Source organism: Rhodococcus sp. NPDC019647, from assembly GCF_044389235.1.
Classification (GTDB): Bacteria; Actinomycetota; Actinomycetes; order Mycobacteriales; family Mycobacteriaceae; genus Rhodococcus_F; species Rhodococcus_F oxybenzonivorans.
This window is the reverse complement of the sequence record NZ_JBIRXS010000023.1, coordinates 56,479-112,343: the sequence shown is the minus strand read 5'-3', so window position 1 is coordinate 112,343 and position 55,865 is coordinate 56,479. Positions and strand designations below refer to the sequence as shown.

The window sequence follows — 55,865 nt, the reverse complement described above, 5'->3', positions numbered from 1 at the left end:
GTCGGCGATGAAGACGACGCCGTTGGCGCGCGCCCAGGCGACCAGTGTGGGGAGGAAGCCCTCGGCGGGCACGATGAATCCGCCCTCGCCCTGGATCGGCTCGATGATGATCGCCGCGAGTGAATCGGCGCCGATTTGCTTCTCCATCTGGGTGATGGCCCGCTGGGCGGCCTGCTCGCCGGTCAGCCCGTCCTGATCGCGGTACGGGTATGACATCGGGAGGCGGTAGACCTCGGGAGCGAAGGGGCCGAAGTGGGCCTTGTAGGGCATCGACTTGGCGGTCAGGGCCATCGTCAGGTTGGTGCGGCCGTGGTAGGCGTGGTCGAATGCGACGACGGCGTCGCGTCCGGTGGCGAGGCGGGCGACCTTGATCGCGTTCTCCACCGCTTCGGCGCCCGAGTTGAACAGGACGGTCCGCTTCTCGTGATCGCCGGGGGTGAGGGCGGCGAGTTCCTCCGCGACCCGCACGTAACCCTCATAGGGGGTGACCATGAAGCAGGTGTGGGTGAAATGTCCGACCTGCTCCCGAACCGCCTCGGCCACAGCGGGATCCGAGGCTCCCACGCTGGTGACGGCGATGCCGGAGCCGAGGTCGATGAGCGAGTTGCCGTCGACGTCCACGATGACGCCACCGTCCGCGTCCGCGGCGTACACGGGCACGCTCGAGCCGACGCCCGCGGCCACGGTGGCGCGGCGGCGAGCGGTGAGGGCCGCCGACTTCGGGCCGGGAAGCTCGGTGACCAGTGCTCGCTTCTGCGGCAGCCGGTACTGGATGTCGTTCATCAGGGTGCAGTCCTCAGGGTCGTGACGGTAGATGGGAAAACGGGAGTCGAGGTCAGTCGTGTGAGCTCATGACGTGCTTGATGCGGGTGTAGTCCTCGACGCCGTAGCCGGAAAGGTCTTTGCCGTAGCCGGAATACTTGAATCCGCCGTGCGGCATTTCGGCGACGAGCGGGATGTGGCAATTGATCCACACGGCGCCGAAATCGAGTGCCGCCGAAAGTCGTTGCGTGACTCCGTGATCGTGCGTCCACACGCTCGACGCCAGACCGTACCGGACGTCGTTGGCGAGGGTCACGGCCTCCTTCTCGTCCGAGAAGCTCTGCACGGTGAGGATGGGTCCGAATGTCTCTTCCTGCACGATGTCGTCGCGCTGGTCGACTCCGGTGATCACGGTGGGCTCGAAGAAGAAGCCCTGCTCGCCGGAACGTCTGCCGCCGGTGGCGATCTTGGCGGAGGCGGGCAGATCCGCAATCTTCGCGCTGACGGTGTTGAAGTGGTTGACGTTGTTGAGTGGACCGTAGAACGTGTCCGGGTCGTCCGGGAGCCCCGGCTTCAACGTCTCGGCCTTACGGACCAGCGCATCGACGAGCTGGTCGTGGATCGACTCGTGGACGAGGACGCGGGTGGCCGCGGTGCAGTCCTGGCCGGCGTTGAAGAACGCCGCTTCGGCGATTCCGTCGGCGGTCTTCTCGATGTCGACGTCACCGAACACGATGGCAGGCGCCTTGCCGCCCAATTCGAGGTGCGCGCGCTTGAGCTGCCGAGCGGCGGAAACGGCCACCGCGATGCCGGCGCGCACCGACCCGGTGATCGACACGAGCCCGAGCGCGGGGTGTTCCACGAGCGTCGCACCGGTCTCCCCGTTGCCCAGCACCACGTTGAACACGCCATCCGGCAGGATGCCCTTGGTCAACCGGGCGAGGACGAGGGTGCTGTTCGGGGTGGTGTCGCTGGGCTTGAGGACGATGGTGTTGCCGGCGGCCAGGGCGGGGCCGATCTTCCACAGCGCCATCATGAACGGGTAGTTCCACGGGGTCACCTGTCCGACGACACCGACCGGTTCGCGGCGCACATAGGACGTGAATCCCTCCATGTACTCCCCGGCGGCCTTGCCCTCGAGCATGCGGGCCGCCCCGGCGAAGAACCGGAGCTGGTCTGCCCCGACCTTGACCTCCTCGTCGGCAATGACCTGTTTGGGCTGCCCTGTATTGCGGCACTCCGCCTCGACGAGTTCGTCGCTGTGCGCCTCGATCGCGTCGGCCAGCTTCAGCAGTGCCGTCTGGCGCACGCTCGGCGTGGTCTTGCCCCAAGACACGAAGGCTCGCTCCGCCGCCTCGACGGCAGCGTCCACATCGGCCTTGGTGGACACCGGCGCACGGCCGACGACACTCTCGTCCACCGGATTGATCAAGTCGAGGGTCTCCGTCGTCGACGAGGCGACGAACTCGCCATTGATGTAGTTCTGGAGTACGTCGATCGACATCCGTACCGTTCCTCTCGTGGGGTCGAACGGCCCGCCGACAAGCGTTCGCCGGGGTCCGTAGTGCATCTGGTAGACAGTGTGCGCTGCCTCACAAGGTGGTGGCAGCTGACGAAATGGTGAAAGCAAGAGCGCTGGGCGCGCCGAGTTGTCCAGCCTTCAGAGCGGCCGGGGAGTGGTTCGATGGCGGATCCGGCCCGCCACGACGGTCAGCCCCACGCGGGAGGTGAGAAACGAGCCGGCGCCGTCGGTGAACGGGTTTTCGTCGAGGACGACGAAATCGGCCGCCTTGCCGGCGACGAGTTGCCCGGTGAGATCGTCCCAACAGCACGAGTAGGCAGCGTCACGGGTCGCGTGCGCCAGTGCGTCCGCCATCGGGAGCGCGTACTCGGGGAGGTTGGGTGGCAGAGTCGGATCGATCGCGGACTTGCGCGTCGTCGCGACGTACATGTTGGGCAGCGGCGGATGCGGCGCGGTGGGGGCGTCGGAACCCAGCGCCAGGACCGCGCCCGCCGAGGTCATCTCGGGCCAGGGGTACGCCCGCTCCACCCGGTGGTCACCCAGAACGGCGCGCCAGTTCTCCTGGATCGCCGGGTCGGCGTGCACCGGCTGCATCGAGGCGACGACACCGAGTTGTGCCAGACGCTGCACGTTGTCCTTCGTGATCGTCTCGAGGTGTTCCATGCGGTGTCGACGCGACCGGATTCCGTTGGCGGCGATCGCCTTTTCCAGCGCGGTGAGCCCGATCTCCGAGGCCTCGTCACCGATGGCGTGCATGGCCACCTGGAGTCCCGCGGCATCAGCCGCAGTGACCACGGGTGCCAGCGACTCGAGATCCCAGATCGGTTCGGCATTGGTGCCGTCGGAGTACGGCTCCTTCATGGTGGCGGTGCAGCTGTCGATGACACCGTCGATGATGATCTTGATCCCGGCCATCCGCAGCCACGGCCCCTGTAGGCGCTGGGCGTACGTCGCGGCCTCGCGGACCTGACGGACGTTCTCCTCCGTCGAATCGGTTCGGGTGATGAGCCAGTGCCCGGCTACCCGAAGCGGCAACGTGCCGCCCCCGGCTGCCAGGGCTCGCTCGAGCGCCGCCACCTCGTCCGCACCGAGTGCCATGTCGACGGCTCCGGTGACGCCGTCGGCCAGGTACCGCTCGAACGCCGCCGCGAGCGCGACGTCACGTTCGTGGTCGGTGACCACCTTCGCGAGGGCGGGCCACACGATCTGGGTCACCGCCGTTTCGTACAACATCCCGGTGGCGTGGCCCGTCGCCGGATCGCGTTCGATCCGGCCCCCGAGGGGGTCGGGCGTGTGGTCGTCGATCCCGAGTTCGTGGAGTGCTGCGGTGTTCACCCACACGGAATGGACGTCGTTGGAATCGAGGTACACGGGACGGTCCGCTTCGACCGCGTCGATCATCTGCCGGGTGGGCGGCCGGCCGCCGAGGGCCGGAAACAGCCAGCTGCGCCCCAGAATTCGGGGTGCCGTCGGATTGTCGGCGGCGAAACGCCCGATGCGATCCTGGATGTCGGCCAGATCAATGGCGCTCTGGAGATCCACCTTCTGCAGCGACTGCCCCATCATGAGCAGGTGGGTGTGAGCGTCGATGAACCCGGGCAGCACGAAAGCGCCGTCGAGTTCGACGATGTCGGCGTCGCGGGTCAGCGCGTCTGCGGTGACCGTATCCCCGACGTACGTCAGCTGGCCGTCCTCGACGATCATCGACTCCGCCCACGCGGGCTCGGCCGCGGTGAAGATTCGCCCGCCTCGGTAGTGGGTGGCCTTCGCTGTCATGGTGTTCTTCCTGTCCATCGAATTCATCACACGATCACCGACGTGGTGTAACGCACGGTGGGATCCTGACCTACGGCGAGGGATGTGGCTTCGGTACGTGCAGAGAGAGCGGCGATCGCCGTGATCGGCAGCAGCAGAACGAGACTGATCCCGGCCACGATGACACCGAACGACGGATAGCCGACGGCCTCGGTGACGAGAGTGCCGAAGAGCGGGGCGAACGCGGAGCCGACCAGGTAGGTCCCGAGTAGTGGGGCGGACCAGCGGCCGGACGAATCCAGTGCGGCCGCGATGGCCACCACGTAGATGAATGCCGCCGCGTAGACGGTGTTCCACGTAATGATGAGCACCAAGTAGGTGGTGGGCTCGGTGGTCAGGCACGAGCCCAGTTTCAGGGCGGCGCCCAGTACCAGCAGAACGGCCACGGGAACCGTGCGCCCGAGACGGGAGCCCAGAGCGGTGAGGAGCAGTGCGATCCCGATACCACCTGCAGTCGATGCGGACAGGGCCAAGCCCATCTGCTGTTCAGTCAGCCCCGCGTGCTCGAATCCCATGATGCCGGACACCGCCCACAACGAGTCCTCACCGATCGCCCAGACGGCGAACAGCACGAGCAGCGACGCTCCGGCGACCGTGACGCGTTTCCGGGTGACCCCTTCGGGCAGTTCGGCGCGGGTTCTCGTCGTGCCTGCCCCGAGGTCGGGGGCCGTCGGCAACCAGGTCATGGTGAGTGCCGTGGCCAGTGCGAGTACGGCCACGATGCCGAAGGCGTTGGTCATCCGTGTGCCGAGAATCGGGATGAGCGCGAGGACACCGGTGACGGCCACGCGATTGACGAGACCGCTCAGCCCGGAGACACGGTTCGGGTTGGTGAACGCCGCCATCGCCGCGCCGCCGACGGCGACGGCGCCGCCGGCCCCGATGCCTCCGACGACGATCGCGATGCAGGCGATCGGTGCGGACGGAACGACGGCTGCCGCCGCGAATCCGGAGGCCATGACGACGAGGCCCGCCCGGCCGAGCCGCCGCCGGAACTGTGCGGCCGCCCATCGGGTGGTCGCGAGGCATACCAGCGCGCATGCCAGCAACGATCCCGTCAGAACGGCACCGGCGACGGTCTGGGACACGCCGAGATCGTCGACCATCGCGATGATCATGAGCGGGACGAGGTTGGCGGTCATGTATCCGACCACGAAGACGCTGAACGTGGCGATCCCGCTCCTGGCAGTCAGTGGGACGCGGAGCGCGTGAATTTTTGGGGTTTCCGGTGGTTGCACGAGGAGAACTCCGTGTCTCGAGTAGTGTGCCGGACCGCTCGCGGGACGTCCTCCCGGTGAGATGCGGATCACTTAGCGAATCGTATTCGTTAAGTATGCGGAGCCTCGGGTTCGGGCGCAAGACCTCAAACGAACGAAATTCGTTAATGTGGTGTTTCGGTGTCCGTACAGGTCACCGGTACCGAGTCCTCTGACAGAATGGAGTCGATGCTCGGGTTCCGATGGCCGATCTGTCCAGCCACGTTCCCGGGATCGACGGGTCAGGGTGGCACACACCAGACCGCAACGCGCAGGAGCCCGACATGACCGTTCCCGTCCGCTGGATGTTGTCCCAGCCGGATCTGGCTCTCGAACTCCGAGGCGGAGCCGCAGGCCTCGGTAACGAGATCACCTTCGCCATCACCACCGAATTGTCCGATCCGTTCCGGTGGCTCTCCGGTGGGGAACTGCTGCTCACCACAGGGCTGCGACTGCCCCTGACAGCGGCCGACCGGGCCCGGTATCTACGCGGACTCGACGGCGTGGGAGTGGCCGCCGTCGGATTCGGCACGGGGTTGTCGCACCCGGAGGTGCCGGAGGACCTCGTCGCCGTGGCCGACGACCTCGGTCTTCCGCTGCTGGAGGTGCCGTTGCCGACCCCGTTCGCCGCCGTCGTCAAACGCGTGATGAACCGTCTGGCCGAACAAGAATACGAGTCGGTCCTGCGCGCGTCCCGGGCACAGCCACGAATGACGCGGGCCGTCATCTCGGGTGGAACCGGCGCCACCGTCCGTGAACTCGCGATGGCCACCTCAGCCACGGTGCTACTTCTCGATCTGTCCGGCAGGGTTCTCGAACACCATCCCGCGCGACCGGACGACGAGGTCCTCGACGAAGTGCGCGATGTGCTGGCGGCAGGAACGGGTGGAGCGTCGAGCAGCGTGTCGCTGGCGCGTTCGGGGGCCTCGATCACCGTCCAGCAGATCAGTGTCGGAAGCACCCCGCACGGGCATGTGGCGGTGATCAGTCCGACGGCGCTCAGCCACGTCGATCAGATTTTGCTGGGTCACGCCAATTCGCTGCTGGCGCTGGACTTCGAGAAGCCCGCTCGCCTGCGCGTCGCGCAGAATCAACTCAATTCGCACGCGCTCGGTCTGCTGCTCACCGACGATCGCGACCTGGCGCCTGCGTGGGAGCAGATTCGGGGCGCGGCCGATGCCGACGGGATGGTGCGAGGTCTGACGGTGGTCGCCGAGACTCTGGAACTCGCGCAGCGGGTGGAGTCGGCGGTCGCCGCGGCGATGGACACGGTTGGGCGCCAGCTCTTCTCGCGTCGCCACGACACCCGGATCACAGTTCTTCTCCGTGGAACCGACGACGTGGACTTCGCACGGTCGATGCTGAGCGCGCTGCCCCCGGGCACGCGTAAGGCGGTCCGAGCCGGGTTGAGCGGGCGACGGGAGCTGTCCGGTGTCGTGGCGGCGATCGAGCAGTCGCAACTCGCGGCGTCGGCGGCCGAAGCCGGGGCCGAACCACTGGAATTCGCGGCGCTCACCGGCAGTGCCCTACTCGCGTTCAGCGCGACCCGTGAAGTACTCAATTCGCTGGCGGACACAATGATTGCACCCATCGACGACTACGACCGCGTCAACGGCACAGAGCTTCTGGGGTCGTTACGGGCGTTCCTCGAGGCGAACGGGCATTGGGAGTCCGCGGCCGCCGCGATGGGCGTCCACCGGCACACCCTGCGCAGCAGGATGGCGCGGATCGAAGCCCTGATCGACTGCAGGCTGGACGTGGCGCGGGTGCGCGCCGAACTACTGCTCGCGATCATCGCCCGGCAGTCGTGACTGCCGGGCGATGATCGCCGGGGCCTACTGCCCGAGGCGCGCGACGATATCCGCGGCGGTGCGCTGACCCATCCGGACGGCGCCGTCCACGTGCTGGTAGCCCTCGGCCGCGATGTCCGAGCAGGAGAAATGGAACGGCCCGACCGGGGTCCGCGTGTCCTTTCCGTACCGGTGAAGGCCACCGAGGTCGAAGCTGGCGGCGTACGCGCCCCGCGTCCATTCCTCGGAGCCCCAGTCGGACTCGTAGTACACCACCGGCTCGGCCGCCTTCGGTCCGAGGTAGCGGGCGAGCGAGCCGAGAATGGTGGCGCGACGTTCCTCTTCGCTCAATTCGAACATCGCGTCGGCTTTCTCGTCCGACACGAACGCGACGAGGGTGCCCCGGGTGTCGTCGTAATTGGTGTTGTCGTACACCTCCTGCACGATCTCCGAGGCCCCGAAGCCGGTGCCGGACAGACCGTCTTCGCGCCAGAAGGGCGTCTCGTACACGGCGTGCACCTTGATGACGAGTCCGAGTGACTGATGTTGATGCATCTGGTGCTGGCGGCGCGGCAGCGGCGGATCGTAGGAGATCCGGGAGTAGAGGTTGGGTGGCACCGCGAGCACGACCCGCGACGCCTCCACACGGACGTCGCCGTCGGCCAAAACGACGGCACCCTGCTCGCTCCACTGCACGGTGCGCACGGGTGCGTTCAGGAACACGTCGTCCCCGAGCGCGGCGGCCAGCCGGATCGACACCTGCTGCATGCCGCCGATGACGCGCTTGTCGAGGATGAAGTCCTCGTCCACGAGGTGCGAGAACGAGCCGGCGGACGCGGCCATCAGGACGGCTTGCAGCGCGGAGAATGCGTGCGCGGGCTTGGTGAGCATGCCGCCGGCGATGAACAGGCCGATGTTGTCGCGGGCTTCGGCGTCGTCGGACTGCTCGATCAACCAGTGCTTGAACGAGATGGTGTCGAGCTCGCGGGCACGGGGATGCGCCCAGGGCTCCTCTGCGCCGACCTGCGCGGCGAGGTCGTCGAGAATGGAGATCAGGCGGTCCATCTCCTTCCGCGTCGTCTCGTCGACGGGAAACGATTCACCGGTGTAGCGGGTGCGTTTCCCGGCGGCCGAAATGTAGACGGATTCGCCCTCGCGGTAGCGGTCGAACGTCTCGAGGCCGAGTTCGTCGAGCAAGGAAATCAGCGCCGTCTGATCGGGCGAGACCCATTGACCGCCGATTTCGAGCGTGGCCCCGTCGATCGTGTCGGTCCAGGTGCGTCCTCCGACGCGGTCGCGCGCCTCGAGGACTGCCACGGACAGGCCTGCCTTGCGCAGTGCGGTCGCGGCGGCCAGCCCGGACGGGCCGGCACCGACAATGGCGACATCTCGCTGGAGAGTAGGCACTTTCGAACTCCTTCGATCGGTGGTGAGGTATGGGGTTACGGCGATAGGGGTCATCGGCAGCGGGTCAGTGCGAGAGTGAGCTCGGCATCGATCACGCAGATACTCGAATTGTCCACCCGATCGCGACTGCGGAGCTCGCCGAGCATGTGTGACAGCCGTTCCGCGGCCGTCGGATGCCGGTCGAGCCAGGCGGCGACGGCGTCCGCCGCGGAGGTGTCGGGGGAGGCATCCCGCAGAACCGAGCCGATCAGCGCGTGCCAGTGCTCCTGCAGGTTGTCGACGAGGACGGCCGCCGCCATCGTCTCCCAGTAGGCGGTCCCGGTCTCACCGACGGAGAACCGTTCCGACAGCCAGTCGAGGCCGATGACCTTGCCGAATTCTCGGTAGGTTTCCGCGACCTGGGTGATCGGCAAGCCGAGCGTGCGTGCGGTGTCCTCGAGTGCGAACGCCTGCGCGAGGATGCGCAGCGTGCTCAAGTCCTGCGCGGGTGCACCGGTCAGCCGGGGCAGGGCGGAAGCCAGTTCGCGGACGGGGTCGGTGAATCGCTCGATCGACGCGCGAGCGTCGGTGTCGGCGGTGCGGTGCCGCAGGAGCCACGACGTGGTGCGCTCGATCAGGTCCTGGATGCCGAAATGCAGATTCAACCTCGTGCGGTGGGAGGCACCCGGCAAGGCGAGTACCTGGTCCCACAAGCGATCGATGTCGAACACCTGCCGCACCACCGCGTAGGCGCTCGTGATGTCGGGGGTGCCGACACCGAGGCGCTCCTCCAGGCGATGGATCAGTCCGGGTCCCACCCGGTCGATCATGTCGCCTGCGACGAGCACGGCGACGATCTCGCGGGCCAGTCGGTGTCCGCTGATCTGCTGCGGTACCCGCTCCCGGATCGGTGCGGGAAAGTAGTCCGCCAGGACGCCGTCGAACACCGCGTCGTCGAGGACCGGGGAGGCGAGTAGTTCCGTAACGACGAGATTCTTGGACTGTGCCAACAGGACGGCGATCTCGGGACGGACCAGTCCCTGCCCGGCGCGGTGTCGTGCAGTCAATTCCGCTGCGGTCGGGAGGACCTCGGCGGATCGACTGAGTCCTGCGTCCCGTTCGAGGTTTTCGATCAGCCGTTCATGACGTCCGAGAAGGAAGGGGGCGTGCACCTCGGCGAGACTGATCGCGAGGGTCTGGGCCGACGCGTCGGCCAGCACCGACTCGGCAATCTCGTCCTGGACGCGAGCGAGGAGCGAGTTCCGTTCCGCAGCAGGCAGTTCTCCGGCCGCTACCGCCGCGTCCACCGCGATCTTCAGGTTCACTTCGCGATCGGAGGTGGCGACACCGGTGGCGTTGTCGATGAAGTCCGCGTTGATGCGGCCGCCCCTCAGCGCATACTCGATGCGGGCCCGCTGGGTGAACCCGAGGTTCCCGCCCTCGCCGACCACTGCGGCGCGCAGCATGTCGGCGTCGACGCGGACGGAGTCGTTGGCCGGGTCGGCAGCGTCGGCGTTGCTTTCCGCGGACGCCTTGACGTAGGTTCCGATTCCGCCGTTCCACAACAGATCGACCTCGGCCTTGAGCAGGGCCTTCACCACCTCGTGCGGGGGCAGTTCTGCTTCCTCGACGCCGAGCCGTTCGCGCACCCGAGGGGACAGCGGAATCTTCTTGGTGGTCCGAGGCCACACCCCGCCACCGGCGGACACCACGTCGCGGTCGTAGTCGTCCCAGCTGCTTCCCGGCAACCCGGCCAGTCGTTCGCGCTCGCGGTAGGACGCTTCGGAATCCGGGTCCGGGTCGAGGAAGATGTGCCGGTGGTCGAACGCGCCGACGAGGCGGATCGCGCGACTGAGCAGCATGCCGTTGCCGAAGACGTCCCCGGACATGTCGCCGATCCCCACCACGGTGAACGCGTCGGTGTCGACGTTCTTGCCCATCTCGGCGAAATGTCTACGTACCGAAACCCATCCACCGCGTGCGGTGATACCCATCGCCTTGTGGTCGTAACCCGCCGAACCTCCGGAGGCGAAGGCGTCGCCGAGCCAGAAACCGCGTCGCACCGCAATACTGTTGGCGAGGTCGGAGAACCGCGCCGTGCCCTTGTCGGCGGCCACCACCAGATACGGATCGTCGCCGTCGTAGATCACGGTGTCGCGGGGGTGCACCACCTCGCCGTCGACGATGTCGTCGGTGACGTCGAGCAGTCCCTCGATGAAGGTCGTGTACGCCTGCCGCACAGCATCGGGAGCCGGATCGGTGCGCACGACGAACGCGCCCTTCGCGCCCATCGGAACGATCGGCGAGTTCTTCACGTGCTGCGTCTTCATCAGGCCCAGTACCTCGGTGCGGAAGTCGTCCTTGCGGTCCGACCAGCGCAAACCGCCGCGGGACACCGTGCCGCTGCGCACGTGACTGCCCTCCACTATGCGAGAGTGCACGAAGATCTCGCGGTACGGGGTGACGGGAGCGGACAGCGACAGCAGCGCAGGATCGATCTTGAACGCCGCCGCGGTGCCGGCTCCCGCCGTGCGGTCGTGCTGAAACCAGTTGGTGCGCAGTACGGCCGAAATGAACGACAACAGGCCGCGCAGCAGGCGGTCCTCGTCCAACGTCGTGGTCTTCTCGATGGCGGTGAGGAGAATCTTTTCCGCATCCGCGACGGCCGTGCCCCGATCGGTCCGCGCAGGATCGAAGCGAGCCGCGAACAGTGCGCCGAACCCGCGCACGAAACTGCTGTTGCGCAACAGGATTGCCACGATGTTGGGCTCCGACAGGCCGAGTCCCACCTGGCGGAGATAACGGCAGGCCGCACGGATCACGACGGCGTCGGACCACGACACGTTGGCGGCCGGAATGAGGCGGGTGAATCCGTCCACCTCCAAATGGCCGGCTGCCGCGGCCCCGAACGCGGCGGAGACGAGGCCGGGAGTCGCGCTGTCCCAGGCGGAGCCGTCGGTGCTGAAATCGAAGCGGTGCACTACCGTCTCGCCGGACTCGGCGGCGGGAAGCTGCTCATGGGAGGCAACCCGCAAACCGAGGTCGGCGAAGAGGGCGACGAGCTCCGCGAGCAGGGGAGCCTGCGGCCAGACCATCACGGCCGCCCGCCCGGACCCGGTGTCGGCGGGGTCGAGGAAACGTAGCTGCGGAGTGGTGTCGCCCGATGCTTGTACCGCGCGCGATTCGGCGCGCTCGTCCTGATGTGGACGAGGAGTGTCGGTCGTGCTCGGAATGACACCGGTAAAGCTCATCGTGTGGCTCCTGACCCCTGATCTGGCAAACGCGTGACTGGGAACAAGTCTGCCGAGGAGAGACGCACGCCACAGCCGACGAAGTGGAGCGTCGAACACCGGCCGGTGCGACATTTAGGCACCCGTGAGTACTTATTAACCGCGGGTGGTTATGAAGTACGCACGGCTCGCCAAGTGGACACCGCCGCCGTGCCCAGAAGACCTCCGGTGATCACGAAGATCGACGCCGTGCCCGCGACACCGGCCATAGCGCCTGCGGCCAAGGGGATCAGCACCTGGCCCAGGCGGTTCCCGGTCAGGCGCAGAGACAACGCGGCCGCCCGGTTGGGGCCGGTGACGAGGCCGGTCACCCAGGTCATCGTCAGCGGCTGCCCGATGCCCCAGAAGAAGCCGGCCACCACCAGGAGCAAGGCCATCCACCACGGATCGCGGACGAACGGCAGGAGCGCGGTGGGCAGCGCCGAACACAATGTCGCGGAGACGAGCAGTCGCTGTCGCGGTGCCCGGGTGAGCAGCCACGGCAGAAACGCCCGGGACACGATTGATGCCGCGGTACGCGCGGTGAGCAGCAACGACACCAGGAGAACGCTGAAACCGAATTCGTGGCCCAGGACGGGCAGATAGGCCACGACGACGTCGACGGAGGCGAGGACGATGAGGCTGCTGAACACCGCGGGTCGCATACCGGACGTCGAGATCATGCTCGCGACGGACTGCTGGTCTTTCGCGGCCGGCTTCCTGGACTGCGGACGCTCGCGGATCGGCAACGCGAACGGAATCGACGCCAGCGACACCGCTGCCATGACCGCCAGCGCGAGAGTGGTCTGCACCGGTCCGCCGTCCGAGCTGCGGGCCGCGATCAGCCCCACGACCGGCACGCCGACGGCCTGACCGACCGACACGCCGAGGGTCAGGCCCGCGAACCCCTTGTCCAGCTCGCCCGGTTTCGACAGCAAGGTGATGAATCCCTGCCCGGCCACGGTGACGAGAATCTGGCCGAACCCGAGGACCACGTTGCCCACGCCGAGCACGATCAGGTCGTTGCTGAGCGCGATCACCACGACACCGAGTGTCGTGAGCGCGACGCCGGTACGCAGGACAGCTGCCGCGTGCCGCTGGTCGACCGCCCGCCCGATGCGGACCGCGACGAGCAGGGGTGCCAGCGAGAACAGGGCCGTCACGATTCCGATAGTGACCGCGTCACCGCCGAGAGCGAGGACACGGTACGAGACGAGAACGCGGACGGCGTGATAGACGGCCTGGAGTAGTGCGGTGGCGATGCAGACGTTGAGGAACCAGTGCTTCAACGGCTCACCCGTTGATCACCCGGCGATCGCCGAGCGGCGCCTGCAAAGGCACCTCGAGCGTGCCGAACACTGCGACCAGGATGCACATCTTGTCGGCCGACTCCGGCAGGCTTCCGGTGCGTAGGGAGATGGTGACGGTGGTGTCCGTCTCGGTGACGGTCGCATCGGCGCCGTAACACTCCGGGGTTCCGGTGACGAAATGGATCGCGATCTTGTTGCCGTCGGCGCGGGACCACGACTCGAATGGGGTCGGATGGGCACGGACGATGTCGGGCCGGGCGGTGAACACCGTACCGAATTCCTCGCCGGGTACCTCGCTGGGCACGGGCATCCCCGACGACGGATGGGTGGGGCTCGGGTCGACGGCGGATGCGATCTCGGGGGGAATCGTCGGTTCGTCGGTGCTCGAGGTGGACCCGCATCCGGCGACGGCGAGGCAGGCCAGCACTGCGAGGGCGATTACGCGCATAAGCCACCGTAACCCCGTCACGCGAGCAGTCCCGAGACCAGCGCGATTGCCGGAATTGCCGCCAAAGTAGTGACGAAGGCCGTGTCCCGCGCCAGCACCGTTCCGCACCGGTACCGGCTGGCGTAGACGAAGACGTTCTGCGCCGTCGGCAGGGTCGACACAACCACGATCGCGAACAATTCATGCCCCTCGAGGCCGAGCAGGTATCGCGCCATCAGGTACGCGAGGACGGGTTGCACGCCGATCTTGAGCACCGAAGCCAGTGCGACTTCCCGGCGTGGACTCGTTCCCTTCTCGAGGACGCGCACCCCGTACAGCGAGATACCGAAGGCGAGCAGGGCACCCGGTACGGAGGCGCCGCCGATGAGCCGGAACGGTTGCATCACCGCTTCGGGCGGGGTCCAGTCGACGAGGGCGAGCACCAGTCCCGCGGCGCCGGCCACGACGATCGGATTCTTGAACGGTGCGGTTACGGTCTCGAGTCGTGATGCGCTCCTGCGCAACGTGGTGATGTCCAGGATGGTCAACGCGATCGGCGAGTACACGATTATCTGGAACAGGAGCAGTGGGGCCACGAACGACGCGTCACCGAGCACGAACACCGCAATGGGAATGCCCAGGTTCGCGGAATTGACGTACGACGCCGACAACGCCCCGATCGTCAGCTCCGGAAGCGACCTGCGTAGCCATACCCGCGCCACCACCATGTACAGTGCGCCGACTGTCAAAGCGGTCGCAGCAGCGACGGCCAGCGTCGGCGAAAAGATCACGGAAAGGTCGGACGATGCAAGCGAATCGAAGAGCAGCGCCGGTGTCGCGACGAAGAACACCAGCCTGCCCAGGACGGATTCGCCCTCCGCTCCGAGCGTTCCACGCCGGCCGAGAATGTAGCCGATCGCGATGATCACGAAGATGACGGTGAATCCCGCAACTATTCCCGACACGCTGCGGGGCACCTCCTCGACCGGTGAGCCTCTTGTCGGCAAACCGTCCGAAGTCTAGTGGGCACCTTTCCGGTGGGTGACAATAGGCTCGAGCGGGAACCGGGAGAGGCACGTGCGTTCGGACGTGCGCGAGGAGTTGCGATGCTGCGTCGGACGACCATTCTGTGCGCGCTGTTCTGCGCCTGCGTTCTCACGGCGGTCACGGCTCCCGCTACGTCTGCGCTGGCGCCCCCGTCGAGCGGCGACCCGCAATTGGTGTCGCTCGCCGGACAGGTTCTGAGCCGCAGCTATCGCGAGAACGCCAGTGTCGCATACGTGGACGCCTCCGGAACCCGGTTCGCCCACTTCGGCGCGGCCGACGACACCGAGTACGAGATAGGTTCTCTCACCAAGACGTTCACCGCGCAGCTGTTCGTCGACGCGGTGGCGCGCGGTGAGGTGCGGGAGGACACCACCGTCGGAGAATTGCTGCCGTTGTGGGGTGCGCCGGTCGCCGACGTGACCCTGCTCGAATTGGCCTCGCACACGTCGGGACTGGCGCAGTTTCCGATGACCACCGATGCCGTTGTGGCGGTGGGCCACTGGGTGTCCGCGACCAATCCCTTCACATACGACCGGGAGGTGCTGCTGCAGCAGGTGCAGTCGGCGCAGCTCGGCAGTCGCGGAACGTACGCGTATTCGACGGTTGGTTTCGCGTTGCTCGGACAGGCGTTGGCCGCAGCCGTCGGCACCGACTATCCGTCGCTTCTGCGCGAACGGATGCTGGTACCGCTCGGGTTGTCGGATACCTGGTTACCGCTGACTGCGGCAGACCTGCCCGCCGACGCCACCCGCGGATTCGACGTACTGCATCGATCGCAGGCCCCGTGGCCGCTCGACGCCTACGCTCCCGCCGGTGGGCTGCGGTCCACGGCGGCGGATATGGCGGGCTACGTACGGCAGCTTATCGACGGCACGGTGCCGGGCAGCGCCGCGATGGATCAGCGGTGGATCGGCAACACCTACCGGGCATTGACGTGGTCGGTGGTGCCGTTCGAGGGTGGCGAGTACACGCTCCACGGCGGGGCGACGGGCGGGTTCCAGTGCACCGTGGTTCTCGATCGGCGCGGCGAGCGCGGATTGGTCATTCTCACCAACACCATCGGTGGCCTCGAGCAGCAGGGACTCGACATCCTGTCGTCGCTCTGAGCTCGAGCGAGTGCGACCAAAGGCTCGGCGTTACCGTCGTACCCCTGGCGGGTATGTGCCGCTACAGTGGAAGTCATGACCCCGGCGGCGAGACGTATGCGTACGCCCACCGCACGCATTGCGTTGCTGGTCACGGTGGCGGCTGCGGTCCTTGTGATGCACAGTTTCACCGCCGCTTCCGCTCCGGCTCATGACGGTTCGTTGCATGCCGCGGCCGTCTCGCACGACCCCGGTACGAACCACGGCCACGACTGCACGGGAAACGAGTGCGAACAGTCGCACCCCAACGGACATCACTGCGCCGGCGTGGTCGTCGTGGCACCGGTGCTCACGCGTGCGACGGTACCCTGCGTGGCCGGTGCCGAGGCGCCGTCGCCGATGTCGCGGGTGAGCGTCGACCGGGTGCAGTCCGGACGTGGACCACCGGCGTGGACCGTGTTGTCATTGGCGCAGCTGTCGATACTGCGGGTGTGACGGGGAGTCCGGAGCTCAGGGCTCCGGCGGATCTTGCTGTCACTTTCCCGAAGCATGTCCATGAGGAGATTTCCCATGCGTACCACCCGTGCAGCTTTCATTGCCGCGGCGGCCGGCGCCGCGCTCGTCCTCGCCGGCTGCGGCACCGACTCGTCCGACCCGAGCAGCTCGGGCGCCTCGCCGACGTCCCACTCCATGTCGACCTCGGCCGAGGCCGGCAGCGGGGCCGAAGCTCAGTTCAACGACGCCGACATCACGTTCCTGCGCGGCATGTATCCGCATCATGCGCAGGCGGTGCAGATGGCCGAGATGGTCGACGGCCGCACCGACAATGCCGAACTGGTGGCGCTCGCCCAGCGGATCGAGGCCGCTCAAGCACCGGAGATGGATCAGATCACCGGGTTGCTCGCTCAGTCTGGTGACACCGCTCCGACGTCCACCGGTCACGAAGGGATGGACCATGGGTCGGGCGCCGGAATGATGTCCGAAGACGACATGTCCACCTTGATGGGCATGTCGGGGCCCGAGTTCGACCGGATGTGGCTGACGATGATGATCGAGCACCATGAGGGCGCCGTCGAGATGGCCGACACCGAACTGGCGGAGGGCGAGAATCCCGATGCCAAGCAACTCGCCACCGGCATCGTGAGCGCTCAGCAGCGGGAGATTGCCGAGATGCAGGCGATGCTCGGCTAGCTCCGCTCGGAATACGCCGAAGGCCGCGTAGTCCGTGGACTACGCGGCCTTCGGTTGTCTGTGAAGAAGCTGCTACCGGCTGGTGAAAGGCAGCAGGGCCATCTCGCGAGCGTTCTTGACGGCGACGGCAACCTGGCGCTGCTGCTGCGGGGTCAGGCCCGTCACGCGGCGGCTACGGATCTTGCCGCGATCGGAGATGAACGTGCGGAGAAGGTTGATGTCCTTGTAATCGACGTACTCGATCTTCGCCGCGAACAACGGGTTCTTCTTCGGCTTGCGTCCCTCGACGGGACGCGGCTTCTTCGACGGTGCTCTCTTGACTGCCATCTTCTTCCTTTACCAGCTCGACTTGTGGACGCCTGGCAGCTCCCCGCGGTGTGCCATCTCGCGAACACGCACGCGAGAGAGCCCGAACTTCCTCAGGTGGCCGCGCGGACGTCCATCCGCAGCGTCTCGATTGCGCAATCGTACCGGACTCGAGTCCCGGGGTAGACGCTGCAGTGCCGTCTGCGCCTGCGCGCGCTCGTCATCGCTGCTCGACGGGCGGCGGATGACCTCTTTCAGCTCGGCCCGCCGCTCCGCGTAGCGCGCAACGATGATTTTGCGCTGTTCGTTCTTTGCGATCTTCGACTTCTTCGCCATCGGGGTGTCTTCTACTTTTCTTCTCGGAAATCGACGTGGCGCCGGACGACGGGGTCATACTTCTTCATCACCAGTCGGTCGGGGTCGTTGCGGCGGTTCTTCCTGGTGACGTAGGTGTGTCCCGTACCCGCCGTCGACTTCAGCTTCACGATCGGACGGATTTCGTTCCGGGCCATCAGACCTTCCCTCCGCGGGCCCGGATTTTGGCAACCACGGCCTCGATTCCGTCCCGGTCGATGGTTTTGATCCCCTTGGCGGAGACGGTGAGAGTGATCCGCCGCCCCTCGCTGGGCAGAAGGTATGTCTTCTTCTGAATGTTCGGATCCCAGCGCCGATTGGTGCGCTTGTGGGAGTGCGATACGGATTTGCCGAATCCTGGCCGGCGTCCGGACACTTGGCAATGTGCCGACATGGGCATTCCTTTCTGTCTCCTCCCGCATCCAGGCGACTACCGGTCAGCAAGGTGATGACAATCATTTTCGACAACGACGAAAATCCAATGTAGCGTTTCTCGGTAAGCAATGACAATCGTTATCGAAAGGGTGCTCGTGAGTGAGATTCACCGGACGCCGCTCGTCCTGGTATCCGGATGGAGCGGCCCCACCGACACCGTCGCGCGGTCGCTGCTCCGTGACGACACCGTGGTCGTGCATCACGACCTCGACCTCGTGCACGAAGGCGTCGTGCGGCGCACCGTCACCACGATGGAGTCGGGGAGAGAGCGCACCCGCGTCGGAATCCTCGAGCTCGCGCACGGCTGTATCTCCTGCACACTCCGGGAAGACCTGCTCCCGTTGCTCCGCCGCCTTCATGCACGCAGCTCCGTGCAGCGCATCGTGTTGCACCTCGACCGCCGGCTCGAACCCGAGGCCGTGTGCTGGGCAATCGAGCACGTGGTGGTGTCCGGGGTAGTCGGCCAGCTCGACGGAACCGCCTCACGGGATGTCCGTGTCGAGGCCGCGATCACGTGCATCGACGCCCAGTCGTGGCTCGACGACGCGACCGGCGACGAGGCTCTGGGCGACGACCGGACCGTCGCCCAGGTCGCCGTCGGGCAGGTCGACTTCGCCGACGCCCTGGTGGTGTCGGGCAGCGCCGGCGACGGGTGGCAGCAGGCCAGGCTCCACGCCGTCCTGGCGCGGCTCGCTCCCGGCGCACCGATCGCCTGGGACGTCGACGGACTCGACGTCGAGCGGTTGCTCCTGGAAATCCCCTCCGGTGCCCGGCGGGGCGAGCTGACGAACGCCCACTCACCTCTGCTGCGGGGGCAGCCGCCGCTGTCGCACGACTGCGGGGTCATGATCGTCGAGTTCTCGGCGAACCGGCCCTTCCACCCCGAGCGACTGCACGAGGCCATCGACGTTCTTCTGGAGGGTGTGGTCACGGCGCGCGGCCGGGTGTGGGTGGCCACGCAGCCCGACGAGGCGCTGTGGCTCGAATCCGCCGGTGGGGGACTGCGGGTGGCGAGTGCCGATCGATGGCTGGCCGCGATGACCCCGGCCGAACAGGACCAACTCCCCACGGCGCGGCGAGCAATGGCGGCCCTGTGCTGGGACGAACGGTTCGGCGACCGGCACAGCTCGATGGTGGTTCTGGTACATGCGGCCGACCCCAGCGACATCGACCGGACGCTCCAGTGGGCGCTGGTCACCGACGAAGAACTCGCCGACGAGGCCGCGTGGGAGTCGTGGCCCGACCCGTTCGGCCAGTTCCACGAAGACCCCTGCGACAGCAGCGAATCACCGTACGCAGAACCCGACAGCTCGAGAGAGGGACACGAATGAAACCGAACATCCACCCCGACTATCACCCCGTGGTCTTCCAGGACGCCAGCACCGGAACCACGTTCCTCACGCGGTCGACGGTGACCAGCGACCGCACCGTGGAGTGGGCGGACGGCAACACCTATCCGCTGGTGGTGGTCGACGTGACCAGTGAGTCCCACCCGTTCTGGACCGGCGCGCAACGCGTCATGGACACCGCGGGCCGCGTCGAGAAGTTCGAACGCCGGTATGGAGTGCGCAAGCGCCTGTGAGTACTTCTTAACACTCCGTGGTTAAGAAGTACTCACAGGCGACGAAGGAGGAGAGAGGAAGATGGCAGTACCCAAGCGCAAGATGTCGCGGTCCAACACGCGTAGTCGTAGGTCGCAGTGGAAGGCTCAGGTTCCCGACCTGGTGGAGGTGACTGTCGGGGGAACCACCCACCGTGTACCCCGCCGGTTGGTGAAGGCCGTGAAGCTGGGATTGCTGGACCCGGCTGGCAGGTAGGCCCGACCCGGCCGGGACGAAACGACGGCAGGCCCGCGTGCGAACCTTGGCGGGTGCTGCTCTACATCCTCGAACTGGTGGGCATCGCGGCGTTTGCGGCGTCGGGTGCGCTGGTGGGCGTGACGAAGCGGCTCGACATCTTCGGGGTGTGCGTGGTCGGTGTCTTCACCGGTATCGGTGGCGGCATCGTCCGCGACCTCCTGCTGGACATCCATCCGCCCACGTCGCTGGGGAGCTGGCCCAACTTCGGCACTGCTCTCGGCACGTCGTTGCTGGTGTTCTTCCTGCACTCGGCGCTCAGCCGACTGCGTCGCGAGATCCTCGTGCTCGACGCGGTGGGTATGGGCCTGTTCGCGAGTACGGGTGCGGTGATTTCACTCGAGCACGGCGCGAGCCCACTGGCCTCGTGCCTGATCGGGGGCACGGCGGCTATCGGCGGGGGGATATTGCGCGACGTGTTGGTGAACGAAGTTCCGCTGCTGCTCCACAGGGATCTCTACGCAATTCCCGCGCTCCTGGGGTCGGCGCTGGTGGTCGTGTCGAGTGAACTCGGGTCCGGTCCGAACGCCGCTCTGATCGCGGGCACGGCGCTGGCCTCGATTCTCCGTCTGCTCGCGCTCTGGCGAAAGTGGAGCCTGCCGGGACCGCGCATCGTGGAGTGATCACATCCGGCTCCGTACCGACCCTTCTCAGCCATTACTCAGTCGGCCGGGTCAAACTGTCGGGTATGCGCATTCTGGTGGTCGACGACGATCGGGCCGTGAGGGAGTCCTTGCGGCGGTCCCTGAGCTTCAACGGGTACTCGGTGGAACTGGCCGTCGACGGTATCGATGCGCTCGAGAAGGTGGCGGCCGCACGACCGGATGCGCTGGTGCTCGACGTGATGATGCCGCGCCTCGACGGCCTCGAAGTGTGCCGGCGGCTGCGGAGCACCGGTGACGACCTGCCGATCCTAGTTCTTACCGCTCGCGACTCCGTGTCGGAGCGGGTCTCGGGACTCGATGCGGGAGCCGACGACTATCTTCCCAAACCGTTTGCCCTCGAGGAACTGCTCGCCCGGCTGCGCGCTCTGCTACGCCGGGCGGCGCCCGAACCGGGAATCGACTCGGAGAAGATGACCTTCGAGGACCTGACCCTCGACCCGGTCACCAGGGAGGTGACGCGCGGCGAACGGTCCATCAGCCTCACCCGTACCGAGTTCTCGCTGTTGGAAATGTTGATGGCGAACCCGCGCCGGGTGCTCACCCGTGGCCGCATCCTCGAAGAAGTGTGGGGTTACGACTTCCCGACGTCGGGCAACGCCCTCGAGGTCTATGTGGGGTATCTGCGTCGCAAGACGGAGGCTGATGGGGAGCCGCGCCTGCTGCATACCGTGCGGGGCGTCGGCTACGTGCTGCGGGAGACTCCGCCGTGATGGCTGTGCCGTTCCACCGAACCGCCGACAAGCCGGGGTTGCCGGGGCACGAACCGCTTGCCACCGGCCGATACCACACCGGACCGATTCCGCTGCCGCCGGAGATGCGTCCACCGATGCCGTTGACGCGGTCGGTGTCGCTGCGCTGGCGTGTCACGCTCCTCGCGGCGTCGGTAGTGGCAATCGCGGTGGCCGTGATGGCGATCGCCGCCTACGCGGTGGTGTCCCGGGCGCTCTACGCGGACGTCGACAATCAGTTGCGCACGCGCGCATCGGCGTTGATCGACAGCAATCTGGTGACGTTCGACCCGCGCTACATCGCGGGTGCGACGCTGTACACGACGGACATCAGTGTGGCGCTGATCTTCCCGGACCTCGACACGTACACGCCGCCCGGTTCGAGTGTTCCCATCGGCGAGCCCGAGTTGGCGGTCGCCCGTGGTGAGGAGGGCACGTCGCTGCGTACTGCCGAGAACCAGCGGGTGCTGGCCGAGCGCACCCAGGACGGCAGCACCCTGGTGATTGCCCAGCGCCTCGCACCGACCGGTGCGGTGCTGGACAGACTGGCGTGGGTGCTGTTCGTGGTCGGTGCGTGCGGTGTCGTTCTCGCGGCGGTCGCCGGAACGACGGTGGGACGCACAGGGCTCCGGCCGATCGCGCGGCTCACCGCGGCCACCGAGAGGGTGGCGCGCACCGATGACCTGACCCCCATGCCGGTGACGGGTAACGACGAACTCGCGCGGCTGACCGAGAGTTTCAACACGATGCTCCGGGCGCTGGCCGAATCACGTGAGCGCCAGAGCCGGTTGGTGGCGGACGCCGGTCACGAACTGCGGACACCGCTCACCTCGTTGCGGACCAACATGGAATTGCTGATCGCGTCGAGTCGCCCTGGCGCCCCGCACATTCCGGACGAGGACATGGCCGAACTGCGCACCGACGTGGTAGCGCAGATCGAGGAGCTGTCCACCCTGGTGGGCGATCTCGTCGATCTCGCCCGCGAGGATGCGCCCGAGACGGTGTTCGAGCGCGTCGACCTCAGCGAGGTGGTGGAGCGCTGCCTCGAGCGGGCGCGCCGCCGCCGCAACGAAATCGACTTCACCGCCGTCACCGTTCCATGGTTCGTCTACGGCGATCACGCCGGGTTGTCCCGGGCGGTATTGAACGTGCTCGACAACGCGGCCAAGTGGAGTCCCACCGGTGAGCAGGTGCGTGTGATGATGAAGCCTGCCGGCGAGGGATTGCTCGAGCTGACGGTGGACGACGCCGGCCCCGGCATCCCCGAGGAAGACCGCGAGCTGGTGTTCGACCGCTTCTACCGTTCCATGGCGTCGCGCTCGATGCCCGGCTCGGGATTAGGGCTCGCCATCGTGCGGCAGGTAGTCGTCAAGCACGGAGGCACCATTGCCGTGGACGTCTCCGAGCGGGGCGGTGCACTCATCCGCATCGTTCTTCCCGGGGAACCGGAGTCGGAATAACCTGGGGAAGGGTTGGGCAAACTCAAAGGCCGGTCTCAGGACCTTCTCAGTCCCACCGGGCACTCTCGTACACAGAGACGGTGCGGCTGCCCCTGCGGGTGGCCGCGGGAGATGGAAGTGATGCGATGACCGAAGATCGAAACAGTTCCGACAGCAACAGTCGCGACACCGGTGACCAGGCTGCCCGGCCCACTCCGGGCTACCAGCCGACCGAGCAGTTCCCGACCACGCCGCACCGCCCTACCGGGCCGGGCCCGCAGGCCTACGGATCGGCGGGCTACCAGCAGGGGGCCCCGTACGGCGTTCCACATCAGTCCACACAGCAGTTCGGGCAGCCGCAGCACGGCTCGGGACCCCAGCAGGCCGCCCCGCAGCAGGGAGCGCCCACGGGGTCGTTCTCCGGTCACTACGGGCCGGGACAGCCGGCGTCGGCAGCGACGGCCAAGCGTCCCGCGCGGACGGCCATCGTCGTCGGGGCCGTCGCACTGGCGTTGGTGAGCGGCGGCATCGGCGGTGCCGTCGGTTCGCTCGCTACCCAACGGGACGGCAACGGCGCGGCGGTGACCAACTCACTCGACGCTCCGAAGAACAACACCGCAACTCCCGCGGTCAACGCCCCGGCGGGCTCGGTGCAGGCCGTCGCGAACAAGGTGGTCCCGAGTGTCGTCCAGATCGAGGTCGCAACCGCCGGCGGATCCGGTGGGGAAGGGTCGGGGGTCGTGTTGTCCTCCGACGGTCTCATCCTCACCAACAATCACGTCGCCGGCGCGGCGGCGAGAGGGGGCAAGCTGACGGTGGCCTTCTCGGACGGCAGCACCGCGGACGCAACCCTGGTCGGCGCCGACCCGGTCTCCGACCTGGCTGTCATCAAGGCGTCGGGCAAAACGGATCTGACACCCATCGAACTGGGAACGTCCGCCAACGTCCAGGTGGGCCAGCAGGTGGTGGCGATCGGTTCGCCGCTCGGGCTGGCAGGCACGGTCACCGAGGGAATCATCTCCGCCCTCAACCGTCCGGTGTCGACCTCCGGTGAGTCGGGCAACCAGAACACCGTCATCGACGCCCTGCAAACCGACGCGGCGATCAACCCGGGCAACTCGGGTGGCGCTCTCGTGAACATGGACGGGCAACTGATCGGGATCAACACGGCGATCGCGAGTATCGGCGGAACCGGAGCGGGGGAGCAGAGCGGCTCCATCGGCCTCGGATTTGCGATCCCGGTCGATCAGGCTCGCCGCATCGCCGACGAGTTGGTCGACACCGGCAAGGCCACGCAGGCCATCATCGGCATCCAGGTCCCGTCGCAGGATGCCGCCAACGGTGCCACCGTCGTCGAGGTGACGCCGGGCGGCCCGGCCGAGAAGGCCGGAATTCCGAAGGGGTCGGTGATCACCAAGGTCGACGACCGTGTCATCACCAGCGGTGACGCCCTCATCGCTGCCATCCGTTCCCACGCACCAGGAGACACAGTGTCCATTACGTACTCGGACGGAAACGGGTCGAACACCAAGACCGTCGATGTCACGCTGGGAACCGCAGAACAGGGCGGCCGATGATGAACGCAGGGATCCTCGGGCAGGTCGAGTCCGTGTTGAACGGGGCCACTACGGTAGGGACCATGGATATCGAAGCCTCGCTGGCCGGCCGCGCGCTGGTAGTTATCGTCGACGACCGCACCGCCCACGGTGACGGCAAGGACTCCATCGGTCCGCTGGTCACTGAGTTGCTCAACGAGGCCGGGTTCATCGTCGACGCCATCGTCGCGGTGGCAGCCGACGAGGTCGAGATTCGCAACGCCCTCAACACCGCCGTCATCGGCGGGGTCGACCTCGTCGTCTCCGTCGGCGGTACGGGTGTCTCGCCGCGTGACGTCACGCCCGACGTCACCGCGGAGGTACTCGACCGGGAGATTCCGGGAATCTCCGAAGCGCTGCGCACGTCCGGACTTGCAGCAGGTTCCCTCGACGCCGGTTTGTCGCGCGGTCTCGCGGGTGTGTCGGGGAGCACGCTGGTGGTCAACCTGGCGTCTTCGCGCGCTGCCGTGCGAGACGGCATGGCGACGCTGACGCCACTCGCGTCGCACGTCATCACCGAGCTGTCCGGTCTGGAAGGCTGAGCCATCTCCACTTCCCCTCCGTCGGACGGCGAGCCGACCGAGAACGCAGCACCGAGCCGGGCCCCGATCGACAGGGCCCGGCTCGCGCGCATCTTCGGGGACGTCTTCCCCGACACCACCGCCGACGAACGCGAACCCGGCGGATCTCACGCTGTGGGACGAGACGAGGAATCCGCGGAGTGGTTTCGGCGACAGGTGCCCCCTCATCACGGATGACCGACTGTTGAATCAGCGTGAATTTTAATGTTGGCGTCGGTTACGGTAAATGCATTCCTTCCAAAAGGCCAGGTAAAACTACAACCCCTTGGCGTGTGTCCACAGAAAATTACTGACGAGTAACGTTCATCGTTCAACTATGTGAGGTACATCACAAACCTGTCACGAGACGATCACGTTGCCGGGATCGTTAGGGAAGGTTAATGTCCCTGGCGAGTCAGTACTGAAATGGAGGGGCGGGGCGTGGTGCCACGTCGTCGCCGGATCGGCCTCGTTTGTGAGGTTGGTCTCTAGCGTCACATTCCCGGTAACTGGTCGTGCGCAGTTCACTTTGCGGACACCTTTGCTGCGAATACTGCGCTGGGCCCGAAATGGACCACTCCTCAGCTTCGATCGTCGGGGCTGGGAACCTGCACGAATCCTGATGAGGGGAACGAATGAGCGAGAACCGCAAGTCCGGCCTGCGCCGTGGCGCCCGTATTGCAGGCCTGGGTGCTGCTGCGGCTGTTGCACTCGGTTTGATGTCCACTGGTGCGGCGAGCGCGGATACTTTCATCCCGCTGCCTGATGGTTCGAAGGCGGGCCCGAATGCCACGCTGACGCGTACCGGGGAGAGCGCGTTGTCGTCGCCGTCGTTGGCTGCCAATGGTGCCGGTCGGGTGGCCTGGGTCTCGGGAACTGTCGTTGCTGATGTCAAGGGCATCAAGGAAGCGACCGACGTTCCCGAGGGAAACAGCACGGCGAAGACCGAGGGTTCGTACAACGGTACGAACGGGACGACGACGCATGGTGTTTCGCGGGTGTCGACCGGGTACATCGTGGGTTGCCAGGTCGATATCACGGGTCTGTCGGCGAACCCGACTTTCAGCCTGGGGCTGGACTCGTTGACGACGAGCACGTCGTTGAGCGTTCCGCTCAACTCCGGTGAGGTCAAGTACGTTCCGGTGGCCGCGAAGGACATCAAGAAGGACGGCGTGTACGCGCTGCAGTACCAGGATGCGGAGCTGCAGGTGCAGAAGTGCGGTGGATTCGCGCAGGCTCGGTCGTACTCGGTCGTGGAGATCGTGGGTAACGACTACTCGAAGTCCGTTCTGTACGGTGCGCCGTTCAGCATCGGCTGATTCGGCTCGTTCGCAGTTCTTTCCACCCACCTTCTCGCGTGTGCGAGTTATATCCCTGAGAGGGAACAATGATCATCAATCGTAAGAACGGTGTGCGTCTGGCCGCGGTCGGTGCCGCTGCTGCCGCGACCATGGGCTTCTTCTCGGTCGGTGCGGCGAACGCTGACACGTTCGTTCCGCTGCCCGGTGGTTCGATCACGCAGACTCTGGCCGACGGCACCGTGGTGACGGTGAACCTGACCGATGAGAGTGCGAACATCTCGCCGTCGCTGGGTTCGACTCCGTTGCACCGCAACGTTTGGGTCAACGGCAAGGCCTCTGTCACGCTCGACGGAGCCGGTGCCAAGGGTGCCACCATCACCCCCGGCTACATCCTCGCCTGCCAGGTCGACTTCGGCGCGAGCGGCAAGGGAACCACGAGCACTGGGAACCCGGTCGAGAACGCCGACGGCACCATGACCATTCCTGTCACCGGTGGGGCCAACGGTGGAATCACATTGGGTCCCGGCCAGGCGAAGAACGTGACCATTCTCGACCTCGAGAAGAAGGACGCCTACGGCTCCGAGTCGCACACAGGCGGCAACAAGTTCACGGGTAAGAATGGCTCGGTCACCTGGTCCGACGCGACCCTCGCCGTGGGCGGCTGCGCCGGCTACGCCCAGGCTCGCAGCTACGTCAAGGTCGCCGTCAGCACCGACAACGTGACCAGCAACGTCACCCTGTGGGGACAGCCCTTCAGCATCGGCTGATCGCTCTCCTCCATAAAGAAACACAAAACCCGAAATCGGGGCGTGGAATTACTCACGCCCCGATTTTGGGCTTTCTGCAACGGGTTATTACGTGAAGATCACGCGACATTTTGGCAGGTAACGCGCGTGTAAATGTACGTATTCGGATGTCACGATACGGACTCTTATGCTTTAGCTTAAGACCTCGCTAGGTGTGAGGAATTCTCCGAAGGTCGGAGCAACCCGCACTTGATGAGGGGAACGAATGAGCGAGAACCGCAAGTCCGGCCTGCGCCGTGGCGCCCGTATTGCAGGCCTGGGTGCTGCTGCGGCTGTTGCACTCGGTTTGATGTCCACTGGTGCGGCGAGCGCGGATACTTTCATCCCGCTGCCTGATGGTTCGAAGGCGGGCCCGAATGCCACGCTGACGCGTACCGGGGAGAGCGCGTTGTCGTCGCCGTCGTTGGCTGCCAATGGTGCCGGTCGGGTGGCCTGGGTCTCGGGAACTGTCGTTGCTGATGTCAAGGGCATCAAGGAAGCGACCGACGTTCCCGAGGGAAACAGCACGGCGAAGACCGAGGGTTCGTACAACGGTACGAACGGGACGACGACGCATGGTGTTTCGCGGGTGTCGACCGGGTACATCGTGGGTTGCCAGGTCGATATCACGGGTCTGTCGGCGAACCCGACTTTCAGCCTGGGGCTGGACTCGTTGACGACGAGCACGTCGTTGAGCGTTCCGCTCAACTCCGGTGAGGTCAAGTACGTTCCGGTGGCCGCGAAGGACATCAAGAAGGACGGCGTGTACGCGCTGCAGTACCAGGATGCGGAGCTGCAGGTGCAGAAGTGCGGTGGATTCGCGCAGGCTCGGTCGTACTCGGTCGTGGAGATCGTGGGTAACGACTACTCGAAGTCCGTTCTGTACGGTGCGCCGTTCAGCATCGGCTGATTCGGCTCGTTCGCAGTTCTTTCCACCCACCTTCTCGCGTGTGCGAGTTATATCCCTGAGAGGGAACAATGATCATCAATCGTAAGAACGGTGTGCGTCTGGCCGCGGTCGGTGCCGCTGCTGCCGCGACCATGGGCTTCTTCTCGGTCGGTGCGGCGAACGCTGACACGTTCGTTCCGCTGCCCGGTGGTTCGATCACGCAGACTCTGGCCGACGGCACCGTGGTGACGGTGAACCTGACCGATGAGAGTGCGAACATCTCGCCGTCGCTGGGTTCGACTCCGTTGCACCGCAACGTTTGGGTCAACGGCAAGGCCTCTGTCCACCTCGAGGGTGCAGGCGCCGAAGGTGCGGATATCCAGCCGGGTTACGTCCTCGCCTGCCAGGTCGACTTCGGCGCGGAGGCGGGTGCCGAAGCCGGGACGGAGATGACGCTCAGTGAGCTCGCGTCGGGAGCGGTCGCGATCCCGTTCTCGGGCGGCGCCGGTGGGGGCGTCACCCTAGGCCCCGGCGAGGCAGTGAGCGTCGATATCCTCGACCTTGAATCGGCCGATCCGTACGGCGCTGAGTCACACTCGGCATACAACAGCTTCGAGGGTACTGATGGTTCGGTGACGTGGGCTGATTCGACCCTCGGTGTGAGCGGCTGCGCGGGATACGCCCAGGCACGGTCGTATGTGAACGTGTCCGTCGAGACCGAGAACGTGAGCAGCACCGTCACCCTGTGGGGACAGCCCTTCAGCCTCGGCTGACTTCTTCTGTAGCGCTGAGACGTCGGGCCCGTGCACTGGACTGTGCACGGGCCCGCGTCCGTGTGGTGACGGAACTTATCGGCGCGTCTTCTCCAGGTTTGCGGCCTTGTCTGCGGGCATGGAGTGCGCGCCGCCTGCAGTGGTTCCCGAGGAGTCGGTTTCGAGGCTCGCCTCGAGGATGTCGCGAATCTGAATCAACAGGTCGGCCTCGCTCGCCTTCTTGTCGGCGGGTTCGGTGATGAACCGTTTCTTCGCGGCGTTGGCAGGAACGATGAGGATGAAGTAGACCACCGCCGCGATGATCACGAAGTTGATGACGGCAGTGATCACGGCCCCGACATTGATGAAGGTTGCGGGGTTGTCGGAGAGGACCTGGTAGCCCCACCCGAGATCGTTGGCTCCACCCGCGACTGCGATGAGCGGGTTGATCACGTTGTTGGTGAACGAGGTCACGATGGCGGTGAACGCGGCCCCGACGACTACGGCGACGGCGAGGTCGAGGACGTTCCCCCGAAGCAGGAAGTCCTTGAATCCCTTGAGCATGTCGATGTCTCCTCCAGTGGGTGGCACGTCAGTCGGCACTGTCCGGGCAAAAGCCTAGATCAGAGGCGGCGCAGGTGGCGGATCACTGGAATGTCACGGTGATCGCATTGGTGAGCGATGCAGCGGCCACCGTGGTGGCCTCGGTTGCCGGCAAAGCCAGCATCACCACGCGATCGCGCTGGTCACGGCCGTTCCCCGACGGAGTGACCAGTACGACGACGGCGTCGGAGGCCAACACGGTGGCATTCTGCGGCCGACCCGAGTGTGCTGGTGTGTCCGAGTCGACGGTCAGGACATCGACGCGATCACCTTCCCTGAGAAGTTCCGCCACTGCCGGATCAGCGAGGCGAACCGGGACTATGCGCGCATCCTCGATACCCGCGGCGGTCGCTGCCAGACGTGGTCCCAGCACTCGCACGTCCGTGAGTGTTTCGCCTGCGCGAGCTGGGCTGGCGAGTGTGCGACCACTGACATCCGACAGTGCCGTGACGGCTCCGTCGGGAAGGCTCCGCACTTCGAGTTGCCGTACCTCGAGATCGGTATCGACGAGGATTCGTCCCGGTTGAAGGTCGCGCACAGCGACCACGACGGGAGAGTGAGCAGAGTCGGGGTCGCCGCGAAGTCCGAGCGCGACGGCAAGGCACGCCAGACCGGCTGCTGCTACGCGTCGTGCGACGAGGGTACGTGCCCAGCTCGGGTGGGTGAGGTCGGACAGGCGATCGAACCAGGAAGGACCGAGGCTTCGGTGCGCCCGGGTGACCCGATTCCGGGCGGGGTTGCGTGACATGATTCGACGCTAGGACCCCACCCGGCCCGCGAGGGGCAGCGACCGGCCTGCCTGTGGATAGGCGAGAAGTTGTGGATAAAGAGGTTCCGCGAGTGAAGTTAGCTGGCTGCAGCCTTGGCCGGCGCAGCGGTCGCGGTGCTCGTCGAGCTAGAAGACGCCGTTGACGAACTTTCCGCCTTCGCAGCGGGCGCGGACTCGGTCTTGGCGGGTTCGCTGGCGGCTCCCGAGGACCCGCGGCTGTCGGTGCGGTAGAAACCGCTGCCCTTGAAGACGATTCCGACGGAGTTGAACAGCTTGCGAAGCTTGCCCGAGCATGCAGGGCAGACGGTCAGCGAATTGTCGCTGAACGACTGAACGATGTCGAAGCGGTTATCGCATTCCGTGCACGCGTATGAATAAGTGGGCACTGGGGCTCCTCCGCACTGTGTAGTCAAACCGCAGGTGTTAGCACTCTACAGTCGACAGTGCCAACAACGCTAATCAGCACCTTATTCCGCGGCATTTCTTCCCGGGACGGACTCGACGTCCTCGCCCAGGCGGACGAGTCCGGAACCTGGTGTCAGTGCCCAGCCCATCCGCACGTCATGAGGATCTTCAGGGAGTTCTGCCACCAGTTCTCCGTCGCGGACCACCGTGATCAGACGGGTCTGCGGTGTCGCGAGTCCGAGCGTGCGGTCGTAGAAGCCGGCTCCTCGCCCGAGGCGGACGCCTCGCCGATCGACTGCCAGAGCGGGCACGAAAACGATCTCGGCCGTCCGGATTTCTTCGGGATCGAGGACGGCTCCTGTCGGCTCGAGCAGGCCGTATGGTGCATCGACCAGCTGCCGGGCACCGGTGTATTCGGACCAGAACAGCGGCCCGGGACCACGGGTGACGGGGACGAGGACGCGTCGAACGATGCCGGCTAGGGCGTCGAGCAGATCCACCGACCCCGGCTCGAGTGCCGTGGGAACGTACGCACAGACCACCGAATCGGCCGCGACACCGACTGTGACCAGTTCGGCGAGTGCCCGATCCTCGGCCGCTCGCACGCCTGAGTCCAGTACACGTCGGCCGGAAAGTACCTGTTCCCGCCACTCGGCTTTGCTTCGCGCCTGCATGCGACCACTGTAGGAGCACCCGAGCAGGCATTCTCGGCGGGTTCTCCGTGGCCGTTCACGGCCGCTTGGTGACTGCTGAGTAGCTCTACACAGTTATGGTGTGGGGCATGACAGATGCCGTTCCGCACACCAACAGCGCCTTTCGCACGGCGGTCGTGCCCGCAGCAGGAATGGGTACCCGATTCCTGCCGGCGACCAAGACGGTGCCGAAAGAGCTGCTCCCGGTGGTCGACACCCCGGGTATCGAGCTCGTCGCCGGTGAAGCTGCTGATTCCGGGGCCGGACGCCTCGTGATCGTGACGTCGCCGGGCAAGGACGGTGTGGTTGCCCACTTCGTCGAGGATCTCGTCCTCGAGAGCAAGCTGAAGGAGAGCGGCAAGTATCACCTTCTCGAGAAGGTTCGGAAGGCTCCGGGCCTCCTCGAAGTCGAATCCGTCGTCCAGGATCAGCCTCTCGGGCTCGGTCACGCCGTCAGCTGCGCAGAATCGGTTCTCGACGACGACGAGGACGCCATCGCCGTACTCCTGCCCGACGACCTGGTGATGCCCCGGGGCGTACTGGAGACCATGGCCCGGGTGCGCCACAAACGCGGCGGCACCGTCCTGTGCGCGATCGATGTACCCAAGGATCAGGTCAGCTCCTACGGCGTCTTCGAGGTCGAAACGGTGCCTGATGCCGTCAACCCGGACGTCCTCAAGGTCACCGGAATGGTGGAGAAGCCTGCCATCGAGGACGCTCCCTCGACCTTCGCAGCAGCCGGCCGCTACATCCTCGACCGGGACATCTTCGACGCCCTGCGCCGTATCGAACCGGGAGCGGGTGGTGAACTGCAACTCACCGACGCCATCGCCCTCCTCATCAAGGACGGCCATCCCGTGCACGTGGTCGTGCACCGCGGAACGAGACACGACCTCGGAAATCCCGGCGGGTACATCCGCGCTGCTGTTGACTTTGCCTTGAACAGCGACGAGTACGGCCCGTCGCTGCGTGAATGGCTGACCGACCGATTGAAGCGGGCGGATTCCTAGAAGCTCGGGAGGCACGAACTACATGCGGTCGGTCGAGGAGCAACAGACCATTGTGACCGCGGCTGCCGTGGCGCCGCGGCCGGTCCGGGTCGCGATCTCCGAAGCGCAGGGACTGCTGTGTGCCGAGGAAGTGGTCACCGAGCGGCCGCTTCCAGGTTTCGACCAGGCGGCCATCGACGGGTACGCCGTTCGCAGCGTCGATGTCCAGGCCGCCGGCACCGACCTTCGTGACGACGACGGCGCTCCCGTCGAGCTGACACTTCCCGTCGTGGGGGAAGTGTCGGCCGGCTCCCGGCAGCCCATCCGTCTCCAGCCGCGACAGGCGGTCAAGGTAGACACGGGGGCCCCGCTCCCGACGCTCGCCGACGCAGTGCTGCCGCTCGACCGCACCGACAGCGGACGCGCACGCGTCAAAATCTACAAACCGGTCCGCTCCGGCGACTACGTGCGTCGTGCGGGCGACGACGTCCAGCCCGGAGATGTCGCAGTGCGGGCGGGCACGATCATCGGAGCGGCTCAGGTCGGATTGCTGGCGGCAGTCGGTCGCGACAAGGTCTTGGTGCACCCACGGCCGCGGTTGTCCGTCATTTCCGTGGGCGGTGAACTCGTCGACGTCGACCGGACCCCTGGGCCCGGTCAGGTATACGACGTCAACTCTTATGCGCTTGCCGCCGCCGCGCGTGACGCGGGCGCCGACGTCAATCGCGTGGGCATCGCGAGCGCCGACGCGCGGCGCCTACGCGAGGTGGTCGAGGGGCAACTGATTCGCTCCGAGATCGTGGTGATCGCGGGTGCGGTCGGGGGAGGGGCCTCCGAGGATGTCCGCGACGCACTCGCCGACCTCGGCAATCTCGAGGTCGACCGGGTCGCGATGCATCCCGGGTCGGTGCAGGGATTCGGCCAGCTCGGCCGTGACGAGGTCCCGACCTTTCTTCTCCCGTCGAACCCGGTGAGTGCGCTGGTGGTCTTCGAGGTGATGGTCCGTCCCCTCATTCGGATCGCGCTGGGACGCCGGCAGCCGATGCGCCGCGTCGTCACCGCACGCACTGTCGCACCCATCACGTCGATCGAAGACCGCAAGGGATTCTTGCGGGGCCAGCTCATGCGCGACGAGGCCACCGGTGAATACCTGGTCCAGGCGCTCGGCGGTGCGCCCGGAGCGTCCTCGCATCTTCTCGCCACGCTCGCCGAAGCCAACTGTCTCGTGCTGATCGACCCTGAAGTCACCGAGGTGCGTACCGGTGACCAGGTGGACGTGGCGTTCCTGGCGCAACGGGGATGACCCAGCATCCGGGCTGGCCGCCGCACCTCGGCCCACTCCGCGTCAACGGCGGGGTGGTAACCGTGCGTGCCATCAGACTGCGCGACGCCGCGGCGTGGAGTCGGCTGCGCATCCGTGACCGTGCCCATCTCGAGCCGTGGGAACCGACTGGCGAAGCGCCATGGGATGCGCGGCACCATATTTCGGGGTGGCCGGGACTGTGCAGCAGCCTGCGCTCCGAGGCGCGAAAGGGTCGCATGTTGCCGATGGCGATCGAGCTCGACGGAAACTTCTGCGGGCAGATCACGATCGGCAATGTGGTTCGCGGTGCGTTGCGTTCGGCGTGGATCGGGTACTGGGTGGCCAGCGACGTCAACGGACTCGGCGTGGCAACGGGAGCCCTCGCGCTGGGGCTGGATCACGCGTTCGGTCCGGTGGGACTGCATCGCATCGAGGCCACCGTGCGCCCGGAGAACCTGGCGAGCCAGGCGGTGCTCCGCAATGTCGGATTCCGTGAAGAGGGTCTTTTGAAGAGGTACCTCGACGTCGACGGCCAGTGGCGTGACCACATCCTGGTCGGCATGACGGTCGAGGACGTGATGGGAACTGTCGCCGATTCCCTCGTCCGGAGCGGCAAAGCGACATGGGCGTAACAGCCGCAAAAGCGTCTGGACAATCGTCCAGCTACATAGCAGTTATCTGACGGTATCAAACGTTGCCGGTCGAGGTCGCCATTTCGGGCACTCCCGGCGGAAGAAAAATTCACGTCGCTTTCGAGCATGTCGAGCGCCACATTTTCGCGTTACGCATGTGACACCTGAGTATGGTGAGATCGGCGCGTCTGCGAAGATGTGCGTGTCCATGCGGTTAGCCTGGGAGTGTCAACAGCGGTATCCGTGCTGGTAGACGATTGGGAGGAGGCTGCCGTATGCCGAACTCGTTTCTCTGGATCGGGCTCGTCGTCGTGTGGCTCTTCGTCCTGGTCCCGATGCTGGTCAACAACCGCCCCCGGATCCGGCAAACCAGTGACGCTGCCCTCGCGACGCGCGTGCTGCACCGCGGTGACGAGCGCCCCGTGCAGCGCGGTCCCGCGGCAGGACACCGCAGCGACCCGTACTGGCAACCGGAACCGGACCACTACGGCTACGACGCGGAGGACCTTGTGGATACTCACGCAGACGAAGACGATCTCGACACCGGCCGGGCCCCGGTCGGTGACTACGTGCCGGTGCGACGCGGGCGTGGTGGCTTCGACCCGGAGGCCGATGCGATCGCGCGGGAGGCCCGATACGCCTTCCGCCAGCGCTCGGTACTCGGCCTTGTATTCGGCACGATCATGTCCGCGGCGCTCGCGCTGATCATTGCCCCGGTGATGTGGTGGATTTTCGTGGCCGGCGTCGTCGGCCTCGTCGGTTATCTCGCCTACCTCCGCCGTCAGGTCCAGATCGAGCAGGAGATCCGGAGGCGCAGAACCGCGCGGCTCAATCGCTCCCGGCTGGGTGTCGAGTCTCGTAGCGACGAGGAACTGCGACTCATCCCCGCCCGGCTGCGGCGTCCCGGCGCCGTTGTGCTCGAAGTAGACGACGAGGACCCCGAGTTCGATCATCTCGAGCGCTTCGACGACGAGCGCATGCAGCACGCCACGATGCGTCGGGCCGCCGGTGAATAGTCCGTCGCCGGGAGCCGAAAGCCGCAACCGGATAGGCGATTCGCCCCCTGTGTGGGTGGCCTGCTAGAGTTTGCCGAGCAGATCGCAGGGTCTGCATCAGGGGCTGTGGCGCAGTTGGTAGCGCGCTTCGTTCGCATCGAAGAGGTCAGGGGTTCGATTCCCCTCAGCTCCACCATCACAAGAGCACTTCCTCCCTTCGGAGGGGGTGCTCTTCGTGTTTCAGTGCTCTTTTGTGTGTTCGCGCTCTTCTGTGTGTTCAGTGCTCTTTGTATCGCAGTGCTTCTTCGTGTCGCCGTGCTCTTCCGTATCGGAGCCGGTGTGCGCCAGCGCGCCGTGTGGCAGTGTGCCGCGTCACGTTCGGGACAGAGAAGTTGCTAAACGGTAACTGGGCAAGGTCTACTGATCACAGGTCATCGAGGGGTCAATCGATCGGGGTAGAGAACATGCAGGCAAGGCAGAGAATCTCGGATGCTCTCGCGTCAGCGACCGTGGTGGCGACGATTGCTGCGACGATGTTGCTGGTGAACGTGCTGTGAACGTGACTCGCTCGTCCGGTGCCGCCCGCGCTCCGCTCGCCGGAGCGGCGGCAGCCGTCACGATGAGCACAGCGGCGAAAGCCGTCGTAATAGGCACGGCGGCGGCCGTCGCAATGGGTGCGGGGGCGGCGATGATGGGCCACGCCACTTCGTTCGCGACCGATGTCCAGCCGGCACCGAACGCTGCCGTGCGACCGTCCGAGGTGACGGTCGCCGGGACGTTCTGACGTCGGACACGCCACCCCCATAGTTCCGGCGGCCGTCAGACGCTGTCCCTGCAACGAACCATCCGACGCACGCGTGCCTTCGGTGGTTCACCGACAAAGCCGCCCGAGTCCCACCTGGCTCGGGCATCGCTGGTGGTGCCGGCCCCCGACTCCGGCACCACCAGCACCTCCGGACCGTCCGCTCGTTACCATGGCAGCGTCGACGCCGCCTGAGGTGTTGGATCGATACCAGAGGGGGGTGCGCAGTGGCAGCACGTCGTGTGATCCGGAACCTGATCATGCTGGGGCTCGCGCTGGCCTTTCTCTCCGTTCTCGGATGGGGCACTTTCTCGGTGTTCCCGTCGACCGCATCTGCAGATCCCGACGTCGGCGGTGGCTCGACGCATCCGGGTGTGGGGTCACACCCGTGCGAGGGATATCACGACTGCGGCCATAACCCCCACACCACCGAGCCTTCCGAAACTACCGAGCCATCCGAAACCATCGATCCTCCGGAGACGACGGAGCCGTCCGAGACCAGTGAGCCGTCGACTCCTCCCGCTCCACAGGTGGTGGTTCCCCCGTACGGGCACCTACCGTCGGACCCGGTACCGAACATCACCCGTCCCGACACGTCGAGCGATCCCGAATCAGGCGACGGAGGTGGAGCATTAGGGGTACCCCCTGCCTCGGGAAGTGGACCGGAAGGTCCCGGGCCTGGCACCTCGCCGGGAGGTCCCCAGGGCCCGCCGGCGGCGGACGCGCCACCATACTCCGATGGAACGAGCCTTCCCGGCGATGCGGCGGAGGGGAACGTACCAGCGCAGGACCCAGTGCCGCCCGACGTGCGACCGGCACCCGCCGCAGTTCCGGACTCCGCACCGCCGGCAGTCGCGCCGGTCGTCCATAGTGAGCCACTACCTGCGTTTGCAGTGCTCGGCGGTGTGGGACTCCTTCTCGGCTGCGCGGGTGGGGCCGGTGCGCTGACCTTCAAGGGTGCGCGTGCACAGCAGGCGCGCATCGCGGCCGCCCGGGCGGAGTTCTTCCCGCCGGCGCCTACGGGAGGAATGTAGTCGTGGCAGGAAGCCGTTCTCATCGACGGGTGGCAGCAGCCGTGGATGCGGTCTGTGACGCCGCCGCCCGGGCAGAAGCGGTCTCACTCGGGGATGTCGTCGACGCGGTTGCCCGCGAACGGCAGCGTCCCATCGAACTCGACTTCACGACACCGATGGCACCGGGAGTCTGTGGTCAGCGACGCGCGTATCCGGACAGGGACGTCATCGTGCTGGCCCCGGGACTTCCCGACGTCGACCGCACTCTTGCACATGAACTGGGGCACATCGTGTTTCGGCATGAGGGTGCCGAGATCGTCGCGGCAACGCTCGAGGTTGGCGACGACTTGATCGCGTACATGCTCAGTCAGCGCTCGCGAATGCGTGGCGGCGAGCAGACTTCCGGTGACGTGGCGGAGTGGGAGGCGGAGACCTTCGCGTCGATGTTGCTCCTGCAGCTCAGGACGATGAAGGGCAGGGGTACGCCGGTGTCGGTGCTCCGCTACGACGAGGCGATCGGCTGATGGGCTGGGTTGTCGCGCTCGTCGTCTGGATCGCAGCCGGCGCCCGCACAGGCAGGGTCGCGGCACGCCAGCCGACACCACTGCGGATCGCGATGGTGATCGCGGTGTCCAGCGCCGCGTGCGCGTCTACGTTGGCCGTCCCGGATGTCGCCTTGCGTCTCGACGCGCTGGCGCCGACGGCCGGGCTGTCGGAGATCCTCCTCGAGTTGGCGTGGACCCTCTTCGCTGCCGCGAGCGCCGTAGGTGCGGTGTCGGTCTGGCCGATTTTGCCGCGCCGCGCCCTACGCGCTGTGGCCACCGTGATCTATGCGGCCGCGGTCCTGGTCGGAACGGCCCTGGCCTGTGGTTACCCCGTCCCGGCTCTGGTGTTCATCGTGCTCGCGCTGGCATCGGTGGTGATCACCGGTATCTGGCACGTCGCATGGACCCCACTCGGCCGCGGCATCGCCCTCGTCGTGGTGGGATCGGCGATGGTTCTCGTCGCCGCGGTCGTGGGACTCGTCCGGGAGGCGGCGGGGGAGACGTGGATCATCGGATCCTCCGGTGCGTACACGATCGCCGCTGTGGTGGTTTCGGCCGGCACGGTGTGGGTGCTGATGGAGACCTGGCTGCGCGCCCGCCGCGATCTTCGCCGGATGAGCGCGTTGCATTCTGTGCTCGTCTCCCGATTCCCCGAAGTCGTGGAGGGCGACGGCAAGGGCAGCACCACCGTTCTGCGGGCGTCTGATTCGATCGCTCACGTCATGGACGCGCTATATCTGCAGGCCGGCGCGGGCATGTTCGAGACGCGGACGCAGAATCTGCCGGAGTCGACTGCCGAGCGCAGCAGAATTCTCGCCCGCTGGATCGACGACCCAGCCGGTTCCGAGGTGCTCGACACCGAGTGGATAGCTCCACCGCATGGGATGTCACCGCGCCGATGGGTGCTGCAACTCGCGGAGGCGTACGCCGCGTTCCGCCACTCGCCAATGCCGGTCGCGGCTACGGAGCCGGCATCGGAAGAGTCGGTGCCCTGACCGCTTTCTACTGGAGGTAGTCCTCGACCTCCGACGCCGGACGGACCGAGGCGTCGTCCGGGTTCTGTCCTGCGTCGAGACGAGCCCGGCGTCGTCGCAGAAGGTCCCAGCACTGATCGAGTGAGGTTTCCAACGCGGCCAGCTGTGCCCGTTCCTCCTCGGGCGCCAGCTCGCTGTCCTGCAACTGCGCCCGCAGTTCGTGCTCCTGCTCGACGAGAGCCTGAATGCGCTTTTCGATCTCTTCGTTGTCCATGTCGTCTCCTCTTCGGTCCGAATCCACTTGTCGCGTAGGGCGGCTCATCCGGTCGACTGCGTGACCAGCCATCCACACGGCGAGGCGAGCTTGTCGGCCTCCGGCGGTCCCATGGATCCCCCCGGATACAGCTTGACGGCGGGCGGCCTGTTCAGCAACGAGTCGGCGACGTCCCAGACGTGGGCAAGCCCGTCCGGACGGGTGAAGAGCGACCGGTCGCCGTGCAGCACGTCCAGGATGAGGCGCGAATACGGTGCGAGAGCATGGCCGAGTGGCACCGTGTCGAGAGGCAGACTCAGGTGGCCCACCGATAGTTCGTCGTCGGGACCGGGCTCCTTGACCACCATCGACATGTCGATCTCGCCGTCCCCGGACAGATCGAAGGTCAGCACGGCGCCGTCCGGCGGGATGTCGGAAAGAGGGCCTTCCGGGCTCCGGAACACCAGGCTCACGCGTTGCTTCGCGACGCCCAGCATCTTGCCCGTCCGAAGCAGGAACGGCACACCCCGCCAGCGGTCGGTGTCGACCCACAACCGTGCGGCGACGAAAGTTTCCGTCTCCGAATCGTCGGCGACACCGTCGACGTCGCGGTATCCCTCGTACTGGCCGAGGACCACTTCGGCGGGGTCGAGCGGGCGGAACGCTCCGATCACCGATTCGCGCGCAGACTGGAGGTCGTCGGCGCCCAGGCTCTGCGGCGGCTCCATCGCGATCTCCGCAGCGACCTGGAACAGGTGAGTCACGAGCATGTCGAGGACCGCACCGGTGGCGTCGTAGAAGCGGGCGCGATCGTCGATGTCCAGGGTTTCTGGGACGTCGATCTGGACCTGTTCGACGTGTTCGCGGTTCCAGACTCCCTCGATCAGCCCGTTGGCAAATCGCAGAATGTGCAGATTCTGGGTGCTTTCCTTGCCGAGGAAATGGTCGATGCGATAGATCTGCTTCTCGTCGAGAACCTCGTGTACTGCGGCGTCGAGTTCACGGAAAGCGGATTGTGAGGTACCGAACGGCTTTTCGTAGACGACCCGGGAACCGCGCGCCAGGTCGTGCGCGCCGAGAGCTCGTGTGGTGTCGGCGAAGGTGCTCGGGGGAAGTGCCAGATAGTGGACGAGTTGAGCGTCGGGAACGCCGAGCGAATCCCGCGCGTCCTGCACGATGCTCGGTAGCGTCCCGGGGTCTTCGGGCGTGAAACCGCCACCGGCGAATCGCAGGCGCTGCGCGAAGTCGTCCCAGCCGTCGTCGGTGTGCCCGCCGCCGAATTGGGTGAGGGAGTCCCGCACGTGGGCCCGGAAGTGATCATCGGTGACGGTGCCCCGCCCGGTGCCGATCAACATCCACCGAGAACCGAGAAGACCTGCACGTGCGAGCTGGAAGAAGGCCGGGAGCACCATCCGTTTGGACAGGTCCCCGGTGGCGCCGAAGAGCACGAAAATCGTGGGACCGAGCTGCGGTCTGTCAGGCATTGCTCCATCATGCGCCAACGGGAGTCGCCGCGCGTGCGATTCCCGGGTCGGCTCAGCGCTCAGACAGGAAGGACGGTCGTCGGGCTCGGCTCATCCGGTACGCCGGGCATTCGAGCGGCGTGTTCGTGTATAGCTCAGTGCCGGAAGAGGTTTCGTGCCCTGCGCGAAAAATCGGTGCTACCGGGACGCGTCCGGCGGTACTTCGGGCAGACCCTCGCTGGCGCGAAGCTTCTCGGCCATCGTGGTAAGCAGATTCTGCGACTCCTCGGACAAGTCGAAGGCGCGGCTCGACAGTTTGCGTAGTCCGTAGCCCTGGAGCTGCGACAAGAGTTCAAGGTCGTGGTCGATCTTGGCTGCGTAGATGTCGTTGAAGAAATATTCGGGCTTCACCTTGAAGAAGCGGGCGAATGCCGCGACGGTCTCGTCCGAAGGATTGGTGCGCTGCCCGGAGCGGAGCTGCGAAATGTAGGGCTTCGAGATTTGATGCCCGTCGGCGATGAGCGCCGAAGCCACCTCTGCGTTGGTGTGCGGTTTACGTCCCGGAGGGTGGACCGTGTCGAAGAGCTTGTTCAACCGCGCAGCAAAATCTGCCATTGTGAGCCGCCGGGTCCTCTCTCGTGCGCGCGTCAGTCGTGTGAACGACACAGTACCATGATGATAACCGATTGATAACTCACAGCCGGAGGTGCGAAACGGTGCGCTTTCGCTCGCTGACGGCGTCATCCAGGTTTCGACGACGGTTGGCGCATCGCGCACTTCTCCCTGCTCAGCCGTTCGGACTCCGTGCAAGTCATACCGGCGCGTCTCTTGACGGTTCAGTGGCCGAGCGTCCAGTTGGTCGTTCCCGCCGATGTGCCGGATCGGCCGCCCGGCCGCAAATGCTGATTGCTCTTTCAATCACTGGGAGTTTGCTGACGGCCTCGAGTTGCCGGCATGCGGCAGTGTGCGGGGCCTGTACTCGCAGTTCAGGGCCATTGTGTTGCGTTGTGCATTGCAACTACAACAGGTCGCTCGGCCGCGACGGCGCCGTGAACACTACTGCGAACGGGGAGTGTCTGCACCGCCCGACCGCCGTGCAGCGGCGCCAGAAGCCTTCCGGCGAGGCATCCGCAGGACGGCCGATCATGGGGTATCTGACTGGTGCGCTCGCCGGCAGCGGCTCTACCTCGGTGTCTTCGGTGACCGCCGGCGATGCCTGGCCAAACCGGAAGTCGTCGGGAATGATTGTGATATGGAACACAGAATGAGTGACGCCGAGCTTCGGAAGGCGATTCGAGTTCTGCGCGAGCGCGCCGACGATGCCCGGCACAGAGGACGGGAAGAAGACGCCAACGGAATCGAACGGACGATCCGGACATATCAGGAAGAAATGGCGCAGCGGTTGTGAAGTGGGCCGGCTCGGGGAGAGCCGGCCCAGCTCTGTCGCCACGCTGTCGAGGACCCGGGTGCTCCCGCCTCTCGGGCGTGCGCGCAAACGTTGTGCGTGCGTAGACTTCCAGCCGACACGGATCGGTGAGGACGGGGGCTCGCACGACAATGGCGATCACGACGCTTGACGGCAAGAAGTGCCTGATCACAGGTGCAGGTAGCGGGATCGGGCACGCCACGGCGTTGGCGGCCGCCGGGGAAGGCGCCGAACTCTTTCTCACCGACATCAATGAAGTCGGCTTGGCTCACACGGTGGAGCAGGTCGGCAATCAGGGCGGAACCGTGAGCTTCTCACGAGCGCTCGACGTGTCCGATTACGACGCGGTGACGGCGTTCGCAGCAGATATTCACGATCAATTCGGCAGCCTCGACGTCGTGATGAACGTCGCCGGTATCTCCGCGTGGGGCACGGTCGAAAACCTCGAGCACCGCCACTGGAAGTCGATGATCGACGTCAACCTGATGGGGCCGATCCACATCATCGAAAGCTTCGTCCCTCCGATGGTGCGGGCGGGGCGCGGTGGACACCTTGTCAACGTGTCCTCTGCTGCGGGACTGCTGGCGCTGCCCTGGCATGCCGCCTACAGCGCAAGCAAATTCGGGCTCCGCGGGGTGTCCGAGGTTCTGCGATTCGACCTGAAGCGGCACGGTATCGGCGTCAGTCTCGTGGTTCCGGGCGCCGTGAAGACTCCGCTGGTGGGCACCGTCGAGATCGCCGGGGTGGATCGGAACGACCCGCGGATCGAGAAGGCGATCCACCGATTCGAGAAGCGAGCGGTCAGCCCGGAGAAGGTGGCGTCCTGCATCCTCACAGGAATCAAGAAGAACCGCTATCTGGTGTACACCTCGCCCGACATCCGGTTCGGATACTGGTGGGCCCGCAAGTTCTCGCCGCCGTACGACTTCGTGATGCAGAAGGCCAACGACCAGTTCAGCAAGTTCTTGTAGCGACTAGTTCTCGCGGCTGCTGCTCGGTGCCAGCACTGTGCCGTCCGTGAATCGAATACCGTCGGTGCAGCGACACTCCACCTGGCCGCCGCCGAACTGTTCGGCATGCAGTCTCGCGTAGAGGCCTTGACGGGCAAGGAGTTCGGCGTGGGTGCCGCGTTCCACCAGGCGACCCTCGTCGATCACGAAAATGACGTCGGCATGCTGAATCGTGGACAGCCGGTGCGCGATCGCCAGTGTGGTCCGCCCGCGCATCACCTCGGCGAGTGCTCGCTGGACGAGCCGCTCGGACACGGTGTCGAGTGCCGAGGTGGCTTCGTCGAGAATGAGAACGCGGGGGTTCTTCAGCAGCACTCGTGCGATGGCAAGACGCTGCTTCTCGCCGCCGGAGAGCCGGAAGCCACGTTCGCCGACGAGCGTGTCGTAACCGTTGTCGAAAGCGAGAATGCGGTGGTGGATGTTGGCGGCGGTGGCCGCATCGTGCAGTTCGGCGTCGGTGGCGTCCGGCTTGGCATACCGCAGGTTGTCTGCGATGGAGGCGTGGAACAGATACGGGTCCTGGGTGACCATCCCGACCGCGTCGGCAAGCGAACTCATGGTCAGGTCGCGTACGTCGTATCCGTCGACGAGGACGGCGCCGCGGTCCACTTCGTACAACCGCGGTACCAGGTAGCAGAGGGTCGTTTTGCCCGCGCCCGATGGTCCGACGAAGGCGGCGAGTTGACCCGGCTCGATCTCGAGAGAGGTGCCCGCCACCGCCCAGCGTCGAGGGCGGCGCGGCTCGATGACCTCCTCGTCGGCCACTTCGGGGGTGCGGGTGGTCGGTGCCGAGAAGCCGCGCATCCTGCCGCCGACTCCGCCGCGTCCGAGGCTTCGCAGAGCCACGGGGTCCGGGTCGGCGGTGGCCAGGCGCACCGGAGTGGGGTAGGCGAAGTAGACGTCGTCGAGTTCCACCTTGCCCGGGGAGTCGGCGGGTAGCGCGACGGCGTCGGGACGATCGACGATCGCCGGCTGCAGGTCGAGATACTCGAAGATGCGGCGGAACAATGCCATCGAGGTCTGGACGTCCAGCGTGACCCGCATCAGTGACACCAGCGGCTGCAGCAGTCTGGCCTGCAGGGTCGAGAACGCGACGAGGGTCCCTGCCGAAATGGCCGGGCCGTACCCACCGCTGATCAGATAGCCGGCGAGCAGATACACGAGGGCCGGGGTGATGGCCATGAAGGCACCCACCACGGCGAAGAATCCCTGGCCTGCCATGGCCTGACGTACTTGGAGCTCGGTCTGCCGGGCGTTCTCCGCGCGGTAGCGCGCGAGTTCGGCCTGCGACTGGTTGAAGACCTTGGTCAGGAGAACACCGGAGACGCTCAGTGCTTCTTCGGTGATGGCGGTCATGTCCGACAGCGACTCCTGGGTTTTTCGGGCCAGCGCCCGCCGCCGGGCGCCGACGCGGCGCTGGAGGTAGACGAATCCGGGTAGCAGTGCCACGGCGAGAAGCGTCAACTGCCAGGACAACAACACCATCGCGATGAGGGATGCTGCGACGGTGACGGCGTTGGACAGGATGCTCGATGCCGTGGAGGTGAGCACGGAGCGGACCCCGCCGACGTCGTTGGCCAGTCGCGATTGGATCGACCCGGTCTTGGTGGAGGTGAAGAAGGCCAATTCCATCTTCTCGAGGTGCGCGAAGAGCCGCTCGCGCAGATCGGCCATCGACAGGTTGCCGACCTTGGTGGTGAGGTAGCTCTGGCCGACGCTGATGAGCGAGCTCACCAACGTCACCCCGATCATCGCGAGAACAAGCCACATCAGCAGCGTGAGATGGACGCCGCTGCCGTCGGTGGGAAACAGTGCGCGGTCGAAGACTGCCCTGGTGAGGAACGGTGGGACGACGCCGAGGAGTGACGACACGACGATCGCCGCGCCGACCAGGACCAGCCAACCCCGATAGGGCCGCAGCAGAGCCCAGATCCGGGGCAGCAGCGAATACTCGGAGTCGGAGATCTCCGGGGAGGACGTCGGCGGGGCGGAGCGCATTCGTCCATCGTGCCCACCTGTCGCGATTCTGGCGAGGCGATACGGATGGGCTGTGCGCGAGGGCTGTATGGACTGCTGTCTCAGCCCGATTCAGTGACACCGAGCCGGGCCACCTGTGCGGCAAGGTACTGCTGCTCGGGGACGTTGGTGGTGCGCCGCGCCGCCGCACGGTAGTGCGCCGCCGCCGATCGAGTGTCCCCGGCCATGTCGAGGAGATGCGCGCGGACGGCATCGAGCCGGTAGTGCCCACGGAGTGGGCCGTCGAGCTCTTCGAGCATCGCCAGTCCGGTGGCCGGACCGTGCACCATGGCCGCAGCAACGGCGCGGTTCAATCGCACCATCGGATTGTCGGACATGCGCACGAGCAGTCCGTACAGTGCGAGGATCTGGGCCCAGTCGGTGTCCTCGACGCGTTCCGCGTCGTCGTGGACGGCCGCGATTCCCGCCTGCAGCTGATACTGGCCCACCGCCCCTCCGGCCACGGCGTCCATCACCACCCGCTGGCCTTCGGCGATCAAGTCGCTGTTCCACAGGGTGCGATCCTGCTCGGTGAGCGGGATCAGCTCACCGTCCGGACCGGTGCGTGCCGGGCGGCGGGCATCGGTGAGCAGCATGAGCGCCAGCAGACCACCCACCTCGCCGTCGCCGGGCAGTATCGCGTGGACGGCGCGGGTGAGCCGGATCGCCTCCGAAGACAGCTCGGTGCGGTGCACATCGTTGCCGATGCTGCTGGCGTAGCCCTCGTTGAAAACGAGGTAGAGCACGTGGAGGACCGAGCGCAGCCGCTCCGTCCACTCTTCTTCGGTGGGACGCCGGAAGGGGATGCCCGACGCGGTGATGCGTTGCTTCCCGCGGCTGATGCGTTGTGCCATGGTCGCTTCCGGGACCAGAAAGGCGTTCGCGATTTCGGCGGTCGTGAGTCCCCCGACGGCACGCAGGGTCAGCGCGATGGCCGACGCCGGCGTCAGCGCCGGGTGGCAGCACATGAAGAGCAATATCAGCGTGTCGTCGCTGTCGACGGTTTCTGCATCGGTCGGCGCCTGCCGGGCGACCGTGTGCTCCCTTGTACGTCGGGCGATTTCGCTGCGGATGGAATCGGTCATCTTGCGCGTGGCGGTCTGGATCAGCCAGCCGCGGGGGTTTTCGGGCACGCCGTCGCGCGGCCAATGCTGCGCTGCAGCGAGTAGCGCCTCCTGTACGGCATCCTCGGCGGCGTCGAAGTCGCCGGTACGCCGGACGAGCACACCGAGGACCTGCGGCGCGAGTTCGCGCAGCAGGTCCTCGAGTGCGGCTCCGATCTCCATCGTCGGGTGGTCTCAGAAGTCGGTGTCCGGCGCGCCCATCACCTGACGAACCTCGATCGGCTGCTGGATGGGCACGCCGTTCGGTCCGGGTGAGGCCGAGGCCTTCGCGGCGATCTCGAGTGCGCGGGTTTCGGACTCCACATCGATCAAGCGATATCCCGCAAGCAGTTCCTTGGTTTCGGGGAACGGGCCGTCCGTCACCACAGGAACGCTTCTGCCGTCGAATGTGACACGCTTCGCGACGTCAGGCCCGGCGAGGCCCTGCGCGTCGACCAATTCACCGTTGGCGGCGAGTTCGGCATTGAGGTCGTGCTGGAATTGGATATGGGCTTTGATGTCGGCCGGATCCCAGTCGCTCATCGGCACCGTGCACCCGGGCCCGCCCTCGTAGTTCTGCAGCAGCATGAACTTCGGCATTGTTTTCTCCTCATCTCGTGGCGCCCATTCTGACGCCTTTCGCGAAGAGGACGGAGCACATTCCGGTTTCTCTACATCCAGCCGAAAATTTCTGAAAATATTTGTCAACGGTGCCCGCCGTGCAGGCACTCGTCGAACAGGGAGCGGACTTCTTCGACGTGTTTGTCCAGATCGGAGGTATCCCACCCGTCTGTGGGGACGGGTTCGAGCACGTCGACGTAAACGGTCCCGGAGTGTGCGACCAGCGAGTTGCGCCACATCAGCTCTCCGGCGTTGTGGATGACGATCGGCACGATCGGCACCCCAGCCGAGATCGCGAGATGGAACCCACCCTTCTTGAACTTGCCGAGACGAGGAGTGGGGGTGCGCGTGCCTTCGGGGGCGATGGCGATGGAGATGCCCGAGTGCAGCTTCTCCACCGCCGGTTGCAGCGCGGCCCTGGCCTTGGCGCTGTCCGACCTATCGATGTACGCGACGTCGAGCAGTGCACCGACGGGAAGAAATCGGGGGTCGCGTGCGGCTTCCTTCTTGGCGACACCGGTCACGTCGTGACGGATGACGCTGCCGACCACCAGCATGTCGAGTGAACTCTGGTGATTGAACATGAACACCGCCGGTCGTGCGGCTTCGGCGTTCTCCTTGCCACTCACACGCAGCTCGATACCGCAGATCGCCAGGGCGATATCGGGGCCGAAGCTACCGACCAGGTTGGCGGCGGTCTGGCGGTTCCTCGTGACCAGACCGGCCGAGACACCGAACGCGGCGGCGCCCATCAGCGCGCCGATTGCCGTGGTGGTGCGCGCAATCGACACCGGGTCGTTGCCGCTCTGCGGTGGCCGCAGATTCACCGAGGGCCACCCGTTCTTCCGGGCGGTGGCCGCCAGCTTCCGATCCGGATTCAGGGCCACCGGATGACCCACCGACGTCAGCATCGGAAGGTCCTCGGCACCGTTGGAATACGCGAAGCTGCTTTTCAGGTCTGCGCCGTGCTGCTGCGCGTACGTGCACACGGCCTCAGCTTTCGCCGGACCCCACAGCGGAGGGGACGCCAGCTGACCGGTGAGCATGCCGTCGAGGACTTCGGGGCGAGTACACAGGACGTCTTCGATGGCGAGGTCCTCGGCCACCGACTGCGCCTGGTACGGAGTAGCCGATGTGGCCATCACCACCTGGTGTCCCGCGTGCCGGTGCGCGGCGAGTAGCCCGCGGACCTCGGAGTAGATCATGCGGGCAATCTCCTGCCGGAAGAGGCGCTGTCCCCATTCCTGCATTTCGTCCTCCATGCGCCCGGCCAGACTCTGCACGCCGATACGCATCAGGCCGCTCACATCGGCGCCCCGAAATCGGGTCTCCATGGCGGCCCCGGTGGTGCGCAACAGTTCTGCGACACTGATGTCGAAGCGCCGCAGACGATCCCGGTAGACCACACTGGCCGAATACCCACTGATGAGAGTCCCGTCCAGGTCGAAGGCGGCAAGCGTCCCGGGTCCTGGCGGGGCGGCGGCGATGGCATCGTGGAGGCTGCGCAGATCAGTCATCTACTCACCCACCACCTGGTCGAGGGTGTCGTGAGCAAGGGTCCGGATGCGCAGGACCCGGTCGACCTGGGTGCGGATCTCGGCGTCGAACTCGATTCGGCGAGCCTCGAGATTCTCTGCACCCGGTTCGACGAGACCCCGGTTGCGCGCCAATTTCAGTGCGGTCGTGAAGAGTTCGGCAGAGATCGACTCCCGGCTTCCGATCTGCTGGCGTAACCGGCGCTGCTCGGCCAGCGAAAGGCACTCGGTGATGAATGCTTTTTCGTCGAACTTTTCGTCGGTCGGCGTGCGTAACAGCTGATCGGACACCACCGCGTAGGCCTCGAGGAAGGGCTGCAGTACCCGGTGGGCCAAGTGGATCTGCGCTGTCGACAGCAGCTTCTCGGCATGCGCGGGGTCACGCATGTTCTCCCGCCACAGGGGGTCGATGATCTCGAGTTCGGTCCGGAGTTGATCACGGAAGGCGTCCTTGTCGCTGAAGAAGAACTCGAACTTCAGCAGGTCACGGATGCGCAGCGCCTCCTCCCACCCGTCCTCGAGCGGGTTACCGAACGGCTGGTCCGCCGCGGCGCGCAGGACCATTTCCGCGATGGCTCTCATCACCAGGAAGTGAATGGTGTTGTTGCGGTAGAACGCTGCGACGAGGTGCTGGTCCCGCCCGAGGTAGAACACACGCTCGCTGCCCCGGTCGAAACAGCGCAGCACACCAGAGTCGAGATGGGTGCGCAGCGCCGTGCGAATGACCTCGGGGTTGGTGAGGTCGACATCGCCCGCCGTCGGTAGTCGCCGGACGGTGATGTAGTCGACGAGCGGTCCGAGGATGGCGCGTAGTTCAGGAACGGTGAGCGCACGGTCCTCGATACCCAGGAAGGCGAGCATCACCAGCGACGTGGCCGTCACCGGCGTCACTTCGTTGATGCGGTGCGACACCTCGAACGCGGTCTTCTGCACGGCCAGCCGCAGGTCGTCCTCGTGGCCGAGATACTCCGCCAGCGACATCGGTCTGCCGAAATTGACATGGGCCACCCCGTGCCGCTGCCCCTGGGCGCGCACATATCCGACGAGCCAGCGGAGTCCTTCCTTCGTCTTGGCCTCACCGTGGGCCTCGGCCGCCATCGCACCGACCTCGTACAGCTGGTCATAGGTGAGGGAGACCGGAATGAGGTAGACATCGGACATCCCACTGGACTGGAATGCCTTCGCCAAGTAGGTGAGGAGCCCGAAGCGGGGCGGCCGCAACTTTCCGGTACGGCTGCGCCCGCCCTCGATGTACCACTCGAGGTTGAACCGCTTGGTGAGCAGGTAGCGCATGTACTCGCGCAGCGACCACTTGTAGATTTCGTCGTCGTCGAACTTGCGTCGAATGAAGACGGTGCCACTGCGCTTGCTGATCGGTCCGATCGGCCAGAAGCTGACGTTCAATCCTCCCATCACGTGATTGAGGGGGAGGTCGTTCGCGAGGAGAGCGGGACGCAGCACCAGCGGATCGAGATAGGAGCGATGGCTGGGCAGGAACACCAGAGAGTATTCCTTGTTCAGCTCGCGGAGTTCGTCGAGACGCGAGGTGTCGACGTCGAGGCGGTACGCACGCGAGAAGTAGCGGCCCAGTTGATCCCACAACGCGATCGCACGTCGGCTCTGGGCGGCAACCATCTCGTCGAGGGCGCCCCGAGCGCGACGATCGACTTCCGCGGCGGGGAGGTCCAGGCGCGCAGCCAGTTCGTGGATGCCGGTGTGGAACCGGCTGGTGTCGGTCATCTCGTCGACCACGAACCGCGACACCTTGTATTGCGTTCCCAGCAAGGATCGTTCGGCACGCTCGAGGGTCAGTGCGGCCTGGCGGCGTACGAAATCTGGCAGCGATCCGCCACCCTTCTCGGCGAGCCGGCGGCGGAGATCGCTCAAGGGGGCCGGGGCACCTTCGATCACCTCGCAGCGGCCGGGTTCCCGGCGCAGGATCTTGCGCTGCATGCTCGGACCGGGATGAAGGGGGTCACGCAGAAGCGACTCCCGCACCCGCTGCAGACCCTCGGGCTGATCGGTCCTCGGCCGCCACACCACCCGGAGCGGGACCAGAAGGGGATCGTCCTCGCGTCGGCACACGTCGGCGAATTCGTCACCCGAGACGCGGACGGCCTGCGGCGGACGCCCGTCGCTTCCGTCCTGTCGTTCCAGCCACGCGCGCAGGGTCGTCTCCTCGATGTCGCTCATCGACTCGATGAGGTAGACGCGTGGCCGTGTCGTCTGTTCGTCCATTCGTGTGGTCCTTTCGTTCATCCACGGCCGAGTTCGACGATGTCGTCGAGGCTCTCATGTAGGCACATCATGAAACGGGCCGGTTCGGTCACCGCGGCGGTGTCGAGATTGACGCCGATGCAGCACGTGCCGACGTGCGAGACCAGCGTGGCCATGACGGCACAACCCGGTGCGGGACCGAAGGGGAACATCCTCTCGATCCGGGCCCCTGCGAGGTAGACCGGCACCGGTACACCGGCGACGTTGCTGGCCTGCAGGTCGAGACCGCTCGACTGGGAGAGATACCAATTCGCGAGCACCACCGTCGGCATCCGAACCAGAATCGGCGCCGCAGAGTCGAGGAGGCCGAGCGCCGGCTCCTGCCGTAAGCCGAGGACGATCGCGCGCACCTTCTTGATCCGCTCGATCGGGTCGACCTCACCGACGGGTCCCGCAAAGCGTGCTGCGGCGAACCGATTTCCCCCGGTCGGATCCGACGCCACCCGCAGGCTGACCGGCATGCCGACCGGGATGGTGTCGATGTCGTGGCCGAAGGAATCGTGGTAACGCCGGAATCCACCCAGCAGGGCAGCGATATAGGCGTCGTTGAGTGATCCTTCCGCTCGGTGCGCAGCCGACCTCAGCTCGTCGACGCCTACCTCGAGCACGCCGAACCAGCGGCCGAGGCCCCGGTCACGCAACAGCGGTGAGCCGGTGGCCGGGGGAGGAGTGACCACCCGGCGGATCGAATTGGCGTAACCGACGACGTCGGTGACCGCCCCGACCGGGTTCGTGACGGCGGTGATCGCCGTGCGGGTGGCGCCGCGTACCAGGCCACCGAGTCGACCCGGCGCCCGGCGAACGTTCCCGAGCGTCTGCTCGAAGAACGCACCGCCGCCCGACATCCGCTCCGGCAGGGGTGGCGGGCGGTCCGGTTTGTCCGGCGACGGCTCGGGACGTCTGCTGTGCAGCAGCGTCATCAACTGGATGCCGCCGAGACCGTCCGTGATGCTGTGATGCGTCTTCACCACGTAAATGGCGCGACCGTCGTCGAGCCCCTCGATCAGCATGGCGCTCCACGGCGGCCGGGCGCGATCGAAGGGTTCGGTGGCCATCCGACGGCACATCCGCAGGGCGTGGTCGAACGTCGCGGGTTCGGGTAACCGCACCCGGGTGAGGTGATAGTCGAGGTCGAATTCCGGGTCCACCGACCACATCGGGTTACCCAGCCGCAGCGTGGGCTCGACCACGCGCATCCGGATCCGGGGCACCATGTGCGAGGCCCACTCGTGCGCGCGCACCAACCGGTCCCAGTCCGGCGGTCCGTCGAGTACATCGACCGCGACGATCGGCGAACGCAGCTTCGGTTGTACCTCCTCCATCCGCCACATCCCGGTCTCGAAGTCGGACATCGTACGGTCCGCTCCCCAGGCGATGTCGGAGAAATCGACGTCGACGGCACTCGGTGGTATCAGCGGTTCGCCATCGGCCATGCCCACCCTCATTCGGTTGATCGAGTTGCCTCAACTGGTGCTTTTCCAGTGTGGACCCGACGCGTAGTTCACACCCCTGATTCGACGGATTGCCCCGGACTCGGCGGGCGACGCCTTCACACCCCTGCTCGACGAGTGCGCTTGTCGTAGGCTGCCGTCATGGCGAAACGCTTCGAATATTCGGAAGACATCGGGTACCCCGTGGACCGCGTCCACGCGACGCTGACCGACCCGGTGTTCTGGCGGCACCGGTTCGAAGAGGCACCCGAGAAGCTGACCCTGGACGAGAGTGGCGGGCCCGGAACCCTGACGGCGACGATGCGCGACAGCATCAGTGCCTCTTCGCTTCCCGGGCTGGTCCGCAAAGTGGTCTCGGGCGAGCTGAAGGTCGAACGCGCCGACGAATGGGGACCTCTCGACGGGAACCGGGCCGACGGACGGATTCGCGGCAGTTCCACCGGCATTCCGGTCCGCATCGAGTGTGCCTCGGTGCTCCGTGCGTCGGGGGAAGGCTCGGTGTTGAAGCTCATCGGGTCGGTCGAGGTGAAGATTCCTCTAGTCGGTGGTCAGATCGAATCACTCATCAAAAAGCTCGTCCGCGACATGGTGGGTCAGGACCGCGATGCCGTCGAGAAGTGGCTCGGCGACAGCTGACCACGTCCCTAGGGGCAGGTGTTCAGCTCGACGTCGAGCGTCCGCGCCCCGGGCCCTGCAGTGCCGAGTCGATCGTGACTGTTGACGATCGCGCAACTGCCCAGCGAGAGGCATCCGCACCCGATGCACCCCGTCAGGTTGTCGCGTAGGCGGACCAGTTGCTCGATTCGCTGATCGAGGTCTGCATGCCACCGCGTCGACAACCTCTCCCAGTCCTTGCGGGTCGGCGTCCGGCCCTCCGGCAGAGTGGCAAGGGCGTCCCGGATCTCGGCGAGGGGTATTCCCACCCGCTGGGCGATGCGAATGAACGCGACCCGCCGGAGCGTGTCCCGACGGTACCGCCGCTGGTTGCCGCTGGTGCGGCGACTACTGATGAGGCCTTCACGCTCGTAGAAGTGCAGAGCGGACACCGCCACACCGCTGCGCTCCGACAGCTGGCCGGGTGTGAGCTCCTTGGCTTTCCATTCGGGCATCTCCACATCGGGCACCTTTCACCGGGAATACCCGAACAATACTCGAGGTCAGTCGAGGCGGAGGTGACCGTGCAGGTGGTGGGTGAGCGGAGTGGGACCGTGCGCCATCCACAGGTCGTACGTGAGATCGCCACCGCGCACCGACAATCTCCTCCGCACACTGTGCACCGGCTTCGCGTCCGGAGACGCGCACAGCGACAACATCGACAACTCGATGGTGCCCTCCCGAATCTGGCCCCGATGAATCTCGACGAAACCGGTGGGCTGGGCAAGGAGAAGTTCTGCCTCGTCCTCGGCGACGAGCCGCAGGAAACCGGACTCGGAATGCAACGGACGCCCGTCGTCGGCCGCCCACGTCCGGGACCGATACGCGAGGAACGGCTTACCGCTCGCCGTGAACTCGATCTCCTCGGTGTAGCCGAAGTCGTCGATCGTGGGATAGGCACCTTCGCCGGCTCCCACCCACCGTCCCGCGAACGGGGCCAAGGCAGGTGGCACAGCCGGTCCGGCTGCGGTCGCCGAAACCGGTGGACCGGCCGTCGCAGTCGATCGCCTCGACTCTTCCTCCATGAGTTACCTCCGCCGTCTCACGCTACTCGCTCCGGCACGCTGTGACGTGTTCGGCGGCGGAGTGTTTGACGTGCCTACGGGGCCCGGCCGCATTACCGTCTAGGCATGAACGCGTCCGGTTCTGCGCCGTTGGGAGCCAACTCCGAAGTGGGGCAGCTTCGTGCCGTCCTTCTACACCGGCCCGGCGACGAACTGAAGCGGCTCACGCCCCGCAACAACGACCAACTGCTCTTCGACGGGCTGCCCTGGGTCGACCGCGCGCAGGAGGAACACGATGCGTTCGCCGACGTGCTGCGCAGCCGGGGTGTCGAGGTACTGCTGTTGTCCGAACTGCTCACCGAGACCCTCGCGGCCAGTGGTGCGGCGCGCATGCAAGGGATCGGTGCTGCGGTGGATCCCCGCAAGCTCGGGCATACGCTCGCCCAGGAACTGGCCGCCCACCTGCGCGGTGTGCCGGCCCAGGACCTGTCCACCATTCTCACCGCGGGCATGACCTTCGACGAACTACCGGTCGCGGCGAGCAGTGCGTCGCTGGTCCGGCGCATGCATCACGGCGGCGACTTCGTCATCGACCCGCTGCCCAATCTGCTGTTCACCCGGGACTCGTCGGTCTGGATCGGTCCGCGGGTGGCCATCACCTCGCTGGCGTTACCGGCGCGTGTGCGGGAAACGTCGCTCACCGACATCATCTACGCGCACCACCCGCGGTTCCGTGGCGCCCGGCGCGCCTACGAATCACACACCGCCCCCGTCGAAGGCGGCGACGTCCTGCTGCTCGCGCCCGGTGTCGTCGCCGTGGGGGTCGGGGAGCGCACCACCCCGGCCGGTGCGGAGGCACTCGCGCGCAGCGTATTCGAGGACGAGCTCGCCCATACGGTACTGGTGGTGCCGATCGCGCAGTCGAGGGCGTCGATGCATCTCGACACCGTCTGCACCATGGTGGACCACGACGCGGTCGTGATGTACCCCGTCATCCAGGACACGTTGTCGGCGTTCACCATTCACCGCGAGGACAAGGGCGTGTCCATCCGGGGGGCCGACCCCTTCCTGTTCGCTGCCGCCGACGCCATGGGCATCGGGAAGTTGCGGGTCATCGATACCGGACTCGACAACGTCACCGCAGAACGCGAACAGTGGGACGACGGAAACAACACCCTCGCGCTCGCCCCCGGCGTCGTCGTCGCCTACGAGCGCAACGCCGAGACCAACGCCCGCCTCGAAGCGTCGGGCATCGAGGTGCTGCGGATCGCCGGCTCCGAACTGGGGTCGGGCCGCGGTGGGCCGCGCTGCATGTCCTGTCCCGTGGCCCGCGACCCGCTGTAGGCCCTCCGGGCCCGTGCGCCTTTTTGGTAGTCCCAGCAACCAGAAAGGCGCACGGGCGCGCAGCGCCTACAGGATCTCGGTGACCTTCGTGGCCGGGCGAGCCAGGACAGTGCCCTTGTCCGTCACGACGATCGGACGCTCGATGAGGATGGGGTGCTCGATCATGGCATCGAGCAGTTCGTCCTCCGACGCCTGAGCCAGCGACAACTCCTTGTAGATCGCTTCCTTCTTCCGGATCGCCTCGCTCGGCTTCAGCCCGGCGTCGTCGAGCAGCTTGCGTAAACCGTCCCGTGTGGGCGGCGTCTCGAGGTACTTCACGACGGTGGGTTCGATGCCGGCGTCCCGGATCAGTCCCAGGACGGTGCGGGAGGTGTTGCAGCGTTGGTTGTGGTAGATCGTCGCGGTGTTCGCCATGCAGAACATTCTGCACCCGGAACAAATGAGCCGGTACCGTGCGCTGCACTGTGCATCAATAAATACAGTGCGTCAATAGACACTGTGCGTCAGTGGAACAGTCGCATACGTGGATCAGTCGACGACAGAGGGAGATCGACCATGGCCGAGCACTCGAACAGCACACCACGCCGCATCGTCATCGCGGGTGGGCACGGGAAGATCGCCCGCCACCTGACCAAGCTGTTGACCGCGAGAGGAGACCGCGCGGTGGCCCTGATCCGCAATCCGGATCACGAACACGCCGTGGCAGCGCTGGGCGCCGAGCCGGTGGTCATCGACCTCGAGAACTCGACGGTCGACGACGTCGCGAAGGTTCTGCTCGGCGCGGACGCTGCCGTGTTCGCGGCCGGCGCCGGCCCGGGCAGCGGAGCGGAGCGCAAGGACACCGTTGACCGCGGCGCCGCGGTGCTGCTCGCCGAAGCCGCCGAGAAGGCCGGGGTACGCCGGTTCGTTCAGGTCAGCTCGTTCGGTGCCGGTGAGCCGATCCCGGAGGGCACCGACGACGTGTTCGCCGCCTACCTCGTCGCCAAGACCTCGGCCGAAGAAGATCTCCGGGCCCGCACCTACCTGGACTGGACGATTCTGCGGCCCGGTGGGTTGACCGACGACGAACCGACGGGGCACGTCACCCTCGCCGCCCCACCGCTCGAACGTGGCACCGTGCCGCGTGCCGATGTCGCGGCCGTGGTCGTGGCACTTCTCGACGATCCGAGTACTGCGAGGAAGACCCTCATGCTGACGTCCGGGCCGACCCCGGTCGAGGACGCTGTCGCGGCGCTGTGACCGGTGGCGTTCGCCGCCAGCCATTGCGGCGCCGTGCCCTCCCTACTACGGTCTGATACAACGCCTGGAACAACGGAGGTGGCGGCGGCCGTGCACATCGACATCGATCCGGATTCGTCGACCGCCCCGTTCGACCAGTTGCGGCTACAGATCATCGAGCAGGTGCGCACCGGTCGGCTGATCGCCGGCACGAAGATCCCGACAGTCCGCGCTCTGGCCGTC

General features: G+C 66.1%; 59 protein-coding genes and 1 tRNA gene (2 of these 60 only partly in view). 30 read left to right on the top strand and 30 right to left on the bottom strand.

The genetic code is table 11. The annotated features are described in order from the left end of the window. The 4 genes from gabT to ACH49N_RS29215 form a co-directional block, all read right to left on the bottom strand. Positions 1-783, bottom strand: the 5' portion of a protein-coding gene (gene gabT / locus ACH49N_RS29230) for a 4-aminobutyrate--2-oxoglutarate transaminase (RefSeq protein ID WP_358275930.1). It extends 558 nt beyond the left edge of the window; the window shows 783 of its 1,341 coding nt (coding positions 1-783); the start codon lies at positions 781-783; the stop codon falls past the left edge of the window. A 52-nt stretch (positions 784-835) separates the two neighbouring features. Beyond that, positions 836-2,266 (bottom strand): gamma-aminobutyraldehyde dehydrogenase, encoded by a 1,431-nt coding sequence (locus ACH49N_RS29225; protein ID WP_358275932.1) that lies wholly within the window; start codon positions 2,264-2,266, stop codon positions 836-838. A gap of 156 nt (positions 2,267-2,422) precedes the next feature. Continuing rightward, positions 2,423-4,060, bottom strand: a complete 1,638-nt coding sequence (locus ACH49N_RS29220) for an amidohydrolase (protein WP_358275934.1) — start codon at positions 4,058-4,060, stop codon at positions 2,423-2,425. A 26-nt stretch (positions 4,061-4,086) separates the two neighbouring features. Then, entirely contained in the window at positions 4,087-5,337 is a 1,251-nt protein-coding gene (locus tag ACH49N_RS29215) for an MFS transporter (protein WP_358275936.1), read from the bottom strand. A gap of 302 nt (positions 5,338-5,639) precedes the next feature. Between ACH49N_RS29215 and ACH49N_RS29210 the strand changes: the two genes are divergently transcribed. Further along, the gene (locus tag ACH49N_RS29210; RefSeq protein WP_358275938.1) at positions 5,640-7,166 is read left to right on the top strand and encodes a PucR family transcriptional regulator ligand-binding domain-containing protein; all 1,527 of its coding nucleotides are present in this window, start codon (positions 5,640-5,642) and stop codon (positions 7,164-7,166) included. A 24-nt stretch (positions 7,167-7,190) separates the two neighbouring features. On the opposite strand, the gene ACH49N_RS29205 is transcribed toward ACH49N_RS29210, so the two are convergent. The 5 genes from ACH49N_RS29205 to ACH49N_RS29185 form a co-directional block, all read right to left on the bottom strand. Continuing rightward, complete coding sequence (locus ACH49N_RS29205; RefSeq protein ID WP_358275940.1) at positions 7,191-8,552, bottom strand: NAD(P)/FAD-dependent oxidoreductase; 1,362 nt, start codon at positions 8,550-8,552, stop codon at positions 7,191-7,193. A 50-nt stretch (positions 8,553-8,602) separates the two neighbouring features. Next, positions 8,603-11,782 (bottom strand): NAD-glutamate dehydrogenase domain-containing protein, encoded by a 3,180-nt coding sequence (locus ACH49N_RS29200; protein ID WP_358275942.1) that lies wholly within the window; start codon positions 11,780-11,782, stop codon positions 8,603-8,605. A gap of 149 nt (positions 11,783-11,931) precedes the next feature. Then, positions 11,932-13,089, bottom strand: coding sequence for an MFS transporter (locus ACH49N_RS29195; protein WP_358275944.1), 1,158 nt, complete (start codon positions 13,087-13,089; stop codon positions 11,932-11,934). A gap of 4 nt (positions 13,090-13,093) precedes the next feature. Then, the gene (locus tag ACH49N_RS29190; RefSeq protein WP_358275946.1) at positions 13,094-13,558 is read right to left on the bottom strand and encodes a hypothetical protein; all 465 of its coding nucleotides are present in this window, start codon (positions 13,556-13,558) and stop codon (positions 13,094-13,096) included. A 17-nt stretch (positions 13,559-13,575) separates the two neighbouring features. Then, the gene (locus ACH49N_RS29185) at positions 13,576-14,502 is read right to left on the bottom strand and encodes an AEC family transporter (protein ID WP_159924979.1); all 927 of its coding nucleotides are present in this window, start codon (positions 14,500-14,502) and stop codon (positions 13,576-13,578) included. 141 nt (positions 14,503-14,643) lie between these two features. On the opposite strand from ACH49N_RS29185, the gene ACH49N_RS29180 reads away from it, so the two are divergent. The 3 genes from ACH49N_RS29180 to ACH49N_RS29170 all read left to right on the top strand — a co-directional run bounded on the left by ACH49N_RS29180 (position 14,644) and on the right by ACH49N_RS29170 (position 16,860). Next, on the top strand, positions 14,644-15,690 hold the full coding sequence (locus ACH49N_RS29180) for a serine hydrolase domain-containing protein (protein ID WP_358275948.1): 1,047 nt from the start codon (positions 14,644-14,646) through the stop codon (positions 15,688-15,690). Between the two features lie 75 nt (positions 15,691-15,765). Further along, complete coding sequence (locus ACH49N_RS29175; protein ID WP_358275950.1) at positions 15,766-16,164, top strand: DUF6153 family protein; 399 nt, start codon at positions 15,766-15,768, stop codon at positions 16,162-16,164. A gap of 75 nt (positions 16,165-16,239) precedes the next feature. After that, on the top strand, positions 16,240-16,860 hold the full coding sequence (locus ACH49N_RS29170; protein WP_358275952.1) for a DUF305 domain-containing protein: 621 nt from the start codon (positions 16,240-16,242) through the stop codon (positions 16,858-16,860). A gap of 72 nt (positions 16,861-16,932) precedes the next feature. Here ACH49N_RS29170 and rpsR read toward each other — a convergent pair whose 3' ends face one another. Genes rpsR through rpmB form a run of 4 tightly spaced genes read right to left on the bottom strand, consistent with a single transcriptional unit; the run spans position 16,933 to position 17,914 of the window. Further along, complete coding sequence (gene rpsR / locus ACH49N_RS29165; RefSeq protein ID WP_005238639.1) at positions 16,933-17,187, bottom strand: 30S ribosomal protein S18; 255 nt, start codon at positions 17,185-17,187, stop codon at positions 16,933-16,935. Positions 17,188-17,196: 9 nt separating this feature from the next. Then, the gene (gene rpsN / locus ACH49N_RS29160) at positions 17,197-17,502 is read right to left on the bottom strand and encodes a 30S ribosomal protein S14 (protein ID WP_109332620.1); all 306 of its coding nucleotides are present in this window, start codon (positions 17,500-17,502) and stop codon (positions 17,197-17,199) included. 11 nt (positions 17,503-17,513) lie between these two features. Next, positions 17,514-17,678, bottom strand: a complete 165-nt coding sequence (rpmG, locus tag ACH49N_RS29155; protein ID WP_159924985.1) for a 50S ribosomal protein L33 — start codon at positions 17,676-17,678, stop codon at positions 17,514-17,516. Next, entirely contained in the window at positions 17,678-17,914 is a 237-nt protein-coding gene (gene rpmB / locus ACH49N_RS29150) for a 50S ribosomal protein L28 (RefSeq protein ID WP_358275955.1), read from the bottom strand. The genes rpmG and rpmB overlap by 1 nt, the downstream gene beginning before the upstream one ends. 109 nt (positions 17,915-18,023) lie before the next feature. Here rpmB and mrf point away from each other — a divergent pair, with 109 nt between their 5' ends. The 12 genes from mrf (at position 18,024) to ACH49N_RS29090 (ending at position 28,546) form a co-directional block, all read left to right on the top strand. Further along, positions 18,024-19,286 carry a ribosome hibernation factor-recruiting GTPase MRF gene (mrf, locus tag ACH49N_RS29145; RefSeq protein ID WP_358275957.1) on the top strand — a complete coding sequence of 421 codons (1,263 nt, stop codon included), beginning with the start codon at positions 18,024-18,026 and terminating at the stop codon, positions 19,284-19,286. Then, entirely contained in the window at positions 19,283-19,537 is a 255-nt protein-coding gene (locus tag ACH49N_RS29140; protein ID WP_109332605.1) for a type B 50S ribosomal protein L31, read from the top strand. The genes mrf and ACH49N_RS29140 overlap by 4 nt, the downstream gene beginning before the upstream one ends. Positions 19,538-19,598: 61 nt before the next feature. Next, on the top strand, positions 19,599-19,772 hold the full coding sequence (gene rpmF / locus ACH49N_RS29135) for a 50S ribosomal protein L32 (RefSeq protein WP_159924991.1): 174 nt from the start codon (positions 19,599-19,601) through the stop codon (positions 19,770-19,772). A 53-nt stretch (positions 19,773-19,825) separates the two neighbouring features. Then, complete coding sequence (locus tag ACH49N_RS29130; RefSeq protein WP_159924993.1) at positions 19,826-20,434, top strand: trimeric intracellular cation channel family protein; 609 nt, start codon at positions 19,826-19,828, stop codon at positions 20,432-20,434. Positions 20,435-20,499: 65 nt separating this feature from the next. Then, entirely contained in the window at positions 20,500-21,186 is a 687-nt protein-coding gene (locus tag ACH49N_RS29125; protein WP_109335292.1) for a response regulator transcription factor, read from the top strand. Then, on the top strand, positions 21,186-22,664 hold the full coding sequence (locus ACH49N_RS29120; RefSeq protein WP_358275960.1) for a HAMP domain-containing sensor histidine kinase: 1,479 nt from the start codon (positions 21,186-21,188) through the stop codon (positions 22,662-22,664). Before ACH49N_RS29125 ends, ACH49N_RS29120 begins: the two co-directional genes overlap by 1 nt. A gap of 125 nt (positions 22,665-22,789) precedes the next feature. Beyond that, on the top strand, positions 22,790-24,220 hold the full coding sequence (locus ACH49N_RS29115; RefSeq protein ID WP_358275962.1) for a trypsin-like peptidase domain-containing protein: 1,431 nt from the start codon (positions 22,790-22,792) through the stop codon (positions 24,218-24,220). Continuing rightward, entirely contained in the window at positions 24,220-24,780 is a 561-nt protein-coding gene (locus tag ACH49N_RS29110) for a molybdenum cofactor biosynthesis protein B (RefSeq protein ID WP_109335291.1), read from the top strand. Before ACH49N_RS29115 ends, ACH49N_RS29110 begins: the two co-directional genes overlap by 1 nt. 653 nt (positions 24,781-25,433) lie before the next feature. Beyond that, the gene (locus ACH49N_RS29105) at positions 25,434-26,117 is read left to right on the top strand and encodes an MspA family porin (RefSeq protein ID WP_317766493.1); all 684 of its coding nucleotides are present in this window, start codon (positions 25,434-25,436) and stop codon (positions 26,115-26,117) included. Between the two features lie 68 nt (positions 26,118-26,185). Continuing rightward, positions 26,186-26,866, top strand: coding sequence for an MspA family porin (locus ACH49N_RS29100; protein ID WP_317766495.1), 681 nt, complete (start codon positions 26,186-26,188; stop codon positions 26,864-26,866). 244 nt (positions 26,867-27,110) lie between these two features. Continuing rightward, a complete protein-coding gene (locus ACH49N_RS29095; RefSeq protein ID WP_317766493.1) occupies positions 27,111-27,794 on the top strand; it encodes an MspA family porin in 684 nt (227 codons plus the stop codon). 68 nt (positions 27,795-27,862) lie between these two features. Then, entirely contained in the window at positions 27,863-28,546 is a 684-nt protein-coding gene (locus ACH49N_RS29090; RefSeq protein ID WP_358275967.1) for an MspA family porin, read from the top strand. A 75-nt stretch (positions 28,547-28,621) separates the two neighbouring features. Here the strand turns inward: ACH49N_RS29090 and mscL are convergent, their stop codons facing one another. The 4 genes from mscL to ACH49N_RS29070 form a co-directional block, all read right to left on the bottom strand. Then, positions 28,622-29,089, bottom strand: a complete 468-nt coding sequence (gene mscL / locus ACH49N_RS29085) for a large conductance mechanosensitive channel protein MscL (protein ID WP_317766498.1) — start codon at positions 29,087-29,089, stop codon at positions 28,622-28,624. An 82-nt stretch (positions 29,090-29,171) separates the two neighbouring features. After that, positions 29,172-29,876 carry an SAF domain-containing protein gene (locus ACH49N_RS29080; protein WP_109332592.1) on the bottom strand — a complete coding sequence of 235 codons (705 nt, stop codon included), beginning with the start codon at positions 29,874-29,876 and terminating at the stop codon, positions 29,172-29,174. Positions 29,877-29,974: 98 nt separating this feature from the next. Continuing rightward, positions 29,975-30,283 (bottom strand): FmdB family zinc ribbon protein, encoded by a 309-nt coding sequence (locus ACH49N_RS29075; protein WP_109332591.1) that lies wholly within the window; start codon positions 30,281-30,283, stop codon positions 29,975-29,977. An 81-nt stretch (positions 30,284-30,364) separates the two neighbouring features. Continuing rightward, positions 30,365-30,976 carry a 5-formyltetrahydrofolate cyclo-ligase gene (locus ACH49N_RS29070; RefSeq protein WP_358275970.1) on the bottom strand — a complete coding sequence of 204 codons (612 nt, stop codon included), beginning with the start codon at positions 30,974-30,976 and terminating at the stop codon, positions 30,365-30,367. Between the two features lie 107 nt (positions 30,977-31,083). On the opposite strand from ACH49N_RS29070, the gene ACH49N_RS29065 reads away from it, so the two are divergent. The 9 genes from ACH49N_RS29065 (at position 31,084) to ACH49N_RS29025 (ending at position 38,268) form a co-directional block, all read left to right on the top strand. Next, positions 31,084-32,004 (top strand): UTP--glucose-1-phosphate uridylyltransferase, encoded by a 921-nt coding sequence (locus tag ACH49N_RS29065; protein ID WP_109332588.1) that lies wholly within the window; start codon positions 31,084-31,086, stop codon positions 32,002-32,004. A gap of 22 nt (positions 32,005-32,026) precedes the next feature. Further along, complete coding sequence (gene glp / locus ACH49N_RS29060; protein WP_109332586.1) at positions 32,027-33,286, top strand: gephyrin-like molybdotransferase Glp; 1,260 nt, start codon at positions 32,027-32,029, stop codon at positions 33,284-33,286. Beyond that, complete coding sequence (locus ACH49N_RS29055) at positions 33,283-33,918, top strand: GNAT family N-acetyltransferase (RefSeq protein ID WP_109332585.1); 636 nt, start codon at positions 33,283-33,285, stop codon at positions 33,916-33,918. The genes glp and ACH49N_RS29055 overlap by 4 nt, the downstream gene beginning before the upstream one ends. Before the next feature lie 275 nt (positions 33,919-34,193). Next, the gene (glpR, locus tag ACH49N_RS29050) at positions 34,194-34,934 is read left to right on the top strand and encodes a gephyrin-like molybdotransferase receptor GlpR (protein ID WP_109332583.1); all 741 of its coding nucleotides are present in this window, start codon (positions 34,194-34,196) and stop codon (positions 34,932-34,934) included. Positions 34,935-35,033: 99 nt separating this feature from the next. Beyond that, a tRNA-Ala gene (locus ACH49N_RS29045) sits at positions 35,034-35,109 on the top strand. A gap of 363 nt (positions 35,110-35,472) precedes the next feature. Further along, positions 35,473-35,697 carry a hypothetical protein gene (locus ACH49N_RS29040; protein WP_358275973.1) on the top strand — a complete coding sequence of 75 codons (225 nt, stop codon included), beginning with the start codon at positions 35,473-35,475 and terminating at the stop codon, positions 35,695-35,697. Positions 35,698-35,942: 245 nt separating this feature from the next. Continuing rightward, positions 35,943-36,749 (top strand): cell surface protein, encoded by an 807-nt coding sequence (locus tag ACH49N_RS29035; RefSeq protein WP_358275975.1) that lies wholly within the window; start codon positions 35,943-35,945, stop codon positions 36,747-36,749. 2 nt (positions 36,750-36,751) lie between these two features. Then, positions 36,752-37,252: an ImmA/IrrE family metallo-endopeptidase gene (locus ACH49N_RS29030; RefSeq protein WP_358275977.1), complete on the top strand. Its 501-nt coding sequence runs from the start codon at positions 36,752-36,754 to the stop codon at positions 37,250-37,252. Then, positions 37,252-38,268, top strand: coding sequence for a hypothetical protein (locus ACH49N_RS29025; protein WP_358275979.1), 1,017 nt, complete (start codon positions 37,252-37,254; stop codon positions 38,266-38,268). Before ACH49N_RS29030 ends, ACH49N_RS29025 begins: the two co-directional genes overlap by 1 nt. Before the next feature lie 7 nt (positions 38,269-38,275). On the opposite strand, the gene ACH49N_RS29020 is transcribed toward ACH49N_RS29025, so the two are convergent. From ACH49N_RS29020 to ACH49N_RS29005, 4 genes are all read right to left on the bottom strand, one after another. After that, positions 38,276-38,521 (bottom strand): DUF2630 family protein, encoded by a 246-nt coding sequence (locus ACH49N_RS29020; RefSeq protein WP_317746058.1) that lies wholly within the window; start codon positions 38,519-38,521, stop codon positions 38,276-38,278. 44 nt (positions 38,522-38,565) lie between these two features. Continuing rightward, positions 38,566-39,984, bottom strand: coding sequence for a glucose-6-phosphate dehydrogenase (NADP(+)) (locus tag ACH49N_RS29015; protein WP_358275981.1), 1,419 nt, complete (start codon positions 39,982-39,984; stop codon positions 38,566-38,568). Positions 39,985-40,161: 177 nt separating this feature from the next. Next, positions 40,162-40,578, bottom strand: a complete 417-nt coding sequence (locus ACH49N_RS29010) for a helix-turn-helix domain-containing protein (RefSeq protein ID WP_109332570.1) — start codon at positions 40,576-40,578, stop codon at positions 40,162-40,164. Between the two features lie 403 nt (positions 40,579-40,981). Further along, a complete protein-coding gene (locus ACH49N_RS29005) occupies positions 40,982-41,413 on the bottom strand; it encodes a hypothetical protein (protein ID WP_358276052.1) in 432 nt (143 codons plus the stop codon). A gap of 107 nt (positions 41,414-41,520) precedes the next feature. On the opposite strand from ACH49N_RS29005, the gene ACH49N_RS29000 reads away from it, so the two are divergent. Further along, positions 41,521-42,360, top strand: a complete 840-nt coding sequence (locus ACH49N_RS29000) for an SDR family oxidoreductase (protein ID WP_358275983.1) — start codon at positions 41,521-41,523, stop codon at positions 42,358-42,360. 3 nt (positions 42,361-42,363) lie between these two features. On the opposite strand, the gene ACH49N_RS28995 is transcribed toward ACH49N_RS29000, so the two are convergent. From ACH49N_RS28995 to ACH49N_RS28970, 6 genes are all read right to left on the bottom strand, one after another. Next, the gene (locus tag ACH49N_RS28995; protein WP_358275985.1) at positions 42,364-44,397 is read right to left on the bottom strand and encodes an ABC transporter ATP-binding protein; all 2,034 of its coding nucleotides are present in this window, start codon (positions 44,395-44,397) and stop codon (positions 42,364-42,366) included. An 80-nt stretch (positions 44,398-44,477) separates the two neighbouring features. Beyond that, positions 44,478-45,701, bottom strand: coding sequence for a DUF6596 domain-containing protein (locus ACH49N_RS28990; protein WP_358275987.1), 1,224 nt, complete (start codon positions 45,699-45,701; stop codon positions 44,478-44,480). Between the two features lie 12 nt (positions 45,702-45,713). Continuing rightward, positions 45,714-46,118 (bottom strand): YciI family protein, encoded by a 405-nt coding sequence (locus ACH49N_RS28985; RefSeq protein WP_159925025.1) that lies wholly within the window; start codon positions 46,116-46,118, stop codon positions 45,714-45,716. Between the two features lie 104 nt (positions 46,119-46,222). Further along, positions 46,223-47,656 (bottom strand): HAD-IB family hydrolase, encoded by a 1,434-nt coding sequence (locus ACH49N_RS28980; protein ID WP_358275990.1) that lies wholly within the window; start codon positions 47,654-47,656, stop codon positions 46,223-46,225. Then, entirely contained in the window at positions 47,657-49,912 is a 2,256-nt protein-coding gene (locus tag ACH49N_RS28975) for a glycerol-3-phosphate 1-O-acyltransferase (protein ID WP_358275992.1), read from the bottom strand. 17 nt (positions 49,913-49,929) lie between these two features. After that, complete coding sequence (locus ACH49N_RS28970; RefSeq protein ID WP_358275994.1) at positions 49,930-51,384, bottom strand: wax ester/triacylglycerol synthase domain-containing protein; 1,455 nt, start codon at positions 51,382-51,384, stop codon at positions 49,930-49,932. Positions 51,385-51,543: 159 nt separating this feature from the next. On the opposite strand from ACH49N_RS28970, the gene ACH49N_RS28965 reads away from it, so the two are divergent. Further along, positions 51,544-52,038 (top strand): DUF2505 domain-containing protein, encoded by a 495-nt coding sequence (locus ACH49N_RS28965; protein ID WP_358275996.1) that lies wholly within the window; start codon positions 51,544-51,546, stop codon positions 52,036-52,038. A gap of 8 nt (positions 52,039-52,046) precedes the next feature. Here ACH49N_RS28965 and soxR read toward each other — a convergent pair whose 3' ends face one another. Together soxR and ACH49N_RS28955 are read right to left on the bottom strand one after the other, a co-directional pair. Then, positions 52,047-52,517 (bottom strand): redox-sensitive transcriptional activator SoxR, encoded by a 471-nt coding sequence (gene soxR / locus ACH49N_RS28960; protein ID WP_109332532.1) that lies wholly within the window; start codon positions 52,515-52,517, stop codon positions 52,047-52,049. Positions 52,518-52,559: 42 nt separating this feature from the next. Continuing rightward, complete coding sequence (locus ACH49N_RS28955; protein WP_397504814.1) at positions 52,560-53,081, bottom strand: FABP family protein; 522 nt, start codon at positions 53,079-53,081, stop codon at positions 52,560-52,562. Between the two features lie 105 nt (positions 53,082-53,186). On the opposite strand from ACH49N_RS28955, the gene arcA reads away from it, so the two are divergent. Beyond that, positions 53,187-54,404 (top strand): arginine deiminase, encoded by a 1,218-nt coding sequence (gene arcA / locus ACH49N_RS28950; protein ID WP_358276000.1) that lies wholly within the window; start codon positions 53,187-53,189, stop codon positions 54,402-54,404. Between the two features lie 66 nt (positions 54,405-54,470). Here the strand turns inward: arcA and arsC are convergent, their stop codons facing one another. Next, complete coding sequence (gene arsC / locus ACH49N_RS28945) at positions 54,471-54,818, bottom strand: arsenate reductase (glutaredoxin) (RefSeq protein WP_397504813.1); 348 nt, start codon at positions 54,816-54,818, stop codon at positions 54,471-54,473. Between the two features lie 141 nt (positions 54,819-54,959). Here arsC and ACH49N_RS28940 point away from each other — a divergent pair, with 141 nt between their 5' ends. Then, positions 54,960-55,643, top strand: a complete 684-nt coding sequence (locus ACH49N_RS28940; RefSeq protein ID WP_213576866.1) for an NAD(P)H-binding protein — start codon at positions 54,960-54,962, stop codon at positions 55,641-55,643. Between the two features lie 78 nt (positions 55,644-55,721). Further along, positions 55,722-55,865 carry the 5' portion of a GntR family transcriptional regulator gene (locus ACH49N_RS28935; protein WP_159925034.1) on the top strand. 231 nt of this gene lie beyond the right edge of the window, so the window shows 144 of its 375 coding nt (coding positions 1-144); its start codon is at positions 55,722-55,724; the stop codon falls past the right edge of the window.

Coding starts and splice junctions, on each gene's coding strand:
- ACH49N_RS29140 (WP_109332605.1), top strand. CDS start 19,283: ATGAAACCGAACATCCACCCCGACTATCACCCCGTGGTCTTCCAGGAC.
- arsC (WP_397504813.1), bottom strand. CDS start 54,818: ATGGCGAACACCGCGACGATCTACCACAACCAACGCTGCAACACCTCC.
- ACH49N_RS28980 (WP_358275990.1), bottom strand. CDS start 47,656: ATGACTGATCTGCGCAGCCTCCACGATGCCATCGCCGCCGCCCCGCCA.
- ACH49N_RS29210 (WP_358275938.1), top strand. CDS start 5,640: ATGACCGTTCCCGTCCGCTGGATGTTGTCCCAGCCGGATCTGGCTCTC.
- ACH49N_RS28995 (WP_358275985.1), bottom strand. CDS start 44,397: ATGCGCTCCGCCCCGCCGACGTCCTCCCCGGAGATCTCCGACTCCGAG.
- ACH49N_RS29100 (WP_317766495.1), top strand. CDS start 26,186: ATGATCATCAATCGTAAGAACGGTGTGCGTCTGGCCGCGGTCGGTGCC.
- ACH49N_RS29070 (WP_358275970.1), bottom strand. CDS start 30,976: ATGCAGGCGCGAAGCAAAGCCGAGTGGCGGGAACAGGTACTTTCCGGC.
- ACH49N_RS29090 (WP_358275967.1), top strand. CDS start 27,863: ATGATCATCAATCGTAAGAACGGTGTGCGTCTGGCCGCGGTCGGTGCC.
- ACH49N_RS29125 (WP_109335292.1), top strand. CDS start 20,500: ATGCGCATTCTGGTGGTCGACGACGATCGGGCCGTGAGGGAGTCCTTG.
- ACH49N_RS29175 (WP_358275950.1), top strand. CDS start 15,766: ATGACCCCGGCGGCGAGACGTATGCGTACGCCCACCGCACGCATTGCG.
- ACH49N_RS29015 (WP_358275981.1), bottom strand. CDS start 39,984: ATGCCTGACAGACCGCAGCTCGGTCCCACGATTTTCGTGCTCTTCGGC.
- rpmG (WP_159924985.1), bottom strand. CDS start 17,678: ATGGCCCGGAACGAAATCCGTCCGATCGTGAAGCTGAAGTCGACGGCG.
- ACH49N_RS28970 (WP_358275994.1), bottom strand. CDS start 51,384: ATGGCCGATGGCGAACCGCTGATACCACCGAGTGCCGTCGACGTCGAT.
- glp (WP_109332586.1), top strand. CDS start 32,027: ATGCGGTCGGTCGAGGAGCAACAGACCATTGTGACCGCGGCTGCCGTG.
- mscL (WP_317766498.1), bottom strand. CDS start 29,089: ATGCTCAAGGGATTCAAGGACTTCCTGCTTCGGGGGAACGTCCTCGAC.
- arcA (WP_358276000.1), top strand. CDS start 53,187: ATGAACGCGTCCGGTTCTGCGCCGTTGGGAGCCAACTCCGAAGTGGGG.
- ACH49N_RS29025 (WP_358275979.1), top strand. CDS start 37,252: ATGGGCTGGGTTGTCGCGCTCGTCGTCTGGATCGCAGCCGGCGCCCGC.
- ACH49N_RS29225 (WP_358275932.1), bottom strand. CDS start 2,266: ATGTCGATCGACGTACTCCAGAACTACATCAATGGCGAGTTCGTCGCC.
- ACH49N_RS28965 (WP_358275996.1), top strand. CDS start 51,544: ATGGCGAAACGCTTCGAATATTCGGAAGACATCGGGTACCCCGTGGAC.
- ACH49N_RS29055 (WP_109332585.1), top strand. CDS start 33,283: ATGACCCAGCATCCGGGCTGGCCGCCGCACCTCGGCCCACTCCGCGTC.
- ACH49N_RS28985 (WP_159925025.1), bottom strand. CDS start 46,118: ATGCCGAAGTTCATGCTGCTGCAGAACTACGAGGGCGGGCCCGGGTGC.
- ACH49N_RS29020 (WP_317746058.1), bottom strand. CDS start 38,521: ATGGACAACGAAGAGATCGAAAAGCGCATTCAGGCTCTCGTCGAGCAG.
- ACH49N_RS29095 (WP_317766493.1), top strand. CDS start 27,111: ATGAGCGAGAACCGCAAGTCCGGCCTGCGCCGTGGCGCCCGTATTGCA.
- ACH49N_RS29115 (WP_358275962.1), top strand. CDS start 22,790: ATGACCGAAGATCGAAACAGTTCCGACAGCAACAGTCGCGACACCGGT.
- ACH49N_RS29200 (WP_358275942.1), bottom strand. CDS start 11,782: ATGAGCTTTACCGGTGTCATTCCGAGCACGACCGACACTCCTCGTCCA.
- ACH49N_RS29110 (WP_109335291.1), top strand. CDS start 24,220: ATGAACGCAGGGATCCTCGGGCAGGTCGAGTCCGTGTTGAACGGGGCC.
- rpsR (WP_005238639.1), bottom strand. CDS start 17,187: ATGGCAGTCAAGAGAGCACCGTCGAAGAAGCCGCGTCCCGTCGAGGGA.
- ACH49N_RS29220 (WP_358275934.1), bottom strand. CDS start 4,060: ATGACAGCGAAGGCCACCCACTACCGAGGCGGGCGAATCTTCACCGCG.
- ACH49N_RS29120 (WP_358275960.1), top strand. CDS start 21,186: ATGGCTGTGCCGTTCCACCGAACCGCCGACAAGCCGGGGTTGCCGGGG.
- mrf (WP_358275957.1), top strand. CDS start 18,024: ATGACAATCGTTATCGAAAGGGTGCTCGTGAGTGAGATTCACCGGACG.
- ACH49N_RS28975 (WP_358275992.1), bottom strand. CDS start 49,912: ATGGACGAACAGACGACACGGCCACGCGTCTACCTCATCGAGTCGATG.
- ACH49N_RS29065 (WP_109332588.1), top strand. CDS start 31,084: ATGACAGATGCCGTTCCGCACACCAACAGCGCCTTTCGCACGGCGGTC.
- ACH49N_RS29080 (WP_109332592.1), bottom strand. CDS start 29,876: ATGTCACGCAACCCCGCCCGGAATCGGGTCACCCGGGCGCACCGAAGC.
- ACH49N_RS29190 (WP_358275946.1), bottom strand. CDS start 13,558: ATGCGCGTAATCGCCCTCGCAGTGCTGGCCTGCCTCGCCGTCGCCGGA.
- ACH49N_RS28940 (WP_213576866.1), top strand. CDS start 54,960: ATGGCCGAGCACTCGAACAGCACACCACGCCGCATCGTCATCGCGGGT.
- rpsN (WP_109332620.1), bottom strand. CDS start 17,502: ATGGCGAAGAAGTCGAAGATCGCAAAGAACGAACAGCGCAAAATCATC.
- ACH49N_RS29000 (WP_358275983.1), top strand. CDS start 41,521: ATGGCGATCACGACGCTTGACGGCAAGAAGTGCCTGATCACAGGTGCA.
- ACH49N_RS29105 (WP_317766493.1), top strand. CDS start 25,434: ATGAGCGAGAACCGCAAGTCCGGCCTGCGCCGTGGCGCCCGTATTGCA.
- rpmB (WP_358275955.1), bottom strand. CDS start 17,914: ATGTCGGCACATTGCCAAGTGTCCGGACGCCGGCCAGGATTCGGCAAA.
- ACH49N_RS29180 (WP_358275948.1), top strand. CDS start 14,644: ATGCTGCGTCGGACGACCATTCTGTGCGCGCTGTTCTGCGCCTGCGTT.
- ACH49N_RS28955 (WP_397504814.1), bottom strand. CDS start 53,081: ATGGAGGAAGAGTCGAGGCGATCGACTGCGACGGCCGGTCCACCGGTT.
- rpmF (WP_159924991.1), top strand. CDS start 19,599: ATGGCAGTACCCAAGCGCAAGATGTCGCGGTCCAACACGCGTAGTCGT.
- ACH49N_RS29010 (WP_109332570.1), bottom strand. CDS start 40,578: ATGGCAGATTTTGCTGCGCGGTTGAACAAGCTCTTCGACACGGTCCAC.
- ACH49N_RS28990 (WP_358275987.1), bottom strand. CDS start 45,701: ATGGAGATCGGAGCCGCACTCGAGGACCTGCTGCGCGAACTCGCGCCG.
- ACH49N_RS29170 (WP_358275952.1), top strand. CDS start 16,240: ATGCGTACCACCCGTGCAGCTTTCATTGCCGCGGCGGCCGGCGCCGCG.
- glpR (WP_109332583.1), top strand. CDS start 34,194: ATGCCGAACTCGTTTCTCTGGATCGGGCTCGTCGTCGTGTGGCTCTTC.